The sequence below is a fragment of the Mesorhizobium hunchu genome (assembly GCF_040081975.1).
Taxonomy (GTDB): Bacteria; Pseudomonadota; Alphaproteobacteria; order Rhizobiales; family Rhizobiaceae; genus Mesorhizobium; species Mesorhizobium hunchu.
On the sequence record NZ_JBEBMG010000001.1, the window covers coordinates 165,227 to 221,076 of the forward strand.

The 55,850-nt window shown below is 65.6% G+C and carries 53 protein-coding genes, 2 pseudogenes and 1 riboswitch (1 of these 56 cut by a window edge); of the genes and pseudogenes, 27 read left to right on the forward strand and 28 right to left on the reverse strand.

Annotation, left to right across the window (positions count from 1 at the left end; genetic code table 11):
* Positions 1-66: 66 nt before the first annotated feature.
* Both ABMA46_RS00865 and ABMA46_RS00870 read right to left on the reverse strand, forming a co-directional pair.
* Positions 67-846 carry a 3-hydroxybutyrate dehydrogenase gene (locus ABMA46_RS00865; RefSeq protein ID WP_348997398.1) on the reverse strand — a complete coding sequence of 260 codons (780 nt, stop codon included), beginning with the start codon at positions 844-846 and terminating at the stop codon, positions 67-69.
* A gap of 98 nt (positions 847-944) precedes the next feature.
* Complete coding sequence (locus ABMA46_RS00870) at positions 945-1,826, reverse strand: LysR family transcriptional regulator (RefSeq protein WP_348997399.1); 882 nt, start codon at positions 1,824-1,826, stop codon at positions 945-947.
* Between the two features lie 177 nt (positions 1,827-2,003).
* Here ABMA46_RS00870 and ABMA46_RS00875 point away from each other — a divergent pair, with 177 nt between their 5' ends.
* The gene (locus tag ABMA46_RS00875; RefSeq protein ID WP_348997400.1) at positions 2,004-3,500 is read left to right on the forward strand and encodes a CoA-acylating methylmalonate-semialdehyde dehydrogenase; all 1,497 of its coding nucleotides are present in this window, start codon (positions 2,004-2,006) and stop codon (positions 3,498-3,500) included.
* A gap of 189 nt (positions 3,501-3,689) precedes the next feature.
* Here ABMA46_RS00875 and ABMA46_RS00880 read toward each other — a convergent pair whose 3' ends face one another.
* Together ABMA46_RS00880 and ABMA46_RS00885 are read right to left on the reverse strand one after the other, a co-directional pair.
* The gene (locus tag ABMA46_RS00880) at positions 3,690-4,091 is read right to left on the reverse strand and encodes a DoxX family membrane protein (RefSeq protein WP_348997401.1); all 402 of its coding nucleotides are present in this window, start codon (positions 4,089-4,091) and stop codon (positions 3,690-3,692) included.
* Between the two features lie 130 nt (positions 4,092-4,221).
* The gene (locus tag ABMA46_RS00885; protein ID WP_348997402.1) at positions 4,222-4,887 is read right to left on the reverse strand and encodes a GntR family transcriptional regulator; all 666 of its coding nucleotides are present in this window, start codon (positions 4,885-4,887) and stop codon (positions 4,222-4,224) included.
* A gap of 104 nt (positions 4,888-4,991) precedes the next feature.
* On the opposite strand from ABMA46_RS00885, the gene ABMA46_RS00890 reads away from it, so the two are divergent.
* From ABMA46_RS00890 to pyc, 10 genes are all read left to right on the forward strand, one after another.
* Positions 4,992-5,903, forward strand: coding sequence for a dihydrodipicolinate synthase family protein (locus tag ABMA46_RS00890; RefSeq protein ID WP_348997403.1), 912 nt, complete (start codon positions 4,992-4,994; stop codon positions 5,901-5,903).
* Between the two features lie 147 nt (positions 5,904-6,050).
* Positions 6,051-7,316 carry an NAD(P)/FAD-dependent oxidoreductase gene (locus tag ABMA46_RS00895; RefSeq protein ID WP_348997404.1) on the forward strand — a complete coding sequence of 422 codons (1,266 nt, stop codon included), beginning with the start codon at positions 6,051-6,053 and terminating at the stop codon, positions 7,314-7,316.
* Positions 7,317-7,345: 29 nt separating this feature from the next.
* Positions 7,346-8,347, forward strand: coding sequence for a 4-hydroxyproline epimerase (locus tag ABMA46_RS00900; protein WP_348997405.1), 1,002 nt, complete (start codon positions 7,346-7,348; stop codon positions 8,345-8,347).
* Positions 8,348-8,683: 336 nt separating this feature from the next.
* A complete protein-coding gene (locus tag ABMA46_RS00905) occupies positions 8,684-9,586 on the forward strand; it encodes a branched-chain amino acid ABC transporter permease (RefSeq protein WP_348997406.1) in 903 nt (300 codons plus the stop codon).
* 2 nt (positions 9,587-9,588) lie between these two features.
* A complete protein-coding gene (livM, locus tag ABMA46_RS00910; protein WP_348997407.1) occupies positions 9,589-10,977 on the forward strand; it encodes a high-affinity branched-chain amino acid ABC transporter permease LivM in 1,389 nt (462 codons plus the stop codon).
* On the forward strand, positions 10,977-12,707 hold the full coding sequence (locus tag ABMA46_RS00915; protein WP_425475668.1) for an ATP-binding cassette domain-containing protein: 1,731 nt from the start codon (positions 10,977-10,979) through the stop codon (positions 12,705-12,707). The genes livM and ABMA46_RS00915 overlap by 1 nt, the downstream gene beginning before the upstream one ends.
* Entirely contained in the window at positions 12,707-13,435 is a 729-nt protein-coding gene (locus ABMA46_RS00920; RefSeq protein WP_348997408.1) for an ABC transporter ATP-binding protein, read from the forward strand. Before ABMA46_RS00915 ends, ABMA46_RS00920 begins: the two co-directional genes overlap by 1 nt.
* 18 nt (positions 13,436-13,453) lie before the next feature.
* Positions 13,454-13,801, forward strand: a complete 348-nt coding sequence (locus ABMA46_RS00925) for a DUF6867 family protein (protein WP_348997409.1) — start codon at positions 13,454-13,456, stop codon at positions 13,799-13,801.
* 137 nt (positions 13,802-13,938) lie between these two features.
* Positions 13,939-15,057 carry a branched-chain amino acid ABC transporter substrate-binding protein gene (locus tag ABMA46_RS00930; RefSeq protein WP_348997410.1) on the forward strand — a complete coding sequence of 373 codons (1,119 nt, stop codon included), beginning with the start codon at positions 13,939-13,941 and terminating at the stop codon, positions 15,055-15,057.
* A 196-nt stretch (positions 15,058-15,253) separates the two neighbouring features.
* Complete coding sequence (gene pyc / locus ABMA46_RS00935) at positions 15,254-18,712, forward strand: pyruvate carboxylase (RefSeq protein ID WP_348997411.1); 3,459 nt, start codon at positions 15,254-15,256, stop codon at positions 18,710-18,712.
* Positions 18,713-18,839: 127 nt separating this feature from the next.
* Here pyc and ABMA46_RS00940 read toward each other — a convergent pair whose 3' ends face one another.
* Positions 18,840-20,855, reverse strand: coding sequence for an ATP-binding protein (locus ABMA46_RS00940; RefSeq protein WP_348997906.1), 2,016 nt, complete (start codon positions 20,853-20,855; stop codon positions 18,840-18,842).
* Between the two features lie 95 nt (positions 20,856-20,950).
* Complete coding sequence (locus tag ABMA46_RS00945; protein ID WP_348997412.1) at positions 20,951-21,682, reverse strand: response regulator transcription factor; 732 nt, start codon at positions 21,680-21,682, stop codon at positions 20,951-20,953.
* 87 nt (positions 21,683-21,769) lie between these two features.
* On the opposite strand from ABMA46_RS00945, the gene ABMA46_RS00950 reads away from it, so the two are divergent.
* Complete coding sequence (locus tag ABMA46_RS00950; RefSeq protein WP_348997413.1) at positions 21,770-22,453, forward strand: response regulator transcription factor; 684 nt, start codon at positions 21,770-21,772, stop codon at positions 22,451-22,453.
* Between the two features lie 508 nt (positions 22,454-22,961).
* On the opposite strand, the gene ABMA46_RS00955 is transcribed toward ABMA46_RS00950, so the two are convergent.
* The 3 genes from ABMA46_RS00955 to ABMA46_RS00965 all read right to left on the reverse strand — a co-directional run bounded on the left by ABMA46_RS00955 (position 22,962) and on the right by ABMA46_RS00965 (position 25,446).
* Positions 22,962-23,213: a DUF2934 domain-containing protein gene (locus ABMA46_RS00955; protein ID WP_348997414.1), complete on the reverse strand. Its 252-nt coding sequence runs from the start codon at positions 23,211-23,213 to the stop codon at positions 22,962-22,964.
* Positions 23,214-23,374: 161 nt separating this feature from the next.
* The gene (locus ABMA46_RS00960; RefSeq protein ID WP_425475669.1) at positions 23,375-24,322 is read right to left on the reverse strand and encodes a prephenate/arogenate dehydrogenase family protein; all 948 of its coding nucleotides are present in this window, start codon (positions 24,320-24,322) and stop codon (positions 23,375-23,377) included.
* An 11-nt stretch (positions 24,323-24,333) separates the two neighbouring features.
* Entirely contained in the window at positions 24,334-25,446 is a 1,113-nt protein-coding gene (locus tag ABMA46_RS00965) for a pyridoxal phosphate-dependent aminotransferase (protein WP_348997415.1), read from the reverse strand.
* 120 nt (positions 25,447-25,566) lie between these two features.
* A riboswitch (SAM riboswitch) is annotated at positions 25,567-25,643 on the forward strand.
* A gap of 55 nt (positions 25,644-25,698) precedes the next feature.
* Between ABMA46_RS00965 and metA the strand changes: the two genes are divergently transcribed.
* Entirely contained in the window at positions 25,699-26,637 is a 939-nt protein-coding gene (metA, locus tag ABMA46_RS00970; protein WP_348997416.1) for a homoserine O-acetyltransferase MetA, read from the forward strand.
* Positions 26,638-26,652: 15 nt separating this feature from the next.
* Here metA and ABMA46_RS00975 read toward each other — a convergent pair whose 3' ends face one another.
* Positions 26,653-28,455, reverse strand: a complete 1,803-nt coding sequence (locus ABMA46_RS00975) for an ABC transporter ATP-binding protein/permease (RefSeq protein WP_348997417.1) — start codon at positions 28,453-28,455, stop codon at positions 26,653-26,655.
* Positions 28,452-29,237 (reverse strand): class I SAM-dependent methyltransferase, encoded by a 786-nt coding sequence (locus ABMA46_RS00980; RefSeq protein ID WP_348997418.1) that lies wholly within the window; start codon positions 29,235-29,237, stop codon positions 28,452-28,454. The genes ABMA46_RS00975 and ABMA46_RS00980 overlap by 4 nt, the downstream gene beginning before the upstream one ends.
* Before the next feature lie 130 nt (positions 29,238-29,367).
* Here ABMA46_RS00980 and gloB point away from each other — a divergent pair, with 130 nt between their 5' ends.
* Complete coding sequence (gene gloB / locus ABMA46_RS00985) at positions 29,368-30,135, forward strand: hydroxyacylglutathione hydrolase (RefSeq protein WP_348997419.1); 768 nt, start codon at positions 29,368-29,370, stop codon at positions 30,133-30,135.
* Positions 30,136-30,137: 2 nt separating this feature from the next.
* Entirely contained in the window at positions 30,138-30,581 is a 444-nt protein-coding gene (locus ABMA46_RS00990) for a cupin domain-containing protein (protein WP_348997420.1), read from the forward strand.
* Here the strand turns inward: ABMA46_RS00990 and ABMA46_RS00995 are convergent.
* From ABMA46_RS00995 to ABMA46_RS01005, 3 genes are read right to left on the reverse strand one after another with little or no spacing between them, the layout of a single operon-like run.
* Positions 30,556-30,906, reverse strand: a complete 351-nt coding sequence (locus tag ABMA46_RS00995; RefSeq protein ID WP_348997421.1) for a hypothetical protein — start codon at positions 30,904-30,906, stop codon at positions 30,556-30,558. The genes ABMA46_RS00990 and ABMA46_RS00995 overlap by 26 nt on opposite strands.
* A complete protein-coding gene (gene yddG, locus ABMA46_RS01000; RefSeq protein ID WP_348997422.1) occupies positions 30,906-31,799 on the reverse strand; it encodes an aromatic amino acid exporter YddG in 894 nt (297 codons plus the stop codon). The genes ABMA46_RS00995 and yddG overlap by 1 nt, the downstream gene beginning before the upstream one ends.
* 33 nt (positions 31,800-31,832) lie before the next feature.
* Entirely contained in the window at positions 31,833-32,579 is a 747-nt protein-coding gene (locus ABMA46_RS01005; protein ID WP_348997908.1) for a DUF3108 domain-containing protein, read from the reverse strand.
* 293 nt (positions 32,580-32,872) lie between these two features.
* Between ABMA46_RS01005 and rpmB the strand changes: the two genes are divergently transcribed.
* The 3 genes from rpmB (at position 32,873) to ABMA46_RS01020 (ending at position 34,633) form a co-directional block, all read left to right on the forward strand.
* Entirely contained in the window at positions 32,873-33,169 is a 297-nt protein-coding gene (gene rpmB, locus ABMA46_RS01010; protein WP_348997423.1) for a 50S ribosomal protein L28, read from the forward strand.
* An 80-nt stretch (positions 33,170-33,249) separates the two neighbouring features.
* Positions 33,250-33,939: a queuosine precursor transporter gene (locus ABMA46_RS01015; protein ID WP_348997424.1), complete on the forward strand. Its 690-nt coding sequence runs from the start codon at positions 33,250-33,252 to the stop codon at positions 33,937-33,939.
* A gap of 10 nt (positions 33,940-33,949) precedes the next feature.
* Entirely contained in the window at positions 33,950-34,633 is a 684-nt protein-coding gene (locus ABMA46_RS01020) for a polyamine aminopropyltransferase (protein ID WP_348997425.1), read from the forward strand.
* Between the two features lie 25 nt (positions 34,634-34,658).
* Here the strand turns inward: ABMA46_RS01020 and ABMA46_RS01025 are convergent, their stop codons facing one another.
* From ABMA46_RS01025 to ABMA46_RS01040, 4 genes are all read right to left on the reverse strand, one after another.
* A complete protein-coding gene (locus ABMA46_RS01025) occupies positions 34,659-35,690 on the reverse strand; it encodes an esterase-like activity of phytase family protein (protein ID WP_348997426.1) in 1,032 nt (343 codons plus the stop codon).
* Complete coding sequence (cobT, locus tag ABMA46_RS01030) at positions 35,687-37,582, reverse strand: cobaltochelatase subunit CobT (RefSeq protein ID WP_348997427.1); 1,896 nt, start codon at positions 37,580-37,582, stop codon at positions 35,687-35,689. Before cobT ends, ABMA46_RS01025 begins: the two co-directional genes overlap by 4 nt.
* Positions 37,583-37,594: 12 nt before the next feature.
* Positions 37,595-38,581 carry a cobaltochelatase subunit CobS gene (gene cobS, locus ABMA46_RS01035; RefSeq protein ID WP_348997428.1) on the reverse strand — a complete coding sequence of 329 codons (987 nt, stop codon included), beginning with the start codon at positions 38,579-38,581 and terminating at the stop codon, positions 37,595-37,597.
* 117 nt (positions 38,582-38,698) lie between these two features.
* Positions 38,699-39,316 (reverse strand): J domain-containing protein, encoded by a 618-nt coding sequence (locus ABMA46_RS01040; protein ID WP_348997429.1) that lies wholly within the window; start codon positions 39,314-39,316, stop codon positions 38,699-38,701.
* Between the two features lie 145 nt (positions 39,317-39,461).
* On the opposite strand from ABMA46_RS01040, the gene ABMA46_RS01045 reads away from it, so the two are divergent.
* Complete coding sequence (locus ABMA46_RS01045) at positions 39,462-39,764, forward strand: BolA family protein (RefSeq protein WP_348997430.1); 303 nt, start codon at positions 39,462-39,464, stop codon at positions 39,762-39,764.
* On the opposite strand, the gene ABMA46_RS01050 is transcribed toward ABMA46_RS01045, so the two are convergent.
* Genes ABMA46_RS01050 through ABMA46_RS01070 form a run of 5 tightly spaced genes read right to left on the reverse strand, consistent with a single transcriptional unit; the run spans position 39,765 to position 43,097 of the window.
* Positions 39,765-40,163, reverse strand: a complete 399-nt coding sequence (locus ABMA46_RS01050; RefSeq protein WP_348997431.1) for a type II toxin-antitoxin system VapC family toxin — start codon at positions 40,161-40,163, stop codon at positions 39,765-39,767. It abuts the gene before it with no gap.
* On the reverse strand, positions 40,160-40,396 hold the full coding sequence (locus tag ABMA46_RS01055) for a type II toxin-antitoxin system Phd/YefM family antitoxin (protein ID WP_348997432.1): 237 nt from the start codon (positions 40,394-40,396) through the stop codon (positions 40,160-40,162). The genes ABMA46_RS01050 and ABMA46_RS01055 overlap by 4 nt, the downstream gene beginning before the upstream one ends.
* A gap of 60 nt (positions 40,397-40,456) precedes the next feature.
* On the reverse strand, positions 40,457-41,359 hold the full coding sequence (locus ABMA46_RS01060) for a transporter associated domain-containing protein (protein WP_348997433.1): 903 nt from the start codon (positions 41,357-41,359) through the stop codon (positions 40,457-40,459).
* A complete protein-coding gene (gene aroB / locus ABMA46_RS01065; protein WP_348997434.1) occupies positions 41,356-42,492 on the reverse strand; it encodes a 3-dehydroquinate synthase in 1,137 nt (378 codons plus the stop codon). Before aroB ends, ABMA46_RS01060 begins: the two co-directional genes overlap by 4 nt.
* Positions 42,489-43,097 carry a shikimate kinase gene (locus ABMA46_RS01070; protein WP_348997435.1) on the reverse strand — a complete coding sequence of 203 codons (609 nt, stop codon included), beginning with the start codon at positions 43,095-43,097 and terminating at the stop codon, positions 42,489-42,491. The genes aroB and ABMA46_RS01070 overlap by 4 nt, the downstream gene beginning before the upstream one ends.
* Positions 43,098-43,252: 155 nt before the next feature.
* On the opposite strand from ABMA46_RS01070, the pseudogene ABMA46_RS01075 reads away from it, so the two are divergent.
* The 5 genes and pseudogenes from ABMA46_RS01075 to ABMA46_RS01095 form a co-directional block, all read left to right on the forward strand.
* Positions 43,253-43,399, forward strand: a pseudogene (locus ABMA46_RS01075) (histidine kinase); the annotation flags it as partial.
* A 41-nt stretch (positions 43,400-43,440) separates the two neighbouring features.
* On the forward strand, positions 43,441-44,355 hold the full coding sequence (locus ABMA46_RS01080; RefSeq protein ID WP_348997437.1) for a site-specific tyrosine recombinase XerD: 915 nt from the start codon (positions 43,441-43,443) through the stop codon (positions 44,353-44,355).
* 108 nt (positions 44,356-44,463) lie between these two features.
* Complete coding sequence (locus tag ABMA46_RS01085; RefSeq protein ID WP_348997438.1) at positions 44,464-45,414, forward strand: acetyl-CoA carboxylase carboxyltransferase subunit alpha; 951 nt, start codon at positions 44,464-44,466, stop codon at positions 45,412-45,414.
* A 201-nt stretch (positions 45,415-45,615) separates the two neighbouring features.
* Positions 45,616-46,905: a L,D-transpeptidase family protein gene (locus ABMA46_RS01090; protein ID WP_348997439.1), complete on the forward strand. Its 1,290-nt coding sequence runs from the start codon at positions 45,616-45,618 to the stop codon at positions 46,903-46,905.
* 10 nt (positions 46,906-46,915) lie between these two features.
* Complete coding sequence (locus ABMA46_RS01095; protein ID WP_348997440.1) at positions 46,916-47,227, forward strand: sulfurtransferase TusA family protein; 312 nt, start codon at positions 46,916-46,918, stop codon at positions 47,225-47,227.
* A 200-nt stretch (positions 47,228-47,427) separates the two neighbouring features.
* Here ABMA46_RS01095 and ABMA46_RS01100 read toward each other — a convergent pair whose 3' ends face one another.
* Both ABMA46_RS01100 and ABMA46_RS01105 read right to left on the reverse strand, forming a co-directional pair.
* Positions 47,428-48,558, reverse strand: coding sequence for a CobW family GTP-binding protein (locus ABMA46_RS01100; RefSeq protein ID WP_348997441.1), 1,131 nt, complete (start codon positions 48,556-48,558; stop codon positions 47,428-47,430).
* Positions 48,558-49,718: a D-alanyl-D-alanine carboxypeptidase family protein gene (locus ABMA46_RS01105; protein WP_425475670.1), complete on the reverse strand. Its 1,161-nt coding sequence runs from the start codon at positions 49,716-49,718 to the stop codon at positions 48,558-48,560. Before ABMA46_RS01105 ends, ABMA46_RS01100 begins: the two co-directional genes overlap by 1 nt.
* Before the next feature lie 215 nt (positions 49,719-49,933).
* On the opposite strand from ABMA46_RS01105, the gene ABMA46_RS01110 reads away from it, so the two are divergent.
* A complete protein-coding gene (locus ABMA46_RS01110; protein ID WP_348997443.1) occupies positions 49,934-51,097 on the forward strand; it encodes a M20 aminoacylase family protein in 1,164 nt (387 codons plus the stop codon).
* A 458-nt stretch (positions 51,098-51,555) separates the two neighbouring features.
* On the opposite strand, the gene ABMA46_RS01115 is transcribed toward ABMA46_RS01110, so the two are convergent.
* On the reverse strand, positions 51,556-52,989 hold the full coding sequence (locus ABMA46_RS01115) for an aldehyde dehydrogenase family protein (RefSeq protein WP_348997444.1): 1,434 nt from the start codon (positions 52,987-52,989) through the stop codon (positions 51,556-51,558).
* Between the two features lie 301 nt (positions 52,990-53,290).
* Here ABMA46_RS01115 and ABMA46_RS01120 point away from each other — a divergent pair, with 301 nt between their 5' ends.
* Positions 53,291-53,449 carry a DUF3309 domain-containing protein gene (locus ABMA46_RS01120; RefSeq protein WP_348997445.1) on the forward strand — a complete coding sequence of 53 codons (159 nt, stop codon included), beginning with the start codon at positions 53,291-53,293 and terminating at the stop codon, positions 53,447-53,449.
* Positions 53,450-53,515: 66 nt separating this feature from the next.
* Here the strand turns inward: ABMA46_RS01120 and ABMA46_RS01125 are convergent, their stop codons facing one another.
* Complete coding sequence (locus tag ABMA46_RS01125) at positions 53,516-54,703, reverse strand: MFS transporter (RefSeq protein WP_348997446.1); 1,188 nt, start codon at positions 54,701-54,703, stop codon at positions 53,516-53,518.
* Positions 54,704-54,929: 226 nt separating this feature from the next.
* Between ABMA46_RS01125 and ABMA46_RS01130 the strand changes: the two genes are divergently transcribed.
* Positions 54,930-55,193: a DUF2312 domain-containing protein gene (locus ABMA46_RS01130; protein ID WP_348997447.1), complete on the forward strand. Its 264-nt coding sequence runs from the start codon at positions 54,930-54,932 to the stop codon at positions 55,191-55,193.
* A gap of 142 nt (positions 55,194-55,335) precedes the next feature.
* Here ABMA46_RS01130 and ABMA46_RS01135 read toward each other — a convergent pair.
* Positions 55,336-55,850, reverse strand: a pseudogene (locus ABMA46_RS01135) (SAM-dependent methyltransferase) (its annotated part continues 550 nt past the right edge of the window); the annotation flags it as partial.

Below are 55,850 nucleotides of genomic sequence, written 5' to 3' on the forward strand. Positions count from 1 at the left end.
CTCTAGAACACCGGACTGAAGGACGGATTCCGGCTTTCAGAAAAATCCGATGCTCGATAAAGGCGGCTATTGCACCGTCCAGCCGCCATCGATGGAGATGGCCGCGCCGGTGATAGAGCGGGCCATGTCGCCGGCCAGGAACACGGCGAGCGCCGCGACTTCCTCGATAGCGACGAAGCGCTTCGTCGGCTGCGAGGCCAGAAGCGCCGCCTTCGCTTCCTCCTCCGAGACGCCGCGCGTGCGCGCCTGGTCGGGGATCTGCCTTTCCACCAGCGGCGTCCACACATAGCCGGGGCAGATGGCGTTGACGGTGATGCCGAACGTCGCCAGTTCCAGCGCCGTCGTCTTCGTCAAGCCGGCAATGCCGTGCTTGGCCGCCACATAGGCCGACTTGAAAGGCGAGGCCACCAGCGCATGCGCCGAAGCGATGTTGATGATGCGGCCGCCGCCGCGCGCCTTCATGCCGGGAATGACCGCCTTGCTGGCGTGGAAAGCCGACGACAGGTTGATCGCCAGGATGGCGTTCCACTTCTCGACCGGGAATTCCTCGATCGGCGAGACAAACTGGATGCCGGCGTTGTTGACCAGCACATCGACGCTGCCGAAAGCTTCCTCGGCGCCGGCGACCATCGCGTCGATCTCGTCCGGCCTGGTCATGTCGGCCGGGGAATAGGCGACGTCGACCGAAAATTCCTGCGCCAGTCCCAGCCGCAGCGCCTCTATCTCGGCCATGTCGCCGAAGCCGTTCAGCACGACGTTCATGCCCTGCGCGCAGAAGGCGCGGGCGATGCCCAGGCCGATGCCACTGGTGGAGCCGGTGACGATTGCGGTGCGTCTCGTGTTCATGATGGACCTCGCTGCCGATGCGCCCGAACCGGCGCTCACGGTCTTTATAGGACAGTGTTCGGGTTTGTGCGCCGCAACAGAAACCGGCGCGGGTTGGCTCAGGTGAAGAGCTGGCGGTCCTGCTCGACGCGCAGGGCGATGAAATCCGCCACCGTGTGGATGCGCGGAATGCCGCGCATGGATTCATGATAGACCAGCCAGTAGGCGCGGCGGATCGGCGCCACACCCTCCACCGCCACCAGTTCCGGCATGGCCCGCGCGATGAAGGTGTGCAGGATGCCGATGCCGGCGCCGGCGCGCACCGCCTCCGCCTGGCCGAGCGCCGAGGAGATCATGAAGCCGGCGTCCCAGGCGGGCGAGAATTCCTCCGCATAGTCCAGCGACGGCGAAAACACCAGGTCGGGCACGTAGCCGACCAGCCGATGGCTCGCCAACTCCCGCCTCTCCTGCGGCAGGCCATGGGTGGCCGCGTAGCTCTTCGCGGCGAACAGGCCGAGCGAATAATCGACCAGCTTGACGGCGACCAGCCTGCCCTCGGCGGGCCGCTCGGTGGTGATGGCGATGTCGGCCTCGCGCCGCGACAGGGAGAAGGAGCGGGGCACCGGCACGAGCTGCACCTTCAGTTCCGGATGCTGCTCGACCAATGCGCCGAGGCGCGGCGCCAGATAGCTGACGCCGAAGCCGTCCGGCGCGCCGACCCGCACCGTGCCGGAAACCTGCCCGTCGCCCTCGGCAAGTTCGGCGCGGGCGGCGAGCATGTCCGCTTCCATCCTTTCGGCGATCACCAGCAGCCGCTCTCCCGCCGGCGTCAGTTCCGAACCGGTGGTGAGGCGCCGGAACAGTTTCGTCCTGAGCGCTTCCTCGAGCGCCGCGACGCGGCGCGACACGGTGGCATGGTTGAGCGAAAGCCGCCTGGCCGCGCCGAGGATCTGCCCGGCCCGGGCTACGGCAAGGAAGATGCGGACATCGTCCCAGTTCATGATCGGCCGGCTCCCTTACAAAGGCCGAACGTTCCACGGCGCGCTATCTATGCGCCAAATGAAGACGATTTCAATCTTGTTCGTTGTTTTGCGCACATCGGCTCACCATCCGCTCGCATTGCATTTCACCCGGGAAGGGCGACAATGGCGGCGAATAGACCTTTAGGGAGCGAAACCATGATCGAGTACGGACATTTCATCGGCGGCAAGCAGGTCGCCGGCACGAGCGGACGCAAGCAGGATGTCATGCAGCCGTTGGACGGCTCGGTGCGCGCCACCGTGGCGCTGGCGTCGAAGGACGAATTGCGCAAGGCGGTCGAGAACGCCAAGGCCGCGCAGCCGGCCTGGGCCGCCACCAACCCGCAGCGGCGCGTGCGCGTCCTGATGAAGTTCCTCGAACTGGTGGCGCGCGACAACGATGCGCTTGCCGAGCTTCTGGCGCGCGAGCACGGCAAGACCATCCCCGACGCCAAGGGCGACATATTGCGCGGCGTCGAGGTGGTCGAGTTCGCGCTCGGCATCCCGCATCTGATGAAGGGCGAGTTCACCGAGGGCGCCGGCCCCGGCATCGACATCTTTTCCGTGCGCCAGCCGCTCGGCGTCGTCGCCGGCATCACGCCCTTCAACTTCCCGGCGATGATCCCGATGTGGAAATTCGCGCCGGCGATCGCCTGCGGCAACGCCTTCATCCTGAAGCCCTCCGAGCGTGATCCGGGCGTGCCGATGAAGCTGGCCGAACTGATGACCGAGGCCGGCCTGCCGGACGGCATCCTCAACGTCGTCAACGGCGACAAGGAGGCGGTCGACGCCATCCTCGACGATCCGGACATCAAGGCGGTCGGCTTCGTCGGCTCCTCCTCGATCGCCGAATACATCTATGCGCGCGGCTGCGCCACCGGCAAGCGCGTGCAGTGCTTCGGCGGCGCCAAGAACCACATGATCATCATGCCCGACGCCGACATGGACCAGGCGGTCGATGCGCTGATCGGCTCGGGTTACGGCGCGGCCGGCGAGCGCTGCATGGCCGTCTCGGTCGCGGTTCCGGTCGGCAAGGCAACCGCCGACAGGCTGGTCGAGAAGCTCATCCCGCGCGTCGAAAGCCTGAAGATCGGCCCGTCCACCGACCCCGCCGCCGATTTCGGCCCGCTGGTGACCGCCCAGGCGCTTGAGCGCGTCAAGAACTATGTCGATATCGGCGTCAAGGAAGGCGCCAAGCTTCTGGTCGACGGGCGCGGCTTCAAGATGCAGGGCTACGAGAACGGCTACTATATGGGCGGCTGCCTGTTCGACGACGTGACGCCGGACATGCGCATCTACAAGGAAGAGATCTTCGGCCCGGTGCTGTCGGTGGTGCGCGCGCATGATTTCGAGGAGGCCCTGCGGCTTCCCTCCGAGCACGAATACGGCAACGGCGTCGCCATCTTCACTCGCGACGGCGACGCCGCGCGCGAGTTCGCCGCACGCGTCAATGTCGGCATGGTCGGCGTCAACGTGCCGATTCCGGTGCCGGTTTCCTACTACACCTTCGGCGGCTGGAAGCGGTCGGGCTTCGGCGACCTCAACCAGTACGGGCCGGATTCGGTGCGTTTCTACACCAAGACCAAGACGGTGACCCAGCGCTGGCCCTCCGGCGTCAAAGAAGGCGCCGAGTTCGCCATGCCGACGATGAAGTAAATTTCAACTTCGGCGCATGAATGCGAAGGCCGCGGATGTTCCGCGGCCTTTTTGCTTTTTTCGAGCTGCGCCCGCGTCCTGGTTTTCGGATCACCGGCGCCGCCTCTCACCTGCCTGCCGGCATCCTCGCCCCATCGTTTACGGAAAGAAGAGTAAGGGCAGTATCGACGGTCAAGATTCGAGGCCGCATTATTTCCAGATCAGTCCCGCCTTCATCGCCAGCTTTCCGCCCGGACCGTGCACGGCCGCGAACAGCAGCCCCGCCAGGAAAGTAAAGTGGTCGACGAAGAAGCCGAACTCGGCCTGGTTGCCCTGCCAGTGCGACGGACCGTGGAAGGCGACAGCCAGGAAGATCACATAGACGCCAGCCAGCAGCGCCGCCTCGGAGAAGAAGGCACCGCTCAGGAAGGCAAGCACGAGCGCGACCTCGAAAAGCGCCGCCAGCCAGGCGAGCAGTAGCGGGAACGGGAAGCCGGCGGCGGCGATGTAATCGGCTGTCGCCTGCATACCGGCGAACTTGAAGCCAGCGGCCATCGCGAAGATGGCGGCGAAGATCAGTCTTGCGACGATGACGGCGATGGTCTTGCCCATGATGAATCCTCTCCTCCGATCATGCCGGCAGGTCGCCGGCCTGATTGAAAGACGCGGCAGCGGGCGCGCAGCCGACAATGCTTGCAGGATTTTTCCGCGAACACGGGAATCCGCCGGGCGGACAGGCCGCTCACCGCATCGCCGCCGCCTGCGCGTGCAGGCGCAGCAGCGACATCAGCCGATCGGCCTGCTCGCCGGCCTGGTCCTCGTCCTTTTCGAGGATGGCGCGGATGAGCGCGACGTGATTTGCGGCCGATTCGGCCAGCCCGGTGCCGCTCTGGAACCGATACCAGAAGCGGCGGCTGTGCGTTTGCAGCGGCGCCGCCACCCGCGCCGCGAAAGAATTGTCGGCGGCGCGCGCCAGCGCCTCGTCCAGCGACTTGTCCGCTTCCAGGAAGCCGAGCACGTCCTTGGCGATCACCGCCTCGTGCATGGCGACGCCCGTCGCCTGGAAATGCACCGCCGTCTCGTCGGTGAGGAAGCGCGCGGCCGAGCGGGCCAGCACCATCTCCACGCCGCGGCGCGCATCGATGACGCGCAGCCAGTCGCCGGCATTGAGCGGCGCCACGACGATGCCGGCGCGCGGCCGCACTTCCAGCAGTCCTTCCCAGGTCAGCCGCTGGATCGCCTCGCGCACGGGGGTACGGCCGAGCGACAGACGCTCGATCAGCACCCGCTCGGTGACGACAGCGCCGGGCGCCAGCTCGAGCGTGACGATCAGCTTTTCCAGCACGCGGTAGGCCCTGGCGCTGGCCAGCTCCGCCGTCTGCTCCCGTTCGGTCGTCAATGCGTCCAATAGTTCGCCTCCATCTGCCGAAATTTGATATATCAGCCCGCTCCACCGCTTGACAATTTAATTCGCCGCAGATATACCTCTGATATATCAGATGGAGACAAGCCATGTGGACAGGCGTTTTTCCCGCAGTCACCACCAAATTCACCGAAGACGACCGGCTTGACCACGCCGAGATGGAGCGCTGCTTCGCGCTGCAGATGGAAGCCGGCTGCGACGGCATCATCGTCGCCGGCTCGCTCGGCGAAGGACCGATGCTCAGCCAGGACGAGAAGATCGACGTGCTGAAGACGGCGCAGAAGGTCGCGGGCAAGAAGCCGGTCCTGCTCACCATCAACGAGCCGGGCACCCGCGAAGGCGCGGCGATCGCCAGACGCGCCGCCAAGGAAGGTGCCGACGGGCTGATGATCGTGCCTTCGCCGATCTATCACACCAACCCCCAGGAAACCGTGGCGACGCTGAAGGCGATGGCCGCTGCCGGCGGCCTGCCGGTGATGATCTATTCCAACCGCGTCGCCTACCGCGTCGACGTCACCGTCGAGGTGATGGAGGAACTGGCCAACGATCCGCTGTTCGTGGCGATCAAGGAATCGTCCGACGACATCCGTCGCTCGACCGAGATCATCAACCGCTTCGGCAACCGCTTCGACCTGTTCACCGGCGTCGACAACCTCGCCTTCGAGGCGCTGTCGGTGGGCGCCATCGGCTGGGTGGCCGGGCTGGTCACCGCCTTCCCGAAGGAGACGGTGGCGATCTACCGGCTCATGAGAGAGGGCCGCCGCGAGGAGGCACTCGCCATCTACCGCTGGTTCCGGCCGCTGCTCGACCTCGACGTCTCGACCTATCTGGTCCAGAACATAAAGCTGGCGGAAGTGCTCGCCATCGGCACCAATGACCGCGTGCGCGCCCCGCGCCAGCCGCTGACGGGCGAGCGCCGTGCGCAAGTGGAGAAGATCGTACGCGACGCGCTGGCGGTGCGGCCGGAACTACCCAAGCTCGATCTGGCGAAGGCGGCATAAGCAGCGGGTATCACATATGAATTTACCCCCACCCCTTACCCCTCCCGTCAAGGGGGAGGGGAATCTCCAGCGTCTCAGAATCCCCCTGCCCCTTAAGGGGAGGAGTAAGGGGTGGGGGTATGACTTCTCTGACACCGGCGGTCCAGCATGACCGACGCGCCGAAATCGCATGTCGCTGTCGTCGGCGCCGGAATCGTCGGCATCTGCACAGCAGCGAACCTCGCCGAGGCAGGCTATTCCGTCACCGTCTACGACCGCACCGGCATCTGCGAGGAAACCTCGTCGGGCAACGCAGCCGCGCTTGCCTTTCCCGATCCGCTGCCGCTGGCGCACAAGGGCATGCTGAAGAAGCTGCCGCGCTGGCTGATGGATCCGCTCGGACCGCTGACCATTCCGCCGGCCTACCTGCCGAAGCTGGCGCCATGGCTGATCCGCTTCATGCGGGCGGGCGACCCGCGCAAGTTCGACGCCGGCCTCGCCGCGCAGGCCGCGCTGATGCGGCTGGCCGAGGAAGAATGGGCAGGCCTCGCCGCGCGCGCCGGCGCCGAGGGCATGATCAGCCATGAGGGCGCCATCGACCTCTACGAAGGCGAAGCCGAATTCAAGGCGTCCCTGCCCGGCTGGGCCGCGCGCGACCGCTTCTCCATTCCCTACGAGCACGTCTCGGGCGCCCGGCTGACCGAACTCCAGCCGGGTCTTTCACCCCGCTTCACCCACGGCACCTTCATGCCGACATGGAAGACCGTCGCCGACCCGAAATTGTTCGGCAAGGCGATCTGGGCCTATGCCGAAAGCAGGGGCGCGCGGTTCGAGAAGCGGACCGTAACAAGCGCGAGCACCGCTCCGGCCGCAGGCGCCAGCGCCGGCGTGGAGATCGCCTTCGCCGGCGGCGGCACGGCGCATGCGGACAGGCTCGTCATCTGCGCCGGGGCATGGTCGCATCATCATGCTGCCGGCTTCGGAGACCGCATCCCCCTCGAAACCGAGCGCGGCTACAACACCACCCTGCCTGTCGGCGCTTTCGATCTCAAAAGGCAGCTCACCTTCGTCGGCCACGGCTTCGTCGTCAGTCCGCTCGTCACCGGCCTGCGTGTCGGCGGCGCGGTGGAACTGGCCGGGCTGAAGCGGCCGCCGAACTACGCCCGCGCCCGCGCCATGCTGGAAAAGGCAAGGCAGTTCCTACCGGGCCTGAAGACCGAGGGCGGGCGCGAATGGATGGGCTACCGTCCATCGCTGCCGGATTCGCTTCCGGTGATCGGCGCGTCACGGCGCGCGCCGAACGTTTTCTACGCCTTCGGCCACGGTCATCTCGGCCTCACCCAGTCCGCCGCGACGGGGCGGCTGGTGTGTGACATGATTTCAGGGAAAAGACCGGCGATCGACCTTGCGCCGTTCAGCCCGCAACGCTTTTAGTATTCGCTCAGCTCTCGGGTCCAGCCACCATGTCGCGCCATACCTTCACTTGCATCGACGGCCACACCTGCGGCAATCCCGTCCGCCTCGTGGCGGGCGGCGGGCCGCGCCTGAACGGCGCGACCATGATGGAGCGCCGCGCGCATTTCCTCGCCGAGTACGACTGGATCCGCACCGGCCTGATGTTCGAGCCGCGCGGCCACGACATGATGTCGGGCTCGATCCTCTACCCGCCGACGCGCGACGATTGCGACGTGGCGATCCTGTTCATCGAGACCTCCGGCTGCCTGCCGATGTGCGGTCACGGCACCATCGGCACCGTCACGATGGCCATAGAGAACGGGCTGGTGAAGCCGAGGACGCCGGGCGTGCTCCATCTCGACACGCCGGCCGGTCTGGTGAAGGCGGAATACAAGGAGGTCGATGGCTTCGTCGAGGAGGTACGCATCACGAACATACCCTCCTTCCTCTACGCCGAGGGCCTGACGGTGGACTGTCCCGTGCTGGGCGAGATTGTCGTCGATGTCGCCTATGGCGGCAACTTCTACGCCATCGTGGAAAAGCAGAAGAACTATTCCGACCTGGCCGATCATTCGGCCGGAGACCTGATCGCCTGGAGCCCGGTGGTGCGCCAGCGGCTGAACGAGAAATACGAATTCGTCCACCCGGAGAGCCCCGGCATCAACCGCCTGTCGCATATGCTGTGGACGGGTGCGCCGAGGGATCCGCAAGCCCATGCGCGCAACGCCGTGTTCTACGGCGACAAGGCGATCGACCGCTCGCCCTGCGGCACCGGCACGTCGGCACGGATGGCGCAGCTGCGCGCCAAGGGCAGGCTGAAGGCGGGCGACGAATTCGTGCATGAATCGATCATCGGCTCGCTGTTCAAGGGCCGCGTCGAGAAGGACGTGAGCGTCGGCGACAGGCCCGCCATTGTCCCGTCGATCGGCGGATGGGCGAGGCAGACCGGGTTCAACACCATCTTCATCGACGACCGCGATCCGTTCGCGCATGGCTTCGTGGTCAAATAGGAAGAATTCGCCGAATTGAGGCGGGAAAACAGGGGCTGACACCTCGTCTCAAGAGCGCAATCTTTCGTCTGGACAGGTTTGTTTCCCGGCGGAATCTTCGAAAACGCGTTTCGTTTTCATGGGAATCATCAAAGACATTGCGTTGTGCCAATGATAGGGTCCGCGATGGTCCATCGGGGTAGCCGGGTAAGAAGCGGTCGATTGGAAAGGTGGTTCAATTTCGCGCGAGCCGCGCGAAAAATCACGTTGCAATCCGGGCTCGAAACCTTAGGACTAGGGGAAATACCAAAAAGGACGCGTCCAGCCGGACGACGTTCCAGGGGAGCATTGTAGAATATGCAGTACTTCGTTCAGCAAGTGATCAACGGGCTGACGCTGGGGTCGATCTACGGATTGATCGCGATCGGCTACACGATGGTCTACGGCATCATCGGCATGATCAACTTCGCCCACGGCGACCTCTTCATGGTCGGCGCCTTCATCGCCCTGATCGTTTTCCTCATCCTCACCTCGCTGTTCTATTCGGTGCCCGTCGTGGTGGCGCTGCTGATCATGATGATCGTGGCGATGCTTCTGAGCGGCCTCTACAACTGGGTGATCGAGAAGGTCGCCTACAGGCCGCTGCGCGGCTCTTTCCGGCTGGCGCCGCTGATCACCGCCATCGGCATGTCGATCGCTCTGTCGAACTTCGTGCAGGTCACGCAGGGCCCGCGCAACAAGCCGATCCCGCCGATGGTCAGCCAGGTTTACAACATCGGCGGCGTCAGCGTTTCGCTGAAGCAGATCATCATCGTCGTCGTCACGGCAGTGCTGCTCGCGATCTTCTGGTACATCGTCAACCGCACGCCGCTGGGGCGCGCGCAGCGCGCCTGTGAGCAGGACCAGAAAATGGCGGCGCTGCTGGGCATCGACGTCGACCGCACTGTCTCGCTCACCTTCATCATGGGCGCAGCCCTTGCCGCCGTCGCCGGCACGCTGTTCCTGATGTATTACGGCGTGGTCGCCTTCTCGGACGGATTCGTCCCGGGCGTGAAGGCCTTCACCGCGGCGGTGCTGGGCGGCATCGGCTCGCTTCCGGGTGCGGTGGTCGGCGGACTGCTGATCGGCTTCATCGAGAGCATGTGGTCGGCCTACTTCTCCATCGACTACAAGGACGTCGCCGCCTTCTCGATCCTGGCCATCGTTCTGATCTTCCTGCCCTCCGGCCTTCTCGGTCGGCCCGAAGTCGAAAAGGTCTGAGCATGACCGCCACCGTTTCCGCTTCGCGCGAAGCCGCCAACCCTGTCGCGCGCGCCGTGCGCGAGGCGCTGTTCGCCGGCGTCGTCTCGTTCGGCATGTTCGTTCTGCTGATCGGGCTCAAGACCGACCAGAACATCCGCAACGAACTGGTCCTGGTGCCACGCTGGGGGCTGCTGGCCGCCGTGGTGGCGCTGACCATGCTCGGCCGCTTCCTCTATGTCGGCTTCATTGCGCCGGCGATGGAGCGGGCCAAGGCCGAGCGGGCCAAGGCGCCCGTCGTCGTCAAGGAGCCCGGCTTCATCCGCCGCAACTCCAACAAGATCGGCATCCTCATCCTGTTCCTGTTCCCGGTCGTGGCCGTGTCGCTGGTCGGCCTGCAGGGATCGCTGAAATGGGTCGACAATTTCGGCATCCAGATTCTCATCTACGTCATGCTGGCCTGGGGCCTGAACATCGTCGTCGGCCTCGCCGGCCTGCTCGACCTCGGCTATGTCGCCTTCTATGCCGTGGGTGCCTATTCCTATGCGCTGCTGGCCTCGCACTACGGTCTGTCGTTCTGGATCCTGTTGCCCTGCGCCGGCATCATGGCTGCGATGTGGGGCGTCATCCTCGGCTTCCCCGTGCTCAGGCTGCGCGGCGACTATCTCGCCATCGTCACGCTGGCCTTCGGCGAGATCATCCGCATGGTGCTGGTGAACTGGCGCGTCGTCACCAACGGCTCCGCCGGCATCTCCAGCATTCCGAAAGTGTCTTTCTTCGGCCTGATGTCCTTCAACGTCAGCGACCCGAACTACATCGCCAAGGTGATGGGCTGGGCGACATCGGGCGTCTACTACAAGATCTTCCTCTATTATCTCATCCTGCTTTTGTGCCTGCTCACCGCCTTCGTGACGATCAGGCTGCGCCGGTTGCCGGTGGGGCGGGCGTGGGAAGCGCTGCGCGAGGACGAGATCGCCTGCCGCTCGCTCGGCATCAACACCACCACCACCAAGCTGACCGCCTTCGCCACCGGCGCCATGTTCGGCGGCTTCGCGGGCTCCTTCTTCGCCGCCCGCCAGGGCTTCGTCAGTCCCGAATCCTTCGTCTTCCTGGAATCGGCGATCATCCTCGCCATCGTGGTTCTGGGCGGCATGGGGTCGCTCGGTGGCATCGCCGTGGCGGCGGTGGTGATGATCGGCGGCACCGAGATCCTGCGCGAACTGCAGTTCCTGAAGGTGATCTTCGGGCCGGACTTCACGCCCGAACTCTACCGCATGCTTCTGTTCGGCATGGCCATGGTCATCGTCATGCTGTGGAAGCCGCGCGGCTTCGTCGGCTCGCGCGAACCGACAGCCTTCCTGAAGGAACGCAAGGCCGTCTCCGGCTCCTTCACCAAGGAGGGCCACGGCTGATGAACGCGAGCACGACCACTTCGGTGACACCTATGTCCACGACCGACGCGTCCATGACCGACACCATCCTCAACGTCGAGCACCTGTCGATGAAGTTCGGCGGCCTGGTCGCGATCGGCGACTTGTCTTTCCAGGCCAGGCGCGGCGAAATCACCGCGCTTATCGGCCCCAACGGCGCCGGCAAGACGACGGTGTTCAACTGCATCACCGGCTTCTACAAGCCGACCGAGGGCATGATCACGCTCAACCGCCGCGACGGCTCCAGCTATCTTCTAGAGCGGTTGCCGAACCACGAGATCCCGGCGCGCGCCAAGGTGGCGCGCACCTTCCAGAACATCCGCCTTTTCTCCGGCATGACGGCGCTGGAAAACCTCCTGGTGGCACAGCACAACAAGCTGATGAAAGCCTCCGGCTACACCTTCCTCGGCCTGTTCGGCTTCTCCTCCTACCGGCAGGCATCGGCCGAATCCATCGAGCTCGCCAAGCACTGGCTGGAAAAGGCCGAGCTGATCGATCGCGCCGACGACCCCGCCGGCGACCTGCCCTACGGCGCCCAGCGCAGACTGGAAATCGCGCGCGCCATGTGCACCGGGCCTGAACTTCTGTGTCTCGACGAACCCGCCGCCGGCCTCAATCCGAAGGAGTCGCTGGCGCTCAACACGCTGCTGATGGACATCAAGAACAACACCGGCACCTCGATCCTGTTGATCGAGCACGACATGTCGGTGGTCATGCAGATTTCCGACCATGTCGTCGTGCTGGAATATGGCCGCAAGATTTCCGATGGGGATCCCGAAGCCGTACGCACAGATCCGAAGGTCATCGCCGCCTATCTCGGCGTCGACGACGAAGAGGTCGAGGACGTACTGACGGAAGTCGGCGACGACGAGGTCATCGAGCAGCTCGATACCGGCCCCGATGCCGGGCACGGGCCGGGAAGTTCCGCGTCCATGATGGCCGGGCCGATCTCCGACTCGGTGGAGCATGGCGACGAGGGCGAGCGCGTCACCGTCTCGAAAGGCGCCTCGCGCGCCGCCCAGGTCGAGGCGCGCCAGCGCCGGGTTGCCGGGGAAAACACCGCAGCGGCCGCCGCAAAACCGGCGGCGGCGCCCAAGGCCGGCGCGCGCAGCAAAGCTTCCGCCCAGTCCAGGGCAAGCCGATCGAAAGCCGCGTCCGGAGCCGCAGCGGCCGCGCCGAAGACGAAATCAGCGGCGCCCGAGGCAGGCGCGCCCACGACAAGGGCGCCAGCCAGAGCCTCTAATGCCGCAAGGTCCGCCGGAACGTCATCGAAGCCGGCCGCGGCGAAGACACCAGCCCGGAAGACTCCGGCTCGGACGGCGCCGGCGACCGGAGCCCCGGCGAAGACGGCCGGTCTCTCCAACCGCCTCGCCGCGCCGCGTGGCGGACGGCCCGACAATCTCACCCGCATCAAGGGCATCGGCTCGGTCAACGAAAAGAAGCTCAACGAACACGGCATCTTCCATTTCGACCAGATCGCGGACTGGAAGAAGGCCGACGTGACGCTCGCCGAAACCTATCTCGCCTTCGACGGGCGCATCGCCCGGGAGGAATGGGTGAAGCAGGCGAAGCTTCTGGCTAAAGGCAAGGAGACCGAGTTCTCGAAGCGCGTCGATGCCGGCAAGGTCGCGACAAGCCACGCGTCCGCCCGTGCGGCTGCCGGGAGACGAACCGCCAGGCCCGCGGCAGGTAAGCGCGGAGGGCGTAAGTGATGGCCGGTCAAACGCTCCTCGACGTCAGGGACGTCCACACCTATTACGGCAACATCCGGGCGCTGAACGGCGTCAATGTCGAGGTCAAGGAAGGCGAGGTCGTCGCGTTGATCGGCGCCAACGGCGCCGGCAAGTCGACGCTGATGATGACTATCTTCGGCAAGCCGCAGGCGCGGACCGGCACGATCACCTTCGCCGGCACCGACATCACCAAGCTGCCGACCCATGAAATCGCGCGTCTTCGCATCGCCCAGTCGCCGGAAGGCCGCCGCATCTTCCCGCGCATGACGGTGATGGAAAATCTCCAGATGGGCGCCAGCCTCGACAACCTCAAATATTACAACGAGGACGTCGAGAAGGTGTTCACGCTGTTCCCGCGCCTCAAGGAACGCATCGGCCAGCGCGGCGGCACGCTATCGGGCGGCGAGCAGCAGATGCTGTCGATCGGCCGCGCCCTGATGGCCCGCCCCAAGCTGCTGCTGCTCGACGAGCCGTCGCTGGGGCTGGCGCCGCTGATCGTCAAGCAGATCTTCGACGCGATCGGCGAATTGAACCGCACGCAGGGCCTGACGGTTTTCCTGGTCGAGCAGAACGCTTTCGGCGCGCTCAAGCTGGCGACCCGCGGCTATGTCATGGTCAATGGCAACGTCACCATGAGCGGCACCGGCAAGGAACTGCTCGCCAATCCAGAAGTGCGCGCCGCCTATCTCGAAGGCGGCCATCATTGAGACGGGGAGAGTGAAGCCATGCAGGGTATCCTCCATGAAGAAGGCTCGATCTGGCAGTTCCTCTTCATCACCGTCCTCCTGGGCGGCGGCGCGGCCTGGCTGACGGGCAAGGCGGCCGCGCAGACCTGGCGCAGTCCCACCGTGCTTTTCTTCTACCTGCTCGGGCTCGGCCTGGCCGTGCGCTTCATCCACCATGCGCTGTTCGACGGCACCATGTTCTCCCTGCACTACTATATCGTCGATACGATCGTGCTGATGATACTGGGCTTCCTCGGCTACCAGTACACACGCACCGAGCAGATGGTGACGCAGTACAATTGGCTTTATGAACGATCTTCCTTGTTGAGCTGGAAGTCAAAAGGCTGACGTTCATGATTAACGCCGTTTTCGGGACGAAACGGCGTGACAACGGCCCGGAAATGGGCAAACTGACCTTTCTGCGATAAGGGTGGGCATCGCATGAAAGCATCATCCACGCCCACTCCGTAAATGGGAGCGTATCAATGAAGAAATCACTCTTGTCGGCCGTGGCCCTGACCGCGCTGGTCGCGTTCGGTAGCAGCGCGTGGGCCGACGTCCTGATCGGCGTCGCCGGCCCGGTTACGGGTCCGAACGCCGCCTATGGCGCGCAGTTGCAGAAGGGCGCCGAGCAGGCCGTGGCCGACCTCAACGAGGCCGGCGGCATGAACGGCGAGAAGATCGTCCTTTCGGTCGGCGACGACCAGGCGGACCCGAAGCAGGGCATCTCCGTCGCCAACAAGTTCGTCGCTGACGGCGTCAAGTTCGTCGACGGCCACTTCAACTCGGGCGTCACCATTCCGGCCTCCGAGGTCTATGCCGAGAACGGCATGCTGATGGTCACGCCGGCAGCCACCAATCCGCAGGTGACCGAGCGCGGCATGTCCAACGTGTTCCGCATCTGTGGCCGCGACGACCAGCAGGGCGCCATCGCCGGCAAGTACATCGCCGACAACTTCCCGGACGCCAAGGTCGCGGTCATCCACGACAAGACGCCTTACGGCCAGGGCCTCGCCGACGAGACCAAGAAGGCGCTGGAAGCCAACAACCATCCGGAAGTCATGTATGAAGGCGTGAACCCCGACGACAAGGACTTCTCGGCCCTCATCGCGAAGATGAAGGAAGCCGGCGTGAACCTGATCTACTGGGGTGGCCTGCATCCGGCAGCCGGCCTGATCATCCGCCAGTCGCACGACCAGGGCCTGAACGCGATCCTGTTCTCGGGCGACGGCATCGTCTCCAACGAGTTGGCCGCGATCGCCGGCGACGCCGTCATCGGCACGCTGAACACCTTCGCGCCCGACCCGCGCAACAATCCGAACGCCCAGGAAGTCGTGGAGAAGTTCCGCAAGGCCGGTTTCGAGCCGGAAGCCTACACGCTCTACTCCTATGCGTCCGTGCAGGTGATGGTCGAGGCGGCCAACAAGGCCGGCTCGAACGATCCCGCCAAGGTCGCCGAGACCCTCAAGAAGGACGGCCCGTGGAAAACGGTTATCGGTGACCTCAGCTTCGACGAGAAGGGCGACACCACCGGCAACAACTACGTCATCTACGAATGGAAGAAGGGCGACGACGGCAAGATCGGCTACTTCGAAAAGAAGTAAGCCACACCGTTTCGTTCAAGAATCGAAGCCCGGCGCCCAGCGCCGGGCTTTTTTCATGCCGTCGGGCACCAAGCCGGCAAAGGCGAATTGAAGTCGATTTCAATCGGTTGAATTGATGCAATGTATTTTTGGTTGCGCTGCAGCATTTTCCCGTTATTCATGAGCCTCCTCAACATTACGCTACGGGAGCGCGTTCTTGGCCATCAGCAAGATCCTCGTCGCCAACCGGTCCGAAATCGCCATCCGCGTCTTCCGCGCGGCGAGTGAACTGGGCATCAAGACCGTGGCGATCTGGGCCGAGGAAGACAAATACTCGCTGCACCGTTTCAAGGCGGACGAGAGCTACCAGGTCGGGCGCGGGCCATGGCTGGCGAAGGACATGGGGCCGATCGAGAGCTACCTGTCGATCGACGAGATCATGCGGGTGGCGAAGCTCTCCGGCGCTGACGCCATCCATCCCGGCTACGGGCTACTCTCGGAAAGCCCCGAATTCGCCGAGGCCTGCGCCGAAAACGGCATCACCTTCATCGGCCCGAAGCCGCAGACGATGCGCCGGCTGGGCAACAAGGTCGCTGCCCGCAACCTGGCGATAGAGGTCGGCGTGCCGGTCGTGCCGGCCACCGATCCGCTGCCGGACGACATGGAAGCGGTGAAGAAACTGGCCGAGCAGATCGGCTACCCGGTCATGCTCAAGGCGTCCTGGGGCGGCGGCGGACGCGGGATGCGCGCCATCCGATCCGAAGCCGACCTCGCCCGTGAGGTCAACGAGGGCAAGCGCGAGGCGAAGGCCGCCTTCGGCAAAGACGAGGTCTATCTCGAAAAACTGGTCGAGCGCGCCCGCCATGTCGAGGTGCAGGTGCTGGGCGACACCCACGGCAACGTCGTGCATCTGTTCGAGCGCGACTGCTCGATCCAGCGCCGCAACCAGAAGGTCGTGGAGCGCGCGCCGGCGCCGTATCTCACTGACGCGCAGCGCCAGGAACTGTGCGGCCACGCGCTGAAGATCGCCCGCGAGACGGACTATGTCGGCGCCGGCACCGTCGAATTCCTCATGGATGCCGACACGGGAAAATTCTACTTCATCGAGGTCAATCCGCGCATCCAGGTCGAGCATACGGTGACCGAGCAGGTGACCGGCATCGACATCGTCAAGGCGCAGATCCATATCCTGGACGGCGCCGCGATCGGCACGGCGGAGAGCGGTGTGCCGGCGCAGGACGGCATCCGTCTCAACGGCCATGCCCTGCAGTGCCGCATCACCACGGAGGACCCCGAACAGAATTTCATCCCCGACTACGGCCGCATCACCGCCTATCGCGGGGCGACCGGCTTCGGCATCCGTCTCGACGGCGGCACGGCCTATTCGGGCGCCGTCATCACCCGCTACTACGATCCGCTGCTGGAGAAGGTGACGGCCTGGGCGCCGACGCCCAAGGAAGCAATCTCGCGCATGACCCGCGCCCTGCGCGAGTTCCGCATCCGCGGCGTGGCCACGAACCTGACCTTTCTGGAAGCGATCATCAACCACCCGGCTTTCGCCGACAATTCCTACACGACCAGGTTCATCGACACGACGCCGGAACTGTTCAGCCAGGTCAGGCGTCAGGACCGCGCCACCAAGCTCCTCAACTATCTGGGCGACGTCACCGTCAACGGCCATCCCGAGACGCGCGGCCGGCCGAAGCCGAATCCGGCCGCCGCAGCACCCGTTATCCCCTGGTTCACCGGCCCGGTCCCCGACGGCACACGCCAGCGGCTCGACGCGTTCGGGCCGGAAAAGTTCGGCCAATGGATGCGCGCGCAGAGAGAGGTTCTGGTTACCGACACGACGATGCGCGACGGCCATCAGTCGCTGTTGGCGACGCGCGTGCGCACGCACGATATCGCCGCGATCGCCGGCACCTACGCGCGGGCGCTGCCGCGACTGCTGTCGCTCGAATGCTGGGGCGGCGCGACCTTCGACGTCGCCATGCGCTTCCTGACCGAAGACCCGTGGGAGCGGCTTGCGCTGATCCGCGAAAAGGCGCCCAACATCCTGTTGCAGATGCTGCTGCGCGGCGCCAACGGCGTCGGCTACACCAACTACCCGGACAACGTCGTGCAGCATTTCGTCAGGCAGGCGGCCGCCGGCGGCATCGACCTGTTCCGCGTCTTCGATTGCCTGAACTGGGTGGAGAACATGCGCGTCGCCATGGACGCGGTCGGCGCCGAAGGCAAGCTGATCGAGGCGGCGATGTGCTACACCGGCGACATCCTCGACCCCGACCGGGCTAAATACGACCTGAACTACTATGCCGGGCTGGCCAGGGAACTGGAAGCCGCCGGCGCCCACATCATCGCCGTCAAGGACATGGCAGGCCTCTTGAAGCCCGGCGCGGCGCGCGTCCTGTTCAAGGCGCTGCGCGAGGCGACCGACCTGCCGATCCATTTCCACACGCACGACACGTCCGGCCTGTCGGCGGCGACGGTGCTCGCCGCGGTGGAGGCAGGCGCCGACGCCATCGACGCGGCGATGGATTCTTTCTCGGGCAACACCTCGCAGCCCTGCCTGGGCTCCATCGTCGAAGCGCTGAAAGGCACCGACCGCGATCCGGGTCTCGACCCCGAATGGATCAGGAAAATCTCCTTCTACTGGGAGGCCGTCCGCAACCAGTACGCCGCTTTCGAGAGCGATCTGAAGGGACCCGCTTCGGAAGTGTACCTGCACGAGATGCCGGGCGGCCAGTTCACCAATCTGAAGGAGCAGGCGCGCTCGCTCGGGCTGGAAACGCGCTGGCACGAGGTGGCGCAATCCTATCACGACGTCAACCTGATGTTCGGCGACATCGTCAAGGTCACGCCGTCCTCCAAGGTGGTGGGCGACATGGCGCTGATGATGGTGAGCCAGGACCTCGCCGTCGCCGACGTCGAGAACCCGGCCAGGGACATCGCCTTCCCGGATTCGGTCGTCTCCATGCTGCGCGGCGATCTCGGCCAACCGCCGGGTGGATGGCCTGAGGCGCTGCAGAAGAAGGCGCTCAAGGGCGACAAGCCCTATACAGTGCGGCCGGGCTCGCTGCTCGCACCGGCGGATTTGTCAAAAAGCCGCAAGGAGATCGAGGAGAAACTGGGACGAAGCCTCTCCGAATTCGAGTTCGCCTCCTGGCTTATGTATCCGAAGGTGTTTTCCGACTTCGCCGCCGCGCAGGAAACCTACGGCCCGGTCAGCGTGCTGCCGACCCTGACCTATTTCTACGGCATGGACCAGCAGGACGAAATCTTCGTCGATATCGAGAAGGGCAAGACCCTCGTCATCCGCTGTCTCGCCATCGGCGACGTCGACGACAAGGGCATGGTCACCGTCTTCTTCGAGCTCAACGGCCAGCCTCGGCGCGTCAAGGTGCCGGACCGCGTGCACGGCGCTTCCGCCGCGAAGGCACGGCGCAAGGCCGACGCCGGCAGCGATGCCCAGGTCGGCGCGCCGATGCCGGGCGTGGTGTCGGGCGTCTCGGTCGTGGCCGGCCAGACGGTCAGGGCCGGCGACGTACTTTTGTCGATCGAAGCCATGAAGATGGAAACGGCGCTGCATGCCGAGCGTGACGGCACGATCGCCGAAGTGCTCGTCCATGCCGGCGACCAGATCGACGCCAAGGACCTGCTGGTCGTCTATGCCTGAAGCAGCGGGCCGAAAAGCTGGCCCGCTACAGTGCGACTCGCTTGGCCAGGTTCACGTGCCGCACTGCAAGCCTTTGTTTTCGCATGACGTTGCCCCAGAACGGCTATGCACTTTTGCGCGACATGCTTCAATGGCTCGCTGCGCCGTCGCTGATCGCGGCCAGCACGCCCCTTATGTCGAGCGTCGAGAACGGCTTCTCCAGCATGAACGGCCGCTCGCTTACCGGCAGCGCCTCGATCTCGGCCTTGGCTCCGACGAGATCGCCTGTGACCAGCACGAAACGACGCGCCAGGAGGGGCCACTCGTCAAGAAGCTGGCGATAGATGCTCATGCCGCTGACGGTCGGCATGCGCAGGTCGGAAAAGACTATATCGGGTTGCCGCCCGGCCTTCAGCATCTCGGATGCGGCCAGCCAGTTCGAGGCGACATCCGACCTGATCCCCATCAGGTCCAGTATGTCCGACAACGACGCGGCGACGTCCGGCTCGTCGTCTATGATAAGGGCACGCCGCAGGCCCGGCGACCCGGCAGCGCCTTCGGCGACGTGCAGGCCTGAGGAGACGATGCCGGGCAACTCGACGACGAAGCGGGCGCCGTGCGGCTTGACTTCCTCGAACCGGACGCGGCCTTCGTGCCGTTCGACGATGGACTTCGATATCGAAAGGCCGATGCCGGTGCCGACGCCCACCGGTTTGGTGGTGAAGTAGGACTCGAAGATGCGGTCGCGGATCGCCTCCGGCACGCCCGGCCCGTTGTCCTCGACCGAGAAACCGGCACTGCCGCCGGCGGCGCGGTAGGTACGCACCCTGATCGAGCGCTGCCCGTGCTGCACGCCCGCCAGCGCGTGCTGGCTGTTGATGAGAAAATTCGCCGCCACCTGGGTAAGGTGGTCCGCATCGGCCATCACCAGCAGAGGCCCCTCGGCAAAATCGCTGTCGATGAGGATGCCGTTCGAGCGCGCGCCATAGGCGGTCAGCTCCAATGCCGCGCGCACCACCTGGTTGAGATCGGTCTCGGCCTGCGCGGACGGATGCAGCCTGACCATCGACAGGAACGACTTGACGATGCGGCCGCAGCGCTCGGCGGCGGCGCGCACCTTTTCCGCCCGCACCTTGGTCTGCGCGTCCGGCGCGAACTCGTGCAGCAGCGTCGACTGCGCCACCACCACCGCCAGAGGGTTGTTCAATTCATGCGAGACGCCGGCGAGCAGCGAGCCCATCGCCGCCATCTTCTCGTTCTGGTGCAGCTTCTCGCGCTGGCGATGGATTTCCTCCTCCGCCTGCAGCCTGTCGCGCAGGTCGCGCACCGAGCCGATGACGATGCGCCGGTTGGCGACCTTCACCTCCATCGCCGTCAGTTCGATCGGGACGATCTCGCCGGCGGCGTTCTGGGTGACGGTCTCCATGCGCCGGCCCACCATCGGCGCCCCGCGCCCCGCCAGATACTCGCCGCCGTTCGAGAAGCCTTTGCGGTAGTAGTGCGGAATGATCGTCTCCAGCACGTCCCTGCCGACGATCTCGGCCTTCGGCCAGCCGAACAGCTTTTCGGCCGCGGGATTGAACTCGACGATCTTGCCGCTCTCGTCGACGACGATGACGGCATCGAGCGATGCCTGCAGCATCGCTGCCCGGATCACTTCCGAGACATGATAGTCGGACAGCGAGCGCTCGATGGCATCCGAAAGCGCCAGCGCCACGATCTCCATCGCCGCGCGCTCCTCGTCGGTCCAGACGCGCTCGTTGACGCAGTCGTTGATGGCGATCGAGCCCCAGGCGCTGCCGTTGGCGAGGATCGGTACGGAAAGAAAGGACTTGATGTGCTGGTTCTCGAAATCCCGGCGCAGGAATCCTTCGATGTCGCGCGTGAGGCCGGCGAACATCTTGCCCTGCCGGCCTTCTTCGGCAACACGCCCCATCAGCGGGTCCATGTGCACGATCGCCTGCGGAATGATCGAAGGCGGCGCCGACACGGCGGCGATCGATTTGTCGACCCAGTACGCCTCCACCGTCTGCGTCAGACCTTCGCCGGGCGCGTCTTCCAGGCTGAAGACGATGGCGCGGTGGCCGCGGAAGGAGCGGCCGAGCAGTTCGAGGATTTCGTCGATGTCCTGCCGCCAGTCAATCGCCAGGCGCAGCCTGCGCATGATGCGGGCGGCGGCTACCGCGACACTGTCCTCCTGCAGCGCGCGCCCGGTGCTCGGCAGTGCCGCCTCTGTCCTGAAGAACGGGAAATCCGCGCTCATGATCCTGTTTCGTCGCCGGCGGATAGCGAGAAGATATACCCTTCGCCGCGCACCGTGCGCAGGAATCTCGGGTTCGACGGATCGGCCTCGATCTTCTTGCGCAGCCGCATGACGCGGATATCCACGGCGCGCGAGGATTCGGGGTCTTCGCCGAGGCCGATCGCCCCCGAAATGACGCTTCGCGTCAGCAGGCGGTTGGCGCGGGTGACGAAAATCTCCAGCACGTCGAACTCGCTCTTCGCCAGTTCGATCGGGACGCCGCCGGGACCCGTGACCCGCCGGCTGTCGAGATCGACGCGGTGTGGGCCGAATTGGATCGACCGACGCGGCGCCGGGCGGGCTTCGGCCTTGGCCGCGACAGGTTCGGGCACCCGGCGCAGGACTGAGCGCACGCGGGCGAGGAGCTCGCGAAGCTCATATGGCTTGACCACATAGTCGTCGGCGCCGAGCTCCAGCCCGACGATGCGGTCGAGCGCGGTTCCCGCCGCGGTGGCGTAGATGATGCCGGTCGGCCGCAGCGACCTCAACCAGCGTCCGAGCGACAGGCCGTCCTCTCCGGGCATGGCGATGTCCAGGATGGCGAGGTGAAAGACGCCCCCTTCCAGCATGGGCCGCGCTTCCGCTGCGTTCGACGCCGTCTCGACCTCATAGCCGTTTGCGGCCAGATATTCGGCCACGGCGTCCCTCAGGTCCGGCTCGTCCTCGACGATGATGATCCTGGCGCGCACGGCCGCTTTGTCCCCGCTTTCAGCGGAAGGTAGATTGGGTGTAAACATATTGTCCAGGGCTCATGTTTGTGGCTGTGACGGGGTGGCATGGCACGGGCGACGGTGGTGCTCATCTGCGTTGCGGAAAGTGTTCGCGACCATCTCCGCGCTCATCTCGAACGGCGCGGCCATGATGTGCGCATGACCGCGCAAGCCTGGGAAGCCGAGGCGTTTCTGGATGGCGGCCGTATCGACGTGGCCGTCGTCGGCGACGCAATGAGCCCGGCACAGGGCCGCGACCTGCTCAGGCGCCACGGGCGCGAAGGCGGTCCCGACTTCATCCTGGTATGCCGGCGCGGCGAACTCGTCGACAGGGTCCTTGCGCTGGAACTCGGCGCCGCCGACGTCGTCGAGAGCCCGCTCGTCGTGCGCGAGCTCGCCGCCCGCATCGGCGGATTGCTGGCGCGCCGAGGACGCAACCGCCAGGAGTTGCTGGTGCTCGAAAACGCCACGGTCGACCTGCGCTCGGCCATGGTCATGCACCGCTCGGGCGACGAAGGTCAGCTTTCGCCGGGCCAGGTCGCCCTTCTCAAACTCTTCATGGCAAGCCCCCACAAGGTGCTGACGCGCGACGACATCATTGCAGCCGCACCGGCAGAAAGCACCGACGCATTCGACCGCTCGATCGATTCGCGGATCGTCAGGCTGCGCCGCAAGCTCGACACCGAGACCATTACGACGATACGCGGCGCGGGCTACCGGTTCGACCCGCCCGACAATCCGGCGGATTGAGCGCAGGCGGCCCATCCTCGCCATTCAGGCGAAAGCGTTGGAAGCGCCGTCACGGCTCTCGCGCGGAACGGACGCGACACCCATCGCCGCCGGCAACCACGGAAAAGTCTTCCGAAGCACATTCATGTCGACAGGCTCCGACTGCTTCGTTGCCCTGTCTGATGGCCCGCTGTATCCGCTTCATGCCGCATGGCCGTCGGCATTATTGCAGCAGGTTTCAGATTGGCGTCGGGAGGCGGGAGGGTCGTCCAAGGCTCGGGGACGTGTCCTTCAAGCGCAAAACCGCATCGATGCCGCAAGGCATTCGCCCAAAGCAGCCAGGTGGCTCGGTCATGCGGCCGCAGATGTCTAGAGCATTTCCGGCGAAAACAGAATCGCCTTCAATGCTCTATCTTTTTGTTTTTACGCAATTCCGGCCGCAAAACCGCTGCGCACTTTTGCTGGAATTGCTCTATCGCCGGTCCGGACCGGTCCGCCCCATACACGGATCGTCGTCGGGCGGACGGCGTCAACCTTTTCTGGTCGCAGCCGTTTTCTGCTTCGCGGCCTTGGCCGGTTTCACCGACTTGACGGCTTTGGCCGATTTGACGGCCGGCTCCGCTGCCTTGCGTTTCGCCGGCTTCGCACTGGCTGCCGGCATGGCCGCGATTTCTCTTTCGGCCTCGCGCCAGTGCCGCTCATGCGCGCCGTCCGGCCGGCCTTCCCGCTCCCATATCTCGTATGCGCGCCTTTGAATGCTGCCGTGCTTGTCGTCTGCCATGGAAGCGTCTCCCGCTGGAACCGAGAACGATGCGACGCGGCGGCCCGTCCGCCGCAGGCAGCACGAGTATCCGGCGAAATAGCCGCCGGCGCCAGCCCCGACAGGCACGGACGGCTAAGAATATACGTGGAAGGACAATCCCGAGGAGCGGCGCGGCGCCGTCATGGTTTGGTCGGATGCTCCAGCGCCTGGCGGCCGAAATCGGGCGCGTCGATTTCCTGTCCCGCCTCGATGATCGAGCGCCGGATGGCGCGCGTGCGGGTGAACAGGTCGAACAGCTTGTCGCCGTCGCCCCAGCGGATCGCCCGCTGGAGCGAGGCGAGATCCTCCGAAAAGCGCGCCAGCATTTCGAGGATGGCGTCCTTGTTGTGCAGGCACACGTCGCGCCACATCGTTGGATCGGAGGCCGCGAGGCGCGTGAAATCGCGGAAGCCGGAGGCCGAGTATTTGATGACCTCGCTCTTGGTCACCGATTCCAGGTCGTCGGCGGTGCCGACGATGTTGTAGGCGATGATGTGCGGCAGGTGCGAGACGATCGCCAGCGTCATGTCGTGATGCTGCGGGTCCATGGTGTCGATATCGGAACCGCAGCGGCGCCAGAATTCGGCCAGCTTTTCAAGCGCGGCCGGATCGGTGTCGGGCAGCGGCGTGAAGATGCACCAGCGGTTCTCGAACAGGTCGGCGAAGCCCGCGTCGGGACCGGACTTTTCCGTACCCGCCAGCGGATGGCCGGGAATGAAATGCACACCCTCCGGCACGAAGGGCTGCATCTGCGCGATCACCGAGGCTTTGGTCGATCCGACGTCGGTCAGGATCGCGCCCTGCTTCAGCGCCGACGCGATCTCCTCGGCCACCGCGCCGGACGCACCCACCGGGACCGAGACGACGACGAGATCGGCATCGCGCACCGCTTCGGCGGGATCGGTGAAATAGCTGTCGCCCAGCCCCAGTTCCTCGGCCCGCTTCAGCGTCGCGGCGCTGCGCGTGGCGATGGCGACGTGGCCGGCCAGCTTCTCGCGCCTGATCACCCGTGCCAGCGACGAGCCGATCAGGCCGATGCCGATCAGCGCGATCTTGTCAAACAAGGGGTCGGTCAAGGGTTCGGGCATTTTTGGAGCTGTCACGACTGGTCTTTCAGGAATTCGGCGAGCGCGGCGACGACGCCGCGATTGGCTTCCTCCGTTCCCACCGTCATGCGCAGCGCATTGGGAAAACCGTAGCCGGCGACACGCCGCAGCACGTAGCCGCGCGCGGTCAGGTAATCGTCGGCCTTCGCTGCCGAATGTTTTTCGATCCCGGGGAAATGGACGAGGAGAAAATTGCCGACGCTCGGCGTCACCCGCAAGCCGAGCTTCTCGAACTCTCCGGTCAGCCAAGCAAGCCAGCGCTCGTTGTGGGCGACGCTGCGGGCAAGGTGCTCACGGTCGCGGATGGAGGCGATGCCGGCCTCGATCGCCGTTGCGTTGACGTTGAACGGCCCCCGGACGCGGTTGACCGCGTCGACGATCGCCAGCGGCCCGTACATCCAGCCGATGCGCGCGCCGCCGAGCCCCAGCTTGGAGAAGGTGCGCGTCATCACCACGTTGGCGTTGGAGCCGGCCAGTTCGATCCCGGCCTCGTAGTCGTTGCGCCGCACATATTCGGCATAGGCACCGTCGAGCACCAGAAGCACGTTCCCCGGCAGGCCGGCATGGAGCCGCTTGACCGCGTCGAACGGCAGGTAGGTGCCGGTCGGGTTGTTGGGATTGGCCAGGAAGACGATCCTCGTCCGATCGGTGACGGCGGCGAGCATGGCGTCGACGTCCGCCCGCTCGTCCTTCTCCTTGACCTCGACCGGCGTCGCCCCGGCGGTCTGGATATAGATCTTGTAGACCATGAAGGCGTGTTCGGTGATGACCGCCTCGTCGCCGGGCGACAGGTAGATCTGCGATAGAAGGCCGAGGATTTCGTCCGAGCCGTTGGAGCAGACGATGTTGGCGGGGTTGAGCCCGTGCGCCTCGGCGATTGCCTCGCGCAACCGGCGCGCCGACCCGTCCGGATAGACATCGAGCCGCGCCGCGACCTCTCGCGCCGCTTCGATCGCCTTTGGCGAGGGACCGAGCGGATTCTCGTTGGAGGACAGCTTGTGGAGCTTCACGCCGACAGGCGCGGCGCTCTTGCCCGGCACGTAGGCGGCAATGTCCATGATGCCCGCGCGCGGCTGCGGACGCGACTGATCCTGTGCCTTTTCCATCTCTTCCACCGTAAAGGCCTGTCCTGCGCAGGCGCTGCGGGAATACAGGGCGGCAGCGCGCCTGTCGAGGGGCAGGCGACCGCGCCGTTGACGCCGGGGCGCAATGGTCCTAAGTACCGAGCTGGAATTCGTGGTGATTTGCCGGTCGGCTTGCAGCCACGTTAAAGAAGTCGCTAAAGGGCCGAAAGGGTAACTCCCGTACGGACCGGTCGCGATTTCGCCGCCGGTCTTTTTATTGGAGTGCCGATAGCCATGCCGATTAAGATTCCCGATCAGCTTCCCGCGCGCGAAGTGCTGGCCCGCGAGGGCGTGGCGATCATGGACGAGAAGACGGCGCGGCGGCAGGACATAAGGCCCCTGCAGATCGCCCTGCTCAACCTGATGCCCAACAAGATCCGCACCGAGACGCAGTTCGCCCGGCTGATCGGTGCCTCGCCGCTGCAGGTCGAGCTGACGCTGGTGCGCATAGGCAACCACAAGGCCAAGAACACGTCGGAGGAGCACCTGATCGCCTTCTACCAGACCTGGGATGAGGTGAAGGATCGCAAGTTCGACGGCTTCATCGTCACCGGCGCGCCGATCGAACTGCTGCCGTTCGAGGAGGTCACCTACTGGGACGAGCTGACCCGCATCCTCGACTGGACCACCACCAACGTCCATTCCTCCTTCTTCATCTGCTGGGGCGCCATGGCGGCCGCATGGCACTTCCACGCGGTGCCCAAGCACACGCTGGAGAAGAAGGCTTTCGGCGTCTACCGCCACCGCAACAATGCGCCCGCCTCGCCCTACCTGGCCGGCTTCTCGGACGATTTCGCCGTTCCGGTCTCGCGCTGGACCGAGGTGCGCGCCGCCGACATACCGGCCGGCTCCGGGCTGGAACTGCTGATGGAATCCGACGTTACCGGCCCCTGCATGCTGGCTGAGAAGACCGGCAACCGGCTCTATATGTTCAACCACATCGAATACGATTCCACCTCGCTGAAGGAGGAATACGACCGCGACGTCGAGGCCGGCGTGCCGATCGCCGTGCCGCACGAATACTATCCCGGCGACAACCCGGCCAGCCGCCCGCTCAACCGCTGGCGCTCGCACGCCCATCTCCTGTTCGGCAACTGGATCAACCAGGTCTACCAGACCACGCCCTACGAGATGGAGGATATCGGCAAGGCCGCTCCCGCAGACGGGGCGTGAACAGAAGGGGCAACCCTATTTCCGCTTCTCCTTTCGCGGCGTCGCCGGCGGCGGTTCCAGCGCCCCGGCCCTGACCCGCGCCGGTTTCAGCGGCGCGCCGCCCTCGTGCTTGACGATTTTCAGGGCGCGCGGGAAGAAATCATAATTGTGCTGGCCACGGCCGATATTGATGATCGTCGCGTCTGGCAGTTCCTTTTCCAACAGGTCGAGCACCCGCTTGAGCGTGGCGCCGTCGAACGTATCGAGCGCCTCGTCGACGATCATCCAATCCGGTTTGTGCAGCGAAATCCGGGCGAAGGCGAGAAGACGCGCCTCGTCGTCGTTCAATTCATGCTCCCAGCGCGCGCTGCGGTCGAGCGAGCCGGCGAGATGGTCGAGCCCGATCGCCTTGAGCGTACCCTCCAGCGCCGTATCGTCCCGATGCGACGCGCCGGCTCCCGACAGGGCCTCGCGCAAGGTGCCGGGCGGGAAGTAGGGCGTGCGCGGAATGAAGGCCGGCGCCTCGCCCTTCGGCATGCCGATGCGGCCGCTGCCCCAGGGCCACAGGCCGGCCAAAGCCCGGAAGAACAGCGTCTTGCCGGTGCCCGGGTCGCCCGTCAACAGCACGTGCTCGCCCTTCCTGATCACCGTTTCGTCTTCGGCCAGCCGCGTGCAGCCGTCCGGCGACTTGATCTCCAGGTCGGAGAAACTCATCGTGTCGTCGTCGTTCCCGGCGATATCGATGCGATCTTCGCCGCCATGCAACGCATCGCTTTCGGTCAGCGCCATGCGGAAATCGGCGACGCGCATCAGCGTCGCGCGCCAGTCGGCAATGGAGCCGATGTTGTTGACGAACCATTTGAGCGAGGAATGCACCTGGTTGAACGCGCCGACCGCCATCATCAATCCACCGAAGGTGATGTCGCCGGCGAAATAGACGGGCGCCGCCACCAGGATCGGCGCGACCACGGTGATCCAGCCATAGGTATCGGTCACCCAGGCCAGATTGATCTGCGCGGCGTAGATGCGCATCATCGCCTTCAGCGTCTCGCCGAGGTCGAGATTGAGCCGCTTCTTCTCGTCCGGCTCGCCGCGCGCCAGCGCGATGGCGTCGATATGGTCGTTGACGCGCACCATCGAGTGCCGCAGCTCCGCTTCGCGCGTGTAGCGGTCGCTGTTGAGCTGGATCAGCGGCCGGCCCACCGCCCAGCTGATCAGCGAGGCGAGACCCGCATAGAGGAAGGCCGCCCAGACCATGTAGCCGGGGATGGCGAAGGCATGGCCGCCGACATGGAAGACGAAGCCGGACGACAGTGACCACAGCACGCCGACGAAGGAGACGAGCAGGATCAGCGCCTGCACGAATCCGATGGCGAGCCCCGTCGTGAGATCGGAAAGATGCGCCGCGTCCTGCTGCATGCGCTGGTCCGGATTGACGCCGATGGGACCGGCATGGGTAAGGCGGAAGGCCCGGTTCGGCCGCATCCATTCCTCGATCAGGTCCGCCGTCAACGCCTCGCGCAGGCGCAGCCTTATGCGCTGGTTGAGCCATTGCTGGCCGATATTAAGGACGAGCAGCCCGCCGGCGATCGCCGCGAACACCATCAACTGATGCAGGAACTCGGCAAGGTCGCGCCGTTGGATGGCATCGTAGAAGGGTTGGTTCCAGCGGTTGAGCAGGATCTGCCCGAACGCCGTGGCGCCGATGATGACAAGGATGGCGAGCGAGGCCCAGACGATCCGTCTGGTGACGGGAGAGCCCGCAAGCCCGGACCGGATCGCGGCGAGCTGGTCCCTCAGGCTGCTGGTCTGGACCTCGGCGACTTCAGGCGTATTCATGCGCCGCCGGCTCCGCGCGTCAGTGCCTCAGCCTCGCCACGGCCGTGCATGCCGAGCCCAGTCGCGCCCTGCGGCGACAGAACCGGCACGAAGACGCGGCGCGAGGCGCGTTGCGCCACCGGGACGCCCTGGTAAAGCCGCTTCTGCGCCTCCACGGCGATGACGCCGGAAAAGATCGGCCACAACCGCCGCCCGCCGCGTTCCAGGAGATTGTGCAGGCGCATCATGAAGCGGCGACGCGACGGCGGGAAATGCAACGCGTCCGCCCACCGCGCCGGCGTGAAATTGGCCTCCCGCAGCAATTCGTTGAGCTGGCTGCGCGAATAAGGCCGTCCGGTGCCGAAAGGCGTGTGCTCGAAGCGCGCCCACACGCCGCGCCGGTTCGGCACGACGATGACGACGCGCCCGGCCGGCGACAGCACGCGCCAGATCTCGTTCAGCGTCTCACGCGGGTTTTCCGCGTGCTCCAGCGAATGCACCAGCAGCATCCGGTCGATCGAGGCGTCGTGCAGCGGCAGTTCCTCGTCGAACACCAGCGCGGTCGCCGCCGGGCCGGTTGCGGGCCACACCACGGCGCCCTGGGTGGCCGGCATGAAGGCGAAAACCCGTTCGGCCTCAGTGCCGAACCGCTCCAGCCAGGGCAGCGTGTAGCCCAACCCTACCAGCCGCTCGTTGGGAACGGTCGCCCAGATCGACGACAGCGCCATCGTGATCGCCCGCTCCGCCAGGTGGCCGAGCGTGGTGGCATAGAAGGAGCGCAGGTCGACGATGTCGGAATGCATGGTGGCCGGACGGTATCCGCGATGCCGATGAAGTTCAACAAAGGCGCACCGCAATGACATTGCCGGGTGACAGCGACGCCCATGCGCCCTATCTGTGCCTTGTCGACCCGAATGCAAGAGGAGTAGCCCGATGGCCGTCGAGATCGAACAGTTCATGTGCCGCTCGGACAATTTCGGCATATTGATGCGCGATCCCGAGACCGGCGACGTGGCGCTGGTCGACGCGCCCGAGGAAAAGCCCATCCTGGAGGCGATCGAGCGCACCGGCTGGACGCCGAAGCTCCTGCTCGTCACCCACCACCACGCCGACCATGTCGAGGCCAATCTGGCGCTGAAGAAACGCTTCGGCCTCAAGATCATCGGGCCTGATGCGGAGAAGGACAAAATCCCCGGCATCGACGACACGGTGCGCGAAGGCTCGACCATCGCCTTCGGCAATGACGAGATCCAGGTCCTCGAGACGCCCGGCCATACCGCCGGCCACGTCTCCTACTACCTGCCGCAGTCCGGCGTGCTCTTCGCGGCCGACACGCTTTTCGCGCTCGGATGCGGACGCCTGCTCGAATGCGGGCCGGAGGTCATGTACGAATCGCTGAAGCGGCTTTCCGACCTGCCGCCGGACACCACCGTCTATTGCGGGCACGAATACACGCTCGCCAACGCCCGCTTCGCGCTGACGGTCGATCCCGACAACAAGGTTCTGCAGGATCGAGCGAAAAAAATAGAAGCGCTGCGGGCCGAAGACAAGGCGACGCTGCCCACCACCATCGGGGAGGAACTGGCCACCAACCCGTTCCTGCGCTGGTCGGATCCGGCGATCCGCAAGCTCCTCGGAATGGAGCAGGCCACCAGCGAAGAAGTGTTCGCCGAAGTCCGCCGCCGCAAGGACAATTTCTGACGATGGACGCCGCCGGCATCGTCGCGACGCTCGACATGAAGCCGCATCCGGAAGGCGGATGGTATGTCGAGACCTTCCGCGATGCGCCCGAGGGCGGCCGCGGCCATTCCACCGCCATCTATTTCCTGCTGGAGCGCGGCCAGGTTTCGGCCTGGCACCGCGTCAGGGATGCCACCGAGGTCTGGCATTTCCATGCCGGCGCGCCACTGGCACTCTCCGTTCACGAGGAAGGCGGCCCGGTTATCGAGCATGTGCTGGGCTGCGACCTCGCGGCCGGCCAGCGGCCGCAGGCGGTGGTGCCGGCGGATTGCTGGCAGATGGCGCAAAGCCTCGGCGAATGGACGCTGGTCGGCTGCACGGTGGCGCCCGGCTTCGATTTCGCCTCGTTCGAGATGGCGCCGCCCGGCTGGGAACCGGCCGTCAGGCCAGAAGCAACGCCAGCGTGATCGCCAGCAGCACGACATAGCAGGCCGCCCACGGCAGCGGGCGCGGCGCTTTTCCTCCGGTCGATCTGGCAAGGAACGCTTCCCAGCTCTCGTCCCAGAAGATCGCGCTGCCGGCGGCGAACAGCGCGAGCGCGGCAGCCCACGGCAACGGGCCGTGGCGTATGACGACCAAGGCAGCCAGCAGCGCCGGCGCCAGCGTCCTGACGGCAATCCTGAGCAGCCTTGAACCGCCCGCTTCGACGGCGAAGACATGGACCAGCGCGGCGACGACGGAGAACACCAGCAGCGCGTTGGCCGTTCCCTCGATGCCGCCGGGAAACGGCATCAGGCCCCGGCTCCCGCCGAGGCTTTTGCGTCCCGTCCGAACAGCATCGACTTTGCCGCCAGCACCGCGCCGCCAGTAATCAGCACGCAGGCCGCCAGGATGCGCCAGCTCGGCTCGGCGAAGCCGGCTGCGATCAGCACCAGCGTCGACAGCAGCGGCGCGGCGTAGCTGGCGGCGCCGAGGATCTGGATGTTGCCGCGCTTGACCCCGATGTCCCAGGCATAGAAGGCCGCGCCCACCGGCATCAGCCCGAGCCCGAGCACCGCCAGCCATTGCACGGCACCCTCGGGCCAGACGGTCTCTTCGAGCGCCAGATGGCAGACGAGCGACAAGAGCGAAGTCGCCGCGCAGAACCAGGTGACGACGGTGGTCGGCACCTCGGGAAAGCGCCGCGACAGCAGCGAATAGGACGACCACAGGAGCGCGCAGACGCCCGCCATCGCATAGCCGAAGCCGTAGCGCGCGTCAAAAGCCAGCCCGCCGCCCTTGGTGACGATCAGCACCGTGCCGGCGAGGCCGAGAAGCGCCCCGGCGACATGGTTCCAGGCCAGCTTCTCGCCCGGCATCAGCGCCGAGCCCAGCACGATCAGCAGCGGCCACAGATAGGCGATGAGGCTCGCTTCCACCGCCGGCGCGTTGCGCAGCGCGGTGAAATAGAAGAAGTGATAGCCGAACAGGCCGGCGATGCCGATCAGCCAGACCTGCGGCGGGATGCGCTCGCGCACCGGCGGCGGCGGCGAAAAAATCCGGGCGGCAAGCCCGACGCATGTGCCGATGGCGAAGCAGATCGCCGAAAGCTCGAACGGCGGCATCGAGCCCGATGCGTCGGTCAGGAGCGCCAGCAGCGCCCACATCGCCACCGCCGAGAAGCCGATCAGGGTCGCGCGCGCCATGTCCTCTCCGTGGAACGCGCGCCGTCGCGCGCCTCAGCCTGCCTCGAAACGCCGCGCGTGGATGGTGATCGTGCCGATCTGCGTGCCCACCGTGGCGTGGATGGGCGCATATATGCCCGTTCTTCCGAGCGGCGCAAAGGTCACGACGATGCGGCTCTTGGTCCTCAGGAACTCCAGCGCCTTGCGGCCCTTGCGATAGCCGGAAACCGGCTGGAACTGCATGCGGCAGGTGACGGTCGGACCCTCGTAGCCCGTCACCGCGATCGTGCCCTTCTCGACCGGGCTCAGCACCAGGTTGGCGCGCATCTCGCCGTCATACATCTTCACGGTCCTGTCGCAGACCTTGTCGAGGCTCGGCGCCGGCACCGCCGTCGCGGCGATCGGATCGGCGACGCCCGCCAGATCGCCTGCCCTGAGCGGGAACCAGTTCCTGCCGCGCTTCTTCGGCGGCGGCAGCACTTTCGTGGAAACGACCCGCCCGCCGGCGAAGCGGATGTCCACCAACGACGCCTTCTTGCCGGACGTGTAGTCGGCACGGAAGGCCGTCGGCACCAGTTGATCTCCGGCGATGCGTCCGGTCGCCTTCAGCGTGCCGCGCGTATCGTCGAAGATCGTGGCGAGGCCGGCGCTGGCGACGCTGCCATCGATCGAATAGGCGCCGTCGGCATAGCGGCTGGAAAAGCTCGCCCGCGCCAGCGAGAGGCCGAGATAGGAAACCGTGTATTCGCCGCGAAACGAACTCGGCTCAGCCGCCGGCGCGGCGGCCGTGCCGGACAGCATCGTAGCGAGCGCGCAAAGGCCAAGGGCGCAGACGGAGAGGCGCGAGCGGCGGGCGAGGTACAGATGGGGCATTGCAGGAGCGGCTCCGGCTGATCCAGGATGATGTCCCTTGTCGCAGTCCTTCGGCGTCAAATCCGGCGTTTGTAAGAAATCCTGCGAACAGCTTGCGCTTGACGCCCCGGCCAAATGCCACTATGGGAACGCCAACTTTTCCATAAGGCCGCATTGCATCCCGCGCGCCGCCAGGCGCGGATTGGGATGTTTGGCCGAGAGACAGAACCAAGGGTAGAACAATGTCCCGCGCTTGCGAACTCACCGGCAAGGCCGTCCTGACCGGCAACAATGTGAGCCATGCCAACAACAAGACCAAGCGTCGCTTCCTGCCGAATCTCGTCAATGTGACGCTGATCTCAGAAGCGCTGAACCAGAATGTGCGCCTGCGCATCTCGGCCAACGCGCTTCGCTCGGTCGAGCATCGCGGCGGCCTCGACGCTTTCCTGGCCAAGGCCGACGAGAAGACGCTGTCCCAGCGCGCCCGCCTTCTGAAGAAGCAGATCGCCAAGAAGCAGGCCGAGCAGCCGGCCGCCTGACCGGGCGCCCAATCAGGCGACCGATACCGCGGGCGACCTCAAGCGGCCGCTCCACTGGTTCCATTACCCAGGATAAAAAAATGAGTTTCTTCTCCCGTTACCTGCCCTTCGTGGCCGCCATGGCGCTCGTCGTAGTCGCCTCAAACGTGCTGGTCCAGTTTCCCATGCAGGGAAGCGTCGGCGGCCTCGCACTGGCCGACATCCTGACTTGGGGCGCCTTCACCTATCCCTTCGCCTTCCTGGTCACCGACCTAGCCAATCGCCGCTACGGGCCTGCCGTCGCGCGCAGGATCGTCTTCGTCGGCTTTACGCTGGCCGTGGCCTGCTCCATCGTTATCCCGCCGCTGCTCTTCAAAGCCGGCCTGATCGAGTTCGAGATCGCCGCCAACCGGCTGGTGCGCATCGCTGCAGCGTCCGGCGCGGCCTTCCTGACCGCGCAGCTGCTCGACGTCACCGTGTTCAACTGGCTGCGCCGGCAGAGCTGGTGGCGCGCGCCGATCTTCGGCACGCTGGTCGGTTCGGTGTTCGACACGGTGGTGTTCTTCTCCGTCGCGTTCTCGGTCGCCTTCGCCTTCGTCGGCCCGGGCGATTCCTTCGCGCTCGAGCAGGCCCCGCTGATGGGCGCGTTTCCGGTCGAGACCATGCGCTGGATTTCGTGGGCCTTCGGCGACCTTTCGGTGAAGCTGATCATCGCCGTCTTCGCGCTCATCCCCTATCGCCTGATCGCCGCGCGCTGGATGCAGCCGGCCCCCGTCCCGGCAGGCACGTGAAACCCGCGACGTGATTCCCTGGATCGCCCTCGACAGCGCCGCGCTTCCCGACGGAAGCGGCGAGCTTCGGCTGAAACGGCGCGGCGCCGAATTCTCCATCATGCTCGGCGCCAACGAGCTGATGAACAGCCGGTTGAGTGGTTCCGAACAGGCACTGGCGACGCTCGCCTGCGAACGGATCCGCGGTCGCGCGCACCCGAAGATCCTGATCGGTGGGCTGGGCATGGGATTCACCCTGCGCGCCGCGCTCGCCGCCCTCGGCGATGACGCCGGGGTCACGGTGGCCGAGCTGGTGCCGGCGGTCGTCGCCTGGGCGCGCGGGCCGATGGCGGATGTGTTCGGAAATTGCCTCGACGACCCGCGCGTCACCGTCAGGCAAGCCGATGTCGGCGAGGTCATCCGCACGCGGAAATCGGCATGGGACGCGATCCTGCTCGACGTCGACAACGGGCCGGAAGGCATCGTCCACGCGGCCAACGACCGGCTCTATAGCAGGGTTGGCCTTGGCGAAGCCCGGGCAGCGCTCGAGCCCGGCGGCGTGCTCGCCGTCTGGTCCTCTGGCGCGGATCACGGCTTCACCCGGCGGCTTCGCAACGCGGGTTTCGCCGTCGAGGAGAACAAGGTGCGCGCCAACGGCAAAAGCGGCGCGCGCCATGTCGTCTGGATTGCCGTAAAGCCGGTAGGCAGGCCCTGAGGGCGCTCCTGAACCGCGCCGCCACTCAATCGGCGTGCAGGACGAACTCCAGATAGAGATTGCGCTGCAGGATCGACTGGTTGTCGTCTGAGATGAGCGACACCACCACCGCCCCGTCCTCGCGGACCCAGGCGTCGATGCCTTCCATATTGTCGATCTGCTGGCTCATGTCGGCCTGCATCAGCACCGGCCCGTCGAGCACCGCGCCCTTGGCGATGTCCTTCCCGGCGATGCGCCGCAGCCGCAGCCGCACCCCGGTCAGGAAGGTATAGCTGCGCTCCAGAAGCAGCAGGTCGCCGTCCGGCAGGAAGGTTCCGTCCGAAATATCGAAACCGTCAGTGCGCTTCACCGTGAAGACGCCCTTGCGCGGGCCTTCGATGATCGCGCCGAAGATGTTGCCATGCTGGTCGATGCTCTTTTCCGAGACGGCGACCAGAGTACCGCCGAGCGGGCCGTCCGGCGGCGCATGGACCACGGTCTCGAAACCGCGGTTCTGCCGCAGCTCCCGCTTCGGCACGAGAAAGTCGAGCTGGCGGAACGCCCCCTTCATGTTTCCCGGCTCGATCCGGAACTGCTCGATGCGGTGATCGCGCTCGAAGCCGACGGTGGCGATGCCGTCGCGCACGTCCAGCGCCTCGGCGTCGCCATGCCGTTTGTCCTCGACGGGCCGGCCGTTCGCATCGATCATCCGCTGCATGTGGAAGCCGGCGACGCCGCTCGGCCGTCCCTGCGCGTCGTGCTGCACCGTGCCGAAGAACCAGAAGCCGGTGTCGGCGACGCCGATGAAATCACCGCCCGGTTTCAGGAAGCGGAACGCCGAGAACGAACCGAAATCGGAGGAAGGCCCGGACAGCTCCAGCCCGCCGACGAATTCGAGCGCGCCGAACCGCTTCTCGTCCGGATGGGCGGGGCGGAAGCTGTCGATCCGGCGCACAGTGACGTCGATCGGCTCGACGGCGGGACGGTCGGCGGCGAAGGCTGGAAGCGCCAGCGTCAGGGACAGTGCCGTGACGAACCGGCGAAGGCTGCCGATTGCCTCGGATGGCGCCAGCCTCATCCGGCGCGCCGCAGCCCCGCGCCGCGCGATCCACGCGCGCTTTCCTCGCCGAACAGCGAGGCGAGCTGCTCCGTCATGGCGCCGGCGAGTTCCTCGGCGTCGACGATGGTGACGGCGCGGCGATAGTAGCGCGTCACGTCGTGTCCGATGCCGATGGCCAGCAGTTCGACCGGCGAACGGGTCTCGATCAGGTCGATGACGGCGCGCAGGTGCCGTTCCAGATAGTTGCCCGGATTGACCGACAGCGTCGAATCGTCGACCGGCGCGCCGTCCGAGATCATCATCAGGATCTTGCGCTGCTCGGGCCGGCCGATCAGCCGGTGATGCGCCCAAAGCAGCGCCTCGCCGTCGATGTTCTCCTTGAGCAGCCCCTCGCGCATCATCAGGCCGAGATTACGCCGCGCACGCCGCCACGGCGCATCGGCCGATTTGTAGACGATGTGGCGAAGGTCGTTCAGCCGGCCGGGGCTGGCGGGCTTGCCGTCCTTCAGCCACTTCTCGCGCGCCTGCCCGCCCTTCCAGGCGCGGGTGGTGAAGCCGAGGATTTCCACCGAGACGCCGCAGCGCTCCAGCGTGCGCGCCAGGATGTCGGCGCAGGTGGCGGCCACCGTGATCGGGCGGCCGCGCATCGAGCCGGAATTGTCGAGCACAAGCGTCACCACCGTATCGCGGAACTTGGTGTCGCGCTCCTGCTTGAAGGACAACGGCTGCATCGGGTCGATGACCACGCGTACCAGTCGCGCCGGGTCGAGATAACCTTCTTCGAGGTCGAAGTCCCAGGACCGGTTCTGCTGCGCCATCAGGCGTCTCTGAAGGCGGTTGGCGAGCCGCCCGACCACGCCCGAGAGATTGGCGAGCTGCTTGTCGAGGAAGGCGCGCAGCCGGTCGAGTTCTTCCTCGTCGCAGAGCTCCTCAGCGCCGACGGTCTCGTCGAACTGCGTGGTGTAGACCTTGTAATCGATGTCCTTCGACAGGGAATCGAACGGATTGTCCTTGCGCTTGGCCTCGCCGGGCGTCTCGGCATCGGCCTCTTCCTCGGCAAGGTCCTCGGACGTCGCCTCGGTCGCCTCGGCTTCGGCACCCTCCTGCTCGTCTTCGGAAGCCTCGGCGTCTTCGGTCTGCGTGTCCTCGCCGGAGGAATCGTCCTCGCCGCCTTCCTCGCTCTGCTCCTCGCCCTGCGGCTGGTTGTCCTGGTCGTCCTCGGTGTCCTCGCTCTCCTGGTCGTCGCCGAGTTCCTCGGCCATATCCATGGAGGCCAGCATCTCGCGCACGACGCGCGCGAAGGCCTGCTGGTCGGAAAGCTTGTCGGCCAGGCCGTCGAGATCGGCGCCGGCCTTCTCCTCGATCCAGGAGCGCCACAGCTCGACCATCCGCTCGCCGCTCTTCGGCACCGCGCGGCCGGTCAGCTTCTCGCGCACCACCAGCGCCAGCGCTTCCTCCAGCGGCGCGTCGCCACGGTCCTTGACGTCGGCGAGATTGGCCCTGGCGTATTTGTCCTCCAGCATGGAGGAGATGTTGTCGGCGACGCCCGACATCATGCGCGAGCCGATCGCCTCGACGCGAGCCTGCTCGACGGCATCGAAGATGGCACGGGCCTGCTTGCCTTCCGGCGCCAGTTTCATGTGGACGCGCTGGTCGTGGCAGGCGCGCTTGAGGGCCATGGAATCGCCGAGTCCCCGCGTCACCGCGACATCGCTGCGCGACGGCTTCTTGGGGAGTTCCGGTAAGCGCGCCCGGCTGCCGGCCAGCGCCGGACGGTCCTTGGCGAAGCCGACCTCGAGTTCCTTGTCGCCGGCGATGGCGCGCATGGTGACGGTCATCGAGCGCTTGAAGACGTCGGTGTCCGAGCCGTTCTTCGGCTTGTTGCGCGTGTTGTCGCCGGGTCCGGGCATCGGGGCCCTATCTTATCCCAGCACCACGTTGGCAGCGCTTTCGGGCAGGTCCTCGCCAAAGGCGCGCTGGTAGAATTCGGCCACCACCGGCCGCTCCAGCTCGTCGCACTTGTTGAGGAAGGTCAGCCGGAACGCCATGCCGATCGAGCCGAAGATCTCGGCGTTCTCGGCCCAGGTGATGACCGTGCGCGGGCTCATGACGGTGGAAAGGTCGCCGTTGATGAAGGCCGAACGCGTCATGTCGGCGACGCGTACCATCTTGTTGACGATGTCCCTGCCCTCCGCGTTGCGATAGTGCTTGGCCTTGGCCAGGACGATGTTCACTTCATTGTCGTGCGGCAGGTAGTTCAGCGTCGTGACGATCGACCAGCGGTCCATCTGCGCCTGGTTGATCTGCTGCGTGCCGTGATAGAGACCGGTCGTGTCGCCGAGGCCGACCGTGTTGGCGGTCGCGAACAGGCGGAAGGCCGGGTGTGGGCGGATGACGCGGCTCTGGTCGAGCAGCGTCAGGCGACCCGATGATTCCAGCACGCGCTGGATGACGAACATCACGTCGGGCCGGCCGGCGTCGTATTCGTCAAAGCACAGCGCGACATTGTGCTGGTAGGCCCAGGGCAGGATGCCGTCGCGGAACTCGGTCACCTGCTGGCCGTCCTGCAGCACGATGGCGTCCTTGCCGACGAGGTCGATGCGGCTGACATGACTGTCGAGGTTGACGCGCACGCAGGGCCAGTTCAACCGCGCCGCGACCTGCTCGATATGGGTCGACTTGCCGGTGCCGTGATAGCCGGACACCATGACGCGGCGGTTATAGGCGAAGCCGGCGAGAATCGCCTGTGTGGTGGCCTGGTCGAACAAATAGTCCGGGTCGACGTCCGGCACGTGCTCGGTCGCCTCCGAATAGGCGGGCACCACCATCTTGGATTCGAAGCCGAATGTGTCCTTCACCGACACCGTCGTGTCGGGCAGGTTGGCCATGTCTCGATCGACCTTGTTCATGCGTCTCAACGTCTCCACGGGCGAAGCGCTCGGCCTCGCCGGCAATCCTGTCCGTCCGGGGGCGGTCTTAGAACCTTTTCCCGGCATAAGAAAGCGGGAAAAGGCGCCGGAGCCTTGTCAGCAAAGCCCCGCCTGCTTCAGCACGCGATAGGCCTGCAGCACATCGCGGAACCGGTCTTCCGAACCTCTGTCGCCGCCATTCGAGTCGGGATGGTGGCGCTTTACAAGCTGCTTATAGCGCGCCTTGATCTCGGCGCCAGTCGCCTTTGTATCAAGGCCAAGCGTTTCCAGCGCCTTGGCCTCAAGCGGGCGCGCCTTGCGCTCGCGCGGCGGCGTGCTCGCGCGACCCTCGTTGAACAAGTTGAAGGGATCGCGCACGCTGCGATAGTAGCCGGCGCGGCCCGAGCGCGATTGCGCGAAGTCGGGCGAGAAGCGCGCTCCGCCGGCCGTCCCCATCTTCCAGGTCGGCCGGTGGCCGGTCAGCGCCTCCTTCTGGAAGCGCGCGACATCGGTATCCGCCAGTCCGGAAAAATAGTTGAAGCTCTTGTTGTATTCCTTCACGTGCTCGAAGCAGAATCGGAAATACTCGCCTTCCTTCATCCGGCCGACCGGCGCGCGATGCGTGCCAGGCTCGCGGCATCCGTCCCACTGGCACAGCGGCGCATGCGACTTCAGCTCGGCGTCCTTTTCCGGCCGGATGCGAATCTTCTCGAAATATTTCGGATAGGCTTTCATTGAACCCGACTTATGGGGCGTTCGCGGATGCGAAACAAGAATTGACATTTCGGCGATGATCGCCCTAACCGCTGAATCGCGGCTTAAAGACCGGCGGTGTGGCCATAGTGGGACAATGCCGTCTATGTGGTGAAGGAGGCCTGCCATGTCCATACAGGCGACGATCGAGAAGAAGCTGACGGAAGCATTTTCACCGGAGCGGCTTTCCGTCGTCAACGAAAGCCACCTCCATGCCGGCCATCATCATCTCGAGAACGGCGAGGAACAGGAATTCGACGGCACCGGCGAGACGCATTTCCGCGTCCGCATTGTCGCGCCGGCCTTTGCCGGCATGAGCCGTATCGAGCGCCACCGCGCAGTGAACGAACTTCTGACGCCGGAACTGAAGGCCGGCCTGCATGCGCTCGCCATCGAGCCGGCGGCGCCGGGCGAAAAAGTCCGGTGGTGACTACCAGATCGTTTCGACGCCCGCATAGCGCCTTATCTTTTCGTCGGCAGTAACGAGTGGAGCGCCCAGTTTCTGGGCGGTGGCGACGATAAATCTGTCGCCGGGATCCTTGTGAAAGTCATCCCCGAGTCGCGTGCTTCGAACTGCGATCTCATTGTCGATCGGAACGAATTTTATTGCGGCGGCGCGGCCAACCGTCTCGAGCCATTCGAAAACATCGCTGGAAAGGCCGATCCTCTTTCTCGATGTCAGAACCGCGATCTCCCACGCGGTCGCTGACGACACGAAGATGGTTCCCTTCTCTCGCTCGCTTTCAAGGGCTCTGAGCGCAGGTGTGCTCAAGCGCGCTTCGTCACCGGAAAACCACCACAACAATATGTGGGTGTCGATGACGATCACCGAAGCGCTTCCCATTCGTCCTCGTCGACGGCCGGCCCGAATGGATCGTCATACCACAGCACCGATCCTTTCAGGATGTCGAGCGGATCGCGCGTATCTTCGGCGATGGGACGCACCTCCAGTTTCGGCTTGCCGTGCTCGGTGATGACGATGGGTTCGCCGCTCGCTTCGATCTGGCGAAAATACTCCAATGCCTTTGCCTTGAATTTCGATTTTGACACGTGTGCGGTCATGGCCACCTCCATCGCACGATCATATCGAAAAAATATGACCATGGTCAATGACCATGGTCATCATATACGGATCTGACCCTCGACCACCGGCCTGATCCTCAGCCGCGCGATACGGTTCTTGTCGCGCTTCATCACCACGAAGCGCTTGCCGTGGAAGGTGAAGGCCTGCCGCTCGTCGGGGATGGACCGCGTCTCGTGGATGACCAGGCCCGCGATCGTCGTCGCCTCGTCGTCGGGAAGGCTCCAGCCCAGCGCGCGGTTGAGGTCGCGGATCGGCACGGTGCCATCCACCACCACCGAGCCGTCCGCTTCCTGGCGCACGCCCTGCATGTCGATGTCGTGCTCGTCCGCGATTTCGCCGACGATCTCCTCGATGATGTCCTCCAGCGTCACCAGCCCCTCGACCTCGCCATATTCGTCGACCACGATGGCGATATGGGCCTTGCGCCTGAGGAACGCGTTGAGCTGCTCCTGCAAGGTCGTGGTGTCGGGCACGAACCAGGGCCTGGCGGCGATCTTGACGACATCGATCCGGGCAAAATCGTTTCCCGCCTCGTTGAGGGCGCGCAGCAGGTCCTTGGCGTGCAGGATGCCGATGATGTTGTCGAGCGAGCCTCGCCAGAGCGGCATGCGCGTGTGCGGGCTTTGCAGGATCTCGCGCACCACCGTCTCGGACGGCAGGTCGGCATTGACGGAGCGCATGTTGGTGCGGTGGACCATGACATCCGAGACTTCGAGCTCGTTGAGTTCGGTCAGCTCGAACAGCGCGTCGAGACGCCGGCCCTGCGCGGTGGACGCATCGGTCGCCTGCGCCGCTTCGCCGTCGCCCGGCAAGCTCGCCGCCGCTTGATCCGCCGCAACCGGCACATAACCCATCGCCCTCGCCAGTCGATCGCGCAGCAGAGCGGCCAGGAGCCCCAGCGCCGCCAGGACCGCGGCGACGATCCAGCCGGCCGTGCTCATCCCGGACGGTTCTCCTTCAGGCCCGGATGGTTCTCCTTCAGGAAGGAGAGCACCTCCGATGCCGGCACGTCCCTGGCGATGAACGCCTGTCCGATGCCGCGCGTCAGGATGAAGGTCAGCGCGCCGCGGCTCACCTTCTTGTCCTGCGCGATGAACGACAACAGCGCCTCGGCGTCCGGCAGGCCGCCCGGCACATCGGCCAGGCGCCACGGCAGGCCGACCGCCTTCAGATGCGCCTCGACCCGCGCCGCGTCGTCGGGGCTGGCAAGGTTCATACGCGCCGAGAACCTGTGCGCCAACGCCATGCCGATGGCCACCGCTTCGCCATGCACCAGCCGCGCCCCGTCATACTGGACCGCGCCTTCCAGCGCATGGCCGAAGGTGTGGCCGAGATTGAGCAGCGCGCGGTCGCCGGTCTCGAACTCGTCGCGCGCCACCACGTCCGCCTTGGCGCGGCAGGATTGCGCGATCGCCTCGATGCGGGCCGCACCGCCGGAGAACACCTCGCGCCAGTTCTCTTCCAGCCAGGCGAAGAAATCCTGCCGGTCGATCAGCCCGTATTTGGCCACCTCGGCATAGCCGGCGCGGAATTCGCGCGGCGGCAGCGTGTCGAGCGCGGCGGTGTCCGCCAGCACGAGCTTCGGCTGATGGAAGACGCCGACGAGGTTCTTGCCGCGCGCGCTGTTGATGCCCGTCTTGCCGCCGACGGAGGAATCGACCTGCGCCAGCAGCGACGTCGGCGCCTGGATGAAGTCCATGCCGCGCCGCACGATGCCGGCGGCGAAGCCGGCAAGATCGCCGATGACGCCGCCGCCCAGCGCGATCACCGCGTCGCGCCGCTCCAGCTTCGCCGCGAGTACGCCGTCCACCACCTCCTGCAGATGGGAAAAGCTCTTGGTCTTCTCGCCCGGCGGCAGGGTGACAACGGCGGACGCGACGCCGGCCCTGTCGAGCCCGGTCTGCAGCACCGGCAGTTGCGCCGCCGCGACGTTCTCGTCGGTGACGATCGCCACCCGCGCGCCGGGCAGCCTCGCCGCGATTTCCTCGCCCGCGCGCTCCAAGAGCCCTGGACCGATCAATATGTCGTAGGCGCGCGCGCCGAGACCCACCTCTATCCTGACCGGCTCGCTCATGACCGTGCTTCCCCCACCGGCGCCTCCGCCGGGTCCAGATGACGTGCCAGCGCCTCGACAGTCTCGGCCGCGATCACATCCTTGCGTTCGTCGCGGGTCGTCACCGTGATGTCGGCCTTCGCATAGACCGGATAGCGCTCGTCCATCAGCCTCGCCAGCACGCCGCGCGGGTCGTCGTTCCTGAGCAGCGGCCTGTTCTGCTTCTTGGAAACACGCTCCATCAGGAGGTCGAGGTCGGCCTTCAGCCAGACCGACACGCCGTGGGCGTGGACGGCTTCCTGCGTCTGGGGATTCATGAAGGCCCCGCCGCCGGTCGACAGTACCTGCGGCCCGTTCTCCAGCAGGCGCAGGATGACGCGCTGTTCCAGCGACCGGAATTCGGTCTCGCCATACTGCTCGAAGAGCTCGGGAATGGTCATGCGCGAGACGCTCTCGATCTCGTGGTCGGAATCGATGAAGGGCAGGCCGAGCATGCCCGCGACCTTGCGGCCGATGGCGGTCTTGCCCGCGCCCATCAGCCCTACGAAGACGACCGAGCGCGCGCCAAGCGCGGCAAGCAGCGCAGCGTAACCATGCGGCATCGCGTTGGCGGAACGAGCGGACATGCAATTCCCTTTCGCCGGCGTATCGACATGAAAAGCCCCGTTGCGTCAAGCATGACAGGCCCGTCATCCGTCCCGGCCGGCCTTGAAATAGGAGGAAGGCCGTCCCATAACGGCACGCACCCCTTGAGCAGAGCGCGACGGATCCCGCCCCCATCATGCCGACCCTGTTCCGCTTCGTCTTGATCCTCGCCGTGCTCGCCGGCCTCGCCTACGGCACGATGTTCGCGCTGGTCATGTTCGTTGAGCCGAAGCAAACGGAGCTCTCCGTAAAAATCCCGCCGGACCGGCTGGACCCTGCCCGGAAGCCCGGCTCCGGAATAGCGGAACCCGGAATGGTCGAGCAATGAACAGCGCGGCGCGTATTGATGCCTTCCTGGAAATGATGAGCGCCGAGCGTGGGGCGGCCCAGAACACGCTGGACAGCTATCGCCGCGACCTCGAGGACGCGGCAAACCGTATATCCGGCGGGCTGGCGAACGCGTCCCCTGCCGACCTGCGCGCCTGCCTGGCGGAAATCGCCGACGAAGGCTTCGCGCCAACCTCACAGGCGCGCAAACTGTCGGCGCTGCGCCAGTTCTTCAGGTTCCTTTACGCCGAGGGCCTGCGCGCGGACGACCCCACCGGAACGCTCGACAGTCCGCGCAAAGGGCGACCGCTGCCGAAGACCATGAGCGAGGAGGAGACCGGGCGGCTGCTCGACCGAGCGGCCGTGGAAGCGACGACCGCAGGCGATAGCGGCGGGCGCGTGTCGGCGCTGCGCCTGCATGCTCTGGTGGAGGTTCTTTATGCGACGGGCCTGCGCGTTTCGGAACTGGTCGGACTGCCGGTGACCGTGGCGCTGCGCGACGAGCGCTTCTTCATCGTGCGCGGCAAGGGGAACAAGGAACGCATGGTGCCGCTTTCGGCCAAGGCGCGCGCGGCGATGAAAGCATGGCTTGGCGCGCGCGAGACTGTGCCGGCGATGGCCGAAAGCCCGTTCCTCTTCCCCGCTGCGTCCGAAAGCGGCCATCTGCCGCGCCAGGTCTTCGCGCGCGACCTGAAGGCGCTGGCCGCCCGCGCCGGCATCGCCTCGGCGAAGGTGTCGCCGCATGTCCTGCGCCACGCCTTCGCCAGCCACCTGCTGCAGAACGGCGCCGACCTGCGCGCCGTCCAGCAATTGCTCGGCCATGCCGACATTTCGACCACGCAGATCTACACGCATGTGCTGGAGGAGCGGCTGGTCCGTCTGGTCAACGATCATCACCCGCTTGCCGACTAGGCGCGCTGCCGCTATGTGAGGGCGAAGTTTTCGCGGCTGGCAACGCTTTCTTCAGCCTTGTGCAGCCACTCGTACCGCCTTCCCCCTGGCGCATTGGTCCGCTCGCGAATGTACAACTATCTCGATTTCGAAAAACCGGTCGCCGACCTCGAAGGCAAGATCATCGAGTTGAAGAAGCTCGCCGACAATGGCGAGTCCGTCGATGTCGGCGATGAGATCGCGCGCCTCGAGAAGCGTTCGCGCGATGCCCTGCGCGACGTCTACAAGGCGCTGACGCCGTGGCAGAAAGTGCAGGTGGCCCGCCATCCCGACCGCCCGCACTGCATCGACTACATCAAGGGCCTGTTTACCGATTTCACCGCGCTGGCAGGCGACCGCAATTTCGGCGAGGACGAGGCTATCGTCGGCGGCTTCGCCCGCTTCCGCGGCGAGCCGGTGGCCGTCATCGGACAGGAAAAGGGCTCGGATACGGCCAGCCGGCTCAGGCACAATTTCGGCTCGGTGCGGCCGGAAGGCTACCGCAAGGCGGTGCGCATCATGGACCTGGCGGATCGCTTCGGGATTCCGGTGGTGACCCTGGTCGATACGGCCGGCGCCTATCCGGGCGTCGGCGCGGAAGAGCGCGGCCAGGCCGAGGCGATCGCCCGCTCGACCTCCGCCTGCCTGGCGCTGAAAGTGCCGTCGATCTCGGTGGTCATCGGCGAGGGCGGCTCCGGGGGCGCCATCGCCATCGCCACCGCCAATCGCGTCTACATGCTCGAGCACGCGATCTATTCGGTAATCTCGCCGGAGGGCGCGGCATCGATCCTGTGGCGCGACACCACGCGCTCGAAGGACGCCGCCACCAATATGAAGATCACCGCGCAGGACCTTCTGGAGATGAAGGTGATCGACGCCATCATCGCCGAGCCGCTCGGCGGCGCCCACCGGGCACCGGAGACGGTCATCGCCGCCACCGGCGACCTTGTTGCCGGCACGCTGAAGGAGTTTGCCGCCTCCAACGCCGATTTCCGCGAGCAGCGCCGCGAGAAATATCTCGCCATGGGGCGTAATCTCTAGGAAACCACGCTCACTCGGGGCGAATTATGGCCGCCCCGCGGCGTTTCCGCCACAAAAATGCCTTTGCTTTCGGCTGAAAGAGGCATCTGGCGGCCCTTTGTGGTAATGAAATCTCAAGGTTAACGACTTTAGGGTCGAGACAGCCTGCGGTCGGACGCCTGCAACCCGGCCGCGCAAGAAAAACAGACGAAACCTTTGGTCATGCTCACCAAGCTCGCCCGTACCGGAATGTTGATTGCAGCGCTCGGCATCGCCGGCTGCACCGAATCCTCGGTCAAGGACTTCGCACCGCAATACGCCAACCGCGAACTGCCGCAGAAAATCCTCGCCTCCATGCGCGCCAAGGACATGGACAAGGGCGCGCCGATCATGGCGCGCATCTTCAAGGAAGAGAACACCGTCGAGATCTGGAAACAGAAGCGCAACGGCCGCTACGACATCATCGCCACCTATCCGATCTGCAAATGGTCGGGCAAGCTCGGCCCCAAATACACCGAGGGCGACCGCCAGGCGCCGGAAGGCTTCTACACGGTCCGTCCCGCGCAGATGAATCCGAAGTCGAGCTATCATCTCTCCTTCAACATCGGCTTCCCGAACGCCTACGACAAGGTCAACGGCCGCACCGGCGCGAACCTGATGGTTCACGGCGCCTGCTCCTCGTCGGGCTGCTACTCCATGACCGATCCGCAGATCGAGGAGATCTACGCATTCGGCCGTGACGCTTTCCGCGGCGGCCAGAAGGAAATCCAGATCGAGGCCTTCCCGTTCCGGATGACCGCGGCCAACATGGCACGCTACCGCAACGACCCGAACTACAATTTCTGGAAGATGCTGAAGGTCGGCTACGACAATTTCGAGATCACCAAGGTGCCGCCGAAGGTCGATGTCTGCGAGAAGCGCTACGTCTTCAACCAGGTCGCGGCCGACGGCCAGGCATTCAGCCCGGCCGGCGCCTGCCCCACGACGACCCAGCCGGATGCGCTGAAGGTCGCCTACACCGAATACCAGAGCAAATACGATGCCGCCTTCAACGCCGCACTCGGCGGCGCCAAGCCGGCGCCGAAAGCCTCCATCCTCGGCACCAAGGAAGCCGCGATCGTCGCCGACTGGTCGAAGCGCCGGGCGCGCGGCGAGCGCGTGCCGATCGAGCCGCCATCGTTGAATTCGGACGGCTCAGTCACCGAGACGTCCCGCATGGGACGCATCGATTCGCCGCTCGGCCGCAAGATGGCGGCCATCGACGCCGAGAAGGCGGCCAAGCAGAAGGCCGAGGAAGAAAAAACCGCAGCCGTCGCCGCGGCAAAGGCCGCGAAGGAAGCCGAGAAGCAGCGTCTTGCCGAAGCCAAGGCCGCGAAGACCGCACAGCCCGAGTCGACGGCGACCATCGTCGCGCCCGCGCCGGCGCCGGAAGCCGTCACCCAGACGGCAGCGGACGACGGCGGCGTGATGTCGAAGATGAAAAAGCGCCTGTTCGGCATGTTCGGCGGCTGAGCCCGCCGCCTTGCCCGTTTCCACGGACGACGGCCATGCCGTCTACGATCTCAAGGGGCTGAACTGCCCGCTGCCGGTCCTGAAGGCGCGCAAGCGGCTGGCGGCCATGCCACCCGGACGGCGGCTGTGGCTGGAAACGACCGATCCGCTCGCCGCGATCGACATTCCCGCCTTCTGCGCCGAGACTGGCCATCTGTTGATCGAGACAGTACGCGCAGGCGACGGCGGCCACAGGTTCCTGGTGGAGCGCGGCGGCAGTAGCGGCGTTCCTTCTCCCCGTTTACGGGAGAAGGTGTCCCGAAGGGACGGTGCCGACAGCTGAGGCGTCGCCTATGGTGTCGGACCCCCACCCCTGTCCCCTCCCCGCAAGGAGGAGGGAGACGCTGGCACTGCCGTTTCACCCAGAAAAAACTATGCCGGCGCGTCGCAACGCTGCCGCAAAGTCCCCCTCCCCCTTGCGGGGAGGGGTTAGGGGTGGGGGTAAACGACGGCCGCCACAGTCCTGCCTTGCAGGAAGAAAAATTACCGCCCAGCGATGGCCAGCGGATTGTTTTCCAGCGCTGCCCGATCGGGCGTGTCGACGGCCGGCCTGTCGGTGAGCGCCGAGAACAGGCGGGCGACATAGTCCCCCGGCATGTCGAGTGTGATCAGCACCAGCCGCGTGCCGCGCCGGTCGTCCGGCCACGCAGGCAGCCGCGCCGGCGGATGCAGAAGGCGCTGTACGCCATGGATCACCAGCGGGCGCGAGGGGTCCTCCCTCAGCTCGATTACCCCCTTCATGCGCAACAGCCTGTCGCCATGCGCCGAGCGCAGCAGATCGAGGAACATCTCGATCGCGGCATAGGCAACCGGACCATCATGCACCAGCGAATGCGTCTTTACCCGCTCGTCGTGATGATGGTGGTCATGTCCATGCCCACCATGCCCATCGTGGCCGTCATGATCATGATGATGATCGTCGTGGTCGTGATGATCATGATCCGCGTGCGCTTCGGCCTCGCCCAGCCAGCGGCGCACATCCGCGCTTTTCGTCGCCGGATTGTAGAGCCCGCAATCGAACAGGTCGGCGACGTTGGCATCCTGGACCTCAAGCACGCGGGCGCCCGGATTGATGTCGTGCAGGCGCGCCTTCAGCGCATCCACCGTCTTTTCGTCGGCAATATCCGTCTTGGTCAGTACCAGCCGGTCGGCCACCGCCGCCTGCTTGAGCGCCTCGACATGAACGTCGAGATTGGCCGCGCCGTTGACGGCGTCCACCAGCGTGACGACGCCGTCCAGCCGGAACGCCTGCACCAGCACCGGATGGCCCATGATCGACTGCATGACCGGCGCCGGGTCGGCGAGGCCCGTCGTCTCGATGACCACGCGCGCCAGCCGCTCGATCCTGCCGGTCTGGAGCCGATCGACGAGATCGGCCAGCGTATCGACCAGTTCGCCGCGCACTGTGCAGCACAGGCACCCGTCCGAAAGCTGGATGATCCCGTCCGACGCCTGCTCCACGAGGAGATGGTCGATGGCGACGTCGCCGTATTCGTTGATGATGACGGCAGTGTCGGCCAGCGCCGGGTCCTTCAGCAGCCGGTTGAGCAGCGTCGTCTTGCCCGCACCGAGGAAGCCGGTCAGCACCGTGACGGGAATGGGAAAGGCAGCCATCAGTTGCCGCCCGCCCGGTCGCCCTGCGCCGAAGCCGCCTCGAATCCGGCCGGCGGCGGCAGGTCGGGACGCCAGCCGGGTATGGGCACGTCCGCGAAGGCGTTGCCGTTCTCGTCCTGCATGGCCTTTGGCACCGGACCGGTGGCGCCGCCGAGGCTGATGGCGACCAGCGTCGGATGGGCGAGCTTTTCCTGGTAGGGCGATTTGGGCTTGTCCGCGGCAGCCTTGGCCGGCGGTGCCTCGGACTGCTCGGCCGCCGTCTTCTTGTGGCAGACGACGTCGCGCATGTCGTTGGGCGAAACCGTGTCGCCATAGGGCTTCAGCGTCGCGATCGTGGTCGTGCTGCCGTTCGGCACCGCGAAACCGACGTCGAGCAGGCGCGCCGCGGCTTCGGCGCGGCTGATCGCGCTCTTCTCGCCCAGCACCACCGCCACCAGCGTGCGGCCGTTACGCGTCGCCGAGCCGATCTGGTTGAACCCGGAGGCGCACACGAAGCCCGTCTTCATGCCGTCCGCGCCGGCATAGCGGCCGATCAGCAGATTGTAGTTGGGAATGGTCCGCTTGCCGAACGCCAGCCCCTCGATGGAGAACCACGGCTGGTATTGCGGAAAGTCGCGCCGCAGCGCCGTCACCAGCAGCGCGAGGTCCCGTGCCGTCGTGTACTGCTCGGGCGAGAACAGCCCGTTGGGATTGACGAAATGCGAGCCGGTCATGCCGAGCCTCGCGGCCTCGGCGTTCATGCGCTCGGCGAACGCAGCCTGCGAGCCGCCGATATTCTCCGCCACGGTCATGGCGATGTCGTTGGCCGACTTCACCAGCATCATCTCCAGCGCCGTATCGAGCCGCATCACCGTTCCCGGCTTGAGTCCCATCTTCGATGGTGGCTCGGCGGCGGCGTGCTTGGTCATCTTGATCGGCGAATCGAGCGCGACGTCGCCCGCCTGGATGGCCCGGAAGGCGACATAAGCCGTCATCAGCTTGGACAGCGAGGCCGGATACCAGCGCTTGAATGCTTCCTCGTGCTCGATGACCCGCCCGCTGTCGAGGTCGAACAGCATGGTCGGATTGGCGTGCGCGGCCGTCGAAAGCACCGGAACCAGCGGGGAAACAAGCGCCGACGCAGCGGCAAGGAAAATGGTCGAAAGCCTGTGGCTCATCATATGATCCGAAATCGCTCTTGCAGTAGCCGCCCCGGCCTCCGTAAGATTTCGCCACGGGGCCGCCGTGAAGGTGGCTCGAATCCTTCTCGTCGGGCCACGGCGTCACGCTGGTATTTAGCCTATGTGACCTCACAATGGCAAAACACGGTCCGATCACAAATGAACCAGCAGGTCCGGAACCATGATCCGGCCCCAAGAAGCGAGAGTGTCGAAGTATGCCGATCCTCAACCGCGCGGCCGAGATGCAGGGCGAAGTCGCCGAATGGCGCCGTCGCCTGCACCGCAATCCGGAACTGAACTTCGATGTGTTCGAGACCGCTTCCTTCGTGACCGGGAAGCTGAAGGAATTCGGTTGCGACGAGGTGGTGACGGGCCTCGGCAAGACCGGCGTCGTTGGCATCATCCGCGGCCGCAAGGGTGACGGCGCCACCGTCGGCCTGCGCGCCGACATGGACGCGCTGCCGATCACCGAGATCACCGGCAAGCCCTATGCCTCAGCCACCCCCGGCAAGATGCACGCCTGCGGCCATGACGGCCACACGGCCATGCTGCTCGGCGCCGCGAAATACCTTGCCGAGACCCGCAATTTCGCCGGCTCCGTGGCGGTGATCTTCCAGCCGGCGGAAGAAGGCGGCGGCGGCGGCAACGAGATGGTGAAGGACGGCATGATGGAGCGGTTCGCCATCGACAAGGTGTTCGGCATGCACAACATGCCGGGCCTGCCGGTCGGGCATTTCGCCATCAGGCCCGGCCCCATCATGGCGGCCACGGCCGAGATCACCATCCGCATCAAGGGCCGTGGCGGCCATGCCGCCCAGCCGCACGTCACGATCGACCCCATCGTCGTCGGCTCGCACCTGGTCACGGCCTTGCAGGCGATCGCGTCGCGCAATACGGACCCGATCGAATCACTGGTCGTGTCGATCACCAAGTTCCACGCCGGCGACGCCTATAACGTCATTCCCGAAACAGCCGAATTGGCCGGCACGGTGCGCACGCTCAAGCAGGAGGTGGCGCAGAACGCCGAAAAGCGTATCCACGCCGTCTGCGCCGGCGTCGCGGCGACCTTCGGCGCCGCCATCGAGGTGGATTACGACGCCAACTATCCGGTCACCTTCAACCATGCGGACGAGACCGTGTTCGCCGGCGACGTCGCCGCCGGGATCGCCGGCGACGGCAATGTCCGGCGCGACATGCCGCCGCTGATGGGCGGCGAGGACTTCTCCTATATGCTGAACGCCCGGCCGGGCGCCTTCATCTTCATAGGCAACGGCGACAGCGCCGGCCTTCATCACCCGGCCTACGACTTCGACGACGAGGCGATTGCCCACGGCATCAGCTATTGGGTCAGGCTCGCCGAGACGGCTCTTGCCGCTTGAGAAAAGAGAGCAAAAAATCCGGTGACGCGGCATCCGCTCCTTGCTAAGAGGATCGCAAGTCCACGTAGCTCAGTCGGATAGAGCACAGGATTCCTAGGAAATTGGGCACCGCGCCCGGAAACGGCGCGGTGAATCCGCTCAAAGTCGGGGAAAGCTCAAGCCGTTCTGGCCAGCCGATCCCGAGCCAAGCCCGGAAACGGGAAGGTGTAGAGACTGGACGGGCGGCGCCTAAAGGCCTTCGGGCCCACGGCGAAGGGACAGTCCAGACCACGAACGCCCCAGGGCGGCGGCGGAAGCCGAAGTGGTATGAATCCTGGGGTCGCAGGTTCGAATCCTGCCGTGGACGCCATTTTTCCCGACATGCGAGCCGCAACATCGCGACGCGGCGGCGCCCCGCCTGGCGGAGCCGCTTTCCCCCGACCGGGCGCCCTGCCCGGCTCGGGGTGACCGGCCGTTTCTTACGCCAGCGTGTAGGCGGTTTTCACCACGGTGAAGAACTCGGCGGCGTATTTGCCCTGTTCGCGCGGGCCGTAGGACGACCCCTTGCGGCCGCCGAAGGGCACGTGGAAATCCACGCCGGCAGTCGGCAGATTGACCATCACCATGCCCGCTTCCGAGTTGCGTTTGAAATGCGTGGCGTGCTTGAGGCTGGTCGTGGCGATGCCGGCCGACAGGCCGAAGGGCGTGTCGTTGGCCACCGCCAGCGCCTCGTCGTAATCCTTGACGCGGATGACGGAGGCGACCGGGCCGAAGATCTCTTCGCGCGAGATGCGCATCTGGTTGGTCGCTTCGGTGAACAGCGCCGGTTGCAGGTAGAAGCCGGGGGTCTCGCGTTCCAGCACCTCGCCGCCGAAGGCGAGCTTCGCGCCTTCCTTCCTGCCGATCTCGATATAGTCGGTGTCCTGGCCGAGCTGCTTTTCGTCCACGACCGGACCGATATGCGTCCCCTTCTTCAGCGCATTGTCGATGGTGAGCGTCTTCAGCTTCTCCGTCAGCGCCGCGACGAAACGATCATGGATGCCGTCCGTGACGATCAGCCGCGAGGAAGCGGTGCAGCGCTGGCCGGTCGAGAAGAAGCCCGAATTGGCCGCCGCCTCCACGGCGACGGTCAGGTCGGCATCGTCCAGCACGACCATCGGATTCTTGCCGCCCATCTCGAGCTGGAACTTGCGATTATGTTCGATCGAGGCCAGCGCCACGCGCTTGCCGGTGCCCGTCGAGCCGGTAAAGGTAATGCCGGCGATGTCGGGATGGTCGAGCATCGCCTGCCCCACGACAGAGCCGCGCCCCATCACCAGGTTGAGCACGCCCTTCGGCAGGCCGGCGCGATGCAGGATGTCGACGATCGCCCACGCCGAGCCCGGCACCAGGTCCGCCGGCTTGAAGACGACGGTGTTGCCGTAGCAAAGCGCCGGCGCGATCTTCCAGGCGGGAATCGCGATCGGGAAATTCCACGGCGTGATGATGCCGATCACGCCGAGCGGCTCGCGGGTGATCTCCACGCCGATGTTCGGCCGCGCCGAAGGCAGGATCTCGCCGGCCAGCCGCAGCGTCTCGCCGGCGAAGAAGTCGAAGATCTGCGCGGCGCGGATCACCTCGCCGGTCGCTTCGCCCAGCACCTTGCCCTCCTCGCGGGCCAGCAGCGTGCCGAGTTCGTCCTTGCGCGCGAGGATCTCGTCGGACGTCTTCTTCAGGATCGCGTGCCGTTCGAGGATACCGGAGCGCGACCACGCCGGGAAAGCGGCCTTCGCCGCCGCGACCGCCTGCTTCACGTCATCCGCGCTGCCCTGCGCATAGGCGCCGACGATGTCCTTGGTGTCGGAGGGATTGACGTTGTCGGAAGCGTTCGCTCCGATCCATTCGCCGTTGATCAGGTTCTGGTGGATAGTCATGATACGTCTCTTTTCCTGCGGGAGGGCTTTCAGTCGGCTGCGGCAGACATTGTCGAACTTGCCCCTCATGTCAAACCGCCGCGGCCGGAAAATCCCGATTCCGCCTCGGGAATTGTCGCGATGGCGCGGCAATCCGCCTGATCCTTCGAATTTTTAACCGCTGTCGTGGGCAACGGCGCGGGGAAGGCCCGGACAAGGCGAGCGCGGCGTTCATTGGTTCGCCGGCAGGCGCCACCGGGAACCCCGGGGCCGCCTTTGGCATTGTTATGTCATCGCAATACGCCAAGCGAGGGCACATTCCATGACGCTCAGCACCATTCTCATCATCATCCTGATCCTGATCCTGATCGGCGCGGTGCCGAGTTGGCCCTATTCGCGCGCCTGGGGCTACGGCCCGTCCGGCATCGTCGGCCTTATCCTCGTCGTCGTCCTCATCCTGATGCTCATGGGCAGGATTTGACCGGCGGCCAGAACCGGCAAAGCGGCGGAGTCTTCGGCTCCGCCCTTTGAGCGTTCGAAGGGCCGGTTACTCGGCCGGCTGCGCCGCGAAATCAGCCGTATGTGCAAGGCCGGCCATCAGGCACACGACCATCTGGAAACCGGCCAGCGCCACGAAAACCGGCGAAAAGCCGACGTGCTCGGCGGCGAAGCCGATCGCCGAAGGGGCCATCAATATGCCGGAATAGCCCATGGTGGTGACGACGCTCATTCCCGTGCCCGAGGCCATGCCCGGCTGATTGCCGCCGGCCGAGAAGGCGATCGGCACCATATTGGCGACGCCGAGGCCGCAAAAGGCGAAGGCGGCTATCGCCAGCCCCGACCCCAGGCCCCACCACGGCGAAATCGCCGCCACCAGCATGCCGCAGGCGGCGATCAGGCTGGATAGGCGAAGCGTCTTCACCGCCCCGAACCGGTTGCGCACGCCGTCGCCGGCAAAACGCATCAGCGCCATGGCGCCTGAAAAGAAGGCGAAGGCGAGGCCCGCGGTCGCGAGTTCGGCGCCGAGCTCCTGCCTGAGATAGAGCGCCGACCAATCGAGGATGGCGCCTTCCGGAATCATGGAAAGCAGCGCCAGCAGCCCGACCAGATAGACGCCCGCACTGCGCGGCAGGGCGAAGCCGTGATGTTCCTGCGCAGCCGGCTTGCGCTCGACGATCAGGTGTCGCGCCGCCGCCAGCAGCAGGACGAGCGCCACCAACGTCACTCCCGCTGCATGGGCGACAGGACCGAAGTTCTGGATCGCCAGCCCGCCGAGCCCGCCACCGGCGAAGCCGCCCAGGCTCCAGAAGCCGTGAGACGACGACATCACCGCGCGCGATAATTGCCGCTCCACCGCGACGGCGTTGGCGTTCATCGCCACGTCCATCCCGCCGATCAGCCCGCCGAACAGGAACATGGCGCCGGCCGCCAGCAGCACGTTGGACGCGAGCGCGACCAGCAGCAGTCCGAAGACGCACACGCTGGCGAACCCCCGCAGCACGGCGCGCGAGCCGTAGCGGGACATCAGGTAGCCCGACAGCGGCATGAAGGTGAGCGCGCCGATGCCGAACAGCAGGATCAGCAGCCCCAGCGTGAATTTGGAAATGTCGAGCCGGCTGACGAAGACCGGGATCTGCGGCGCCCAGCTTCCTGTCAGGAAGCCGTTGATGAAGAACATCGTCGCGACGGCCCAGCGGCCGCGAACGGCGATGTCCTTGACGCTCGAAGCATCCATGACCCGGAATCTCTCTCAAAATCAGGATTCCGCGGCAAATTAGATCGGTTCAAATTGCAGTCAAGCAGACGCCCCTCTCGATTTCATGGGCCAGCGACGGTGCCCGTCGCAAATGAAGGACGGAACGCTTCCATCGCTTGACCCGGCCGCCCCGGTCGGGCATCGAACCGCGCGAACAAGACGCGACGATTCCCCCGAGTCGGGAACTGGAAAAATGGAGAAACCCATGGCCGACGACATCACCGAACCTTCCAGCCAGACCGTGGCCGCCGGCCAGCTGCGCGCCTTCATCGAGCGCATCGAGCGCCTCGAGGAAGAGAAGAAGACGATCGCCGACGACATCAAGGAGGTCTATGCCGAGGCCAAGGGCACCGGCTTCGACACCAAGGCGATCCGCACGCTGATCCGCCTGCGCAAGAAGGACCAGGCCGAGCGTGAAGAAGAAGAATCGATCCTCGATCTCTACAAGGCGGCCCTCGGGATGGCATGACCGCCATCCAGAGACGGCGTCAGTCAAGACTGAGGTCGACACCGATCGGAACCCCGCAGGCGACAGCCTGGTAAGGTTTTTCGCTTTCTGAGCCGAACCATGTCGTCGATCGAGAACCGGAGCCATCCTGGTTCGTTCCGACTGCGCGCGCGATGCCGACGGTGATGCCTGGAACGACGTCGTAGCCGATGCCTGCCCGCTCCAGTTGCGCGATCTCCTCGACTGTGCGGCCGAAGATCAACGGATCGCCGGGTTTGAGCCGCACGACGCGCCGTCCCGCCCTGGCGAGGCTGACCATCATGGCGTCGACCGCGTGCTGCTTGCAACCCGGCCGGCCGGTGCGCCTGCCGACCGGGATGCGCCTTGCCTCGCGACGGGCGAGTTCGAGGACATCGCCGGAGACGAGGTCGTCGAACAGGATGACGTCGGCATACTGCAGCGCGCGCACCGCCTTCAGCGTCAGCAGTTCCGCTTCACCTGGGCCCGCACCGACGAAGGTCACATGGCCATGACCTTTCACGTGGGCGGCAGCCGCCATCGCATCGTCGAGGACGGCTTCCGACGAGGTGTCCGGCGCGGGGCCGAAGGCGCGGTCGACGAATCGTTCCCAGAAGTCGCGCCGTTGCGCGCCGGGCGACAGGCCGTCGATCACCCGCC

Bases quoted from the DNA above. Each gene is read 5' to 3' on its own strand.
- ABMA46_RS00865 (WP_348997398.1), bottom strand. From the start codon at position 846: ATGAACACGAGACGCACCGCAATCGTCACCGGCTCCACCAGTGGCATC.
- ABMA46_RS00870 (WP_348997399.1), bottom strand. From the start codon at position 1,826: ATGAACTGGGACGATGTCCGCATCTTCCTTGCCGTAGCCCGGGCCGGG.
- ABMA46_RS00875 (WP_348997400.1), top strand. From the start codon at position 2,004: ATGATCGAGTACGGACATTTCATCGGCGGCAAGCAGGTCGCCGGCACG.
- ABMA46_RS00880 (WP_348997401.1), bottom strand. From the start codon at position 4,091: ATGGGCAAGACCATCGCCGTCATCGTCGCAAGACTGATCTTCGCCGCC.
- ABMA46_RS00890 (WP_348997403.1), top strand. From the start codon at position 4,992: ATGTGGACAGGCGTTTTTCCCGCAGTCACCACCAAATTCACCGAAGAC.
- ABMA46_RS00895 (WP_348997404.1), top strand. From the start codon at position 6,051: ATGACCGACGCGCCGAAATCGCATGTCGCTGTCGTCGGCGCCGGAATC.
- ABMA46_RS00900 (WP_348997405.1), top strand. From the start codon at position 7,346: ATGTCGCGCCATACCTTCACTTGCATCGACGGCCACACCTGCGGCAAT.
- ABMA46_RS00905 (WP_348997406.1), top strand. From the start codon at position 8,684: ATGCAGTACTTCGTTCAGCAAGTGATCAACGGGCTGACGCTGGGGTCG.
- livM (WP_348997407.1), top strand. From the start codon at position 9,589: ATGACCGCCACCGTTTCCGCTTCGCGCGAAGCCGCCAACCCTGTCGCG.
- ABMA46_RS00915 (WP_425475668.1), top strand. From the start codon at position 10,977: ATGAACGCGAGCACGACCACTTCGGTGACACCTATGTCCACGACCGAC.
- ABMA46_RS00920 (WP_348997408.1), top strand. From the start codon at position 12,707: ATGGCCGGTCAAACGCTCCTCGACGTCAGGGACGTCCACACCTATTAC.
- ABMA46_RS00925 (WP_348997409.1), top strand. From the start codon at position 13,454: ATGCAGGGTATCCTCCATGAAGAAGGCTCGATCTGGCAGTTCCTCTTC.
- ABMA46_RS00930 (WP_348997410.1), top strand. From the start codon at position 13,939: ATGAAGAAATCACTCTTGTCGGCCGTGGCCCTGACCGCGCTGGTCGCG.
- ABMA46_RS00940 (WP_348997906.1), bottom strand. From the start codon at position 20,855: ATGCGCAGGCTGCGCCTGGCGATTGACTGGCGGCAGGACATCGACGAA.
- ABMA46_RS00950 (WP_348997413.1), top strand. From the start codon at position 21,770: ATGGCACGGGCGACGGTGGTGCTCATCTGCGTTGCGGAAAGTGTTCGC.
- ABMA46_RS00955 (WP_348997414.1), bottom strand. From the start codon at position 23,213: ATGGCAGACGACAAGCACGGCAGCATTCAAAGGCGCGCATACGAGATA.
- ABMA46_RS00960 (WP_425475669.1), bottom strand. From the start codon at position 24,322: ATGCCCGAACCCTTGACCGACCCCTTGTTTGACAAGATCGCGCTGATC.
- ABMA46_RS00965 (WP_348997415.1), bottom strand. From the start codon at position 25,446: ATGGAAAAGGCACAGGATCAGTCGCGTCCGCAGCCGCGCGCGGGCATC.
- metA (WP_348997416.1), top strand. From the start codon at position 25,699: ATGCCGATTAAGATTCCCGATCAGCTTCCCGCGCGCGAAGTGCTGGCC.
- ABMA46_RS00975 (WP_348997417.1), bottom strand. From the start codon at position 28,455: ATGAATACGCCTGAAGTCGCCGAGGTCCAGACCAGCAGCCTGAGGGAC.
- ABMA46_RS00980 (WP_348997418.1), bottom strand. From the start codon at position 29,237: ATGCATTCCGACATCGTCGACCTGCGCTCCTTCTATGCCACCACGCTC.
- gloB (WP_348997419.1), top strand. From the start codon at position 29,368: ATGGCCGTCGAGATCGAACAGTTCATGTGCCGCTCGGACAATTTCGGC.
- ABMA46_RS00990 (WP_348997420.1), top strand. From the start codon at position 30,138: ATGGACGCCGCCGGCATCGTCGCGACGCTCGACATGAAGCCGCATCCG.
- ABMA46_RS00995 (WP_348997421.1), bottom strand. From the start codon at position 30,906: ATGCCGTTTCCCGGCGGCATCGAGGGAACGGCCAACGCGCTGCTGGTG.
- yddG (WP_348997422.1), bottom strand. From the start codon at position 31,799: ATGGCGCGCGCGACCCTGATCGGCTTCTCGGCGGTGGCGATGTGGGCG.
- ABMA46_RS01005 (WP_348997908.1), bottom strand. From the start codon at position 32,579: ATGCTGTCCGGCACGGCCGCCGCGCCGGCGGCTGAGCCGAGTTCGTTT.
- rpmB (WP_348997423.1), top strand. From the start codon at position 32,873: ATGTCCCGCGCTTGCGAACTCACCGGCAAGGCCGTCCTGACCGGCAAC.
- ABMA46_RS01015 (WP_348997424.1), top strand. From the start codon at position 33,250: ATGAGTTTCTTCTCCCGTTACCTGCCCTTCGTGGCCGCCATGGCGCTC.
- ABMA46_RS01025 (WP_348997426.1), bottom strand. From the start codon at position 35,690: ATGAGGCTGGCGCCATCCGAGGCAATCGGCAGCCTTCGCCGGTTCGTC.
- cobT (WP_348997427.1), bottom strand. From the start codon at position 37,582: ATGCCCGGACCCGGCGACAACACGCGCAACAAGCCGAAGAACGGCTCG.
- cobS (WP_348997428.1), bottom strand. From the start codon at position 38,581: ATGAACAAGGTCGATCGAGACATGGCCAACCTGCCCGACACGACGGTG.
- ABMA46_RS01040 (WP_348997429.1), bottom strand. From the start codon at position 39,316: ATGAAAGCCTATCCGAAATATTTCGAGAAGATTCGCATCCGGCCGGAA.
- ABMA46_RS01045 (WP_348997430.1), top strand. From the start codon at position 39,462: ATGTCCATACAGGCGACGATCGAGAAGAAGCTGACGGAAGCATTTTCA.
- ABMA46_RS01055 (WP_348997432.1), bottom strand. From the start codon at position 40,396: ATGACCGCACACGTGTCAAAATCGAAATTCAAGGCAAAGGCATTGGAG.
- ABMA46_RS01060 (WP_348997433.1), bottom strand. From the start codon at position 41,359: ATGAGCACGGCCGGCTGGATCGTCGCCGCGGTCCTGGCGGCGCTGGGG.
- aroB (WP_348997434.1), bottom strand. From the start codon at position 42,492: ATGAGCGAGCCGGTCAGGATAGAGGTGGGTCTCGGCGCGCGCGCCTAC.
- ABMA46_RS01070 (WP_348997435.1), bottom strand. From the start codon at position 43,097: ATGTCCGCTCGTTCCGCCAACGCGATGCCGCATGGTTACGCTGCGCTG.
- ABMA46_RS01080 (WP_348997437.1), top strand. From the start codon at position 43,441: ATGAACAGCGCGGCGCGTATTGATGCCTTCCTGGAAATGATGAGCGCC.
- ABMA46_RS01085 (WP_348997438.1), top strand. From the start codon at position 44,464: ATGTACAACTATCTCGATTTCGAAAAACCGGTCGCCGACCTCGAAGGC.
- ABMA46_RS01090 (WP_348997439.1), top strand. From the start codon at position 45,616: ATGCTCACCAAGCTCGCCCGTACCGGAATGTTGATTGCAGCGCTCGGC.
- ABMA46_RS01100 (WP_348997441.1), bottom strand. From the start codon at position 48,558: ATGGCTGCCTTTCCCATTCCCGTCACGGTGCTGACCGGCTTCCTCGGT.
- ABMA46_RS01105 (WP_425475670.1), bottom strand. From the start codon at position 49,718: ATGATGAGCCACAGGCTTTCGACCATTTTCCTTGCCGCTGCGTCGGCG.
- ABMA46_RS01110 (WP_348997443.1), top strand. From the start codon at position 49,934: ATGCCGATCCTCAACCGCGCGGCCGAGATGCAGGGCGAAGTCGCCGAA.
- ABMA46_RS01115 (WP_348997444.1), bottom strand. From the start codon at position 52,989: ATGACTATCCACCAGAACCTGATCAACGGCGAATGGATCGGAGCGAAC.
- ABMA46_RS01120 (WP_348997445.1), top strand. From the start codon at position 53,291: ATGACGCTCAGCACCATTCTCATCATCATCCTGATCCTGATCCTGATC.
- ABMA46_RS01125 (WP_348997446.1), bottom strand. From the start codon at position 54,703: ATGGATGCTTCGAGCGTCAAGGACATCGCCGTTCGCGGCCGCTGGGCC.
- ABMA46_RS01130 (WP_348997447.1), top strand. From the start codon at position 54,930: ATGGCCGACGACATCACCGAACCTTCCAGCCAGACCGTGGCCGCCGGC.